This window comes from Pseudomonas sp. FG13, assembly GCF_057809755.1.
The window spans coordinates 1-42,609 of the sequence record NZ_JBMDKO010000049.1 but is presented as its reverse complement, the minus strand read 5'-3'; the positions used below and the strand labels follow the sequence as shown (position 1 = coordinate 42,609).

Annotated in this window: 36 protein-coding genes and 1 pseudogene; 21 read left to right on the top strand and 16 right to left on the bottom strand. The window is 62.2% G+C overall.

The genetic code is table 11. The features are described 5' to 3' along the window. Positions 1-234: 234 nt before the first annotated feature. Positions 235-945 (bottom strand): FadR/GntR family transcriptional regulator, encoded by a 711-nt coding sequence (locus tag ACODTO_RS25395; protein ID WP_489107248.1) that lies wholly within the window; start codon positions 943-945, stop codon positions 235-237. A 318-nt stretch (positions 946-1,263) separates the two neighbouring features. On the opposite strand from ACODTO_RS25395, the gene ACODTO_RS25390 reads away from it, so the two are divergent. Then, positions 1,264-2,631 carry an MFS transporter gene (locus tag ACODTO_RS25390; protein WP_139641882.1) on the top strand — a complete coding sequence of 456 codons (1,368 nt, stop codon included), beginning with the start codon at positions 1,264-1,266 and terminating at the stop codon, positions 2,629-2,631. A 28-nt stretch (positions 2,632-2,659) separates the two neighbouring features. Continuing rightward, a complete protein-coding gene (gene gudD / locus ACODTO_RS25385; protein ID WP_489107247.1) occupies positions 2,660-4,003 on the top strand; it encodes a glucarate dehydratase in 1,344 nt (447 codons plus the stop codon). A gap of 171 nt (positions 4,004-4,174) precedes the next feature. Here the strand turns inward: gudD and glgB are convergent, their stop codons facing one another. The 3 genes from glgB to ACODTO_RS25370 all read right to left on the bottom strand — a co-directional run bounded on the left by glgB (position 4,175) and on the right by ACODTO_RS25370 (position 11,957). Next, positions 4,175-6,409 (bottom strand): 1,4-alpha-glucan branching protein GlgB, encoded by a 2,235-nt coding sequence (glgB, locus tag ACODTO_RS25380; RefSeq protein ID WP_489107246.1) that lies wholly within the window; start codon positions 6,407-6,409, stop codon positions 4,175-4,177. Positions 6,410-6,420: 11 nt separating this feature from the next. Next, on the bottom strand, positions 6,421-9,765 hold the full coding sequence (treS, locus tag ACODTO_RS25375) for a maltose alpha-D-glucosyltransferase (RefSeq protein ID WP_489107245.1): 3,345 nt from the start codon (positions 9,763-9,765) through the stop codon (positions 6,421-6,423). Positions 9,766-9,959: 194 nt separating this feature from the next. Then, on the bottom strand, positions 9,960-11,957 hold the full coding sequence (locus ACODTO_RS25370; RefSeq protein ID WP_175361305.1) for an alpha-1,4-glucan--maltose-1-phosphate maltosyltransferase: 1,998 nt from the start codon (positions 11,955-11,957) through the stop codon (positions 9,960-9,962). Between the two features lie 219 nt (positions 11,958-12,176). On the opposite strand from ACODTO_RS25370, the gene ACODTO_RS25365 reads away from it, so the two are divergent. After that, positions 12,177-12,341 carry a hypothetical protein gene (locus tag ACODTO_RS25365; RefSeq protein WP_175361304.1) on the top strand — a complete coding sequence of 55 codons (165 nt, stop codon included), beginning with the start codon at positions 12,177-12,179 and terminating at the stop codon, positions 12,339-12,341. A gap of 137 nt (positions 12,342-12,478) precedes the next feature. Here the strand turns inward: ACODTO_RS25365 and ACODTO_RS25360 are convergent, their stop codons facing one another. Then, positions 12,479-12,979, bottom strand: a complete 501-nt coding sequence (locus tag ACODTO_RS25360; protein WP_175361303.1) for an MgtC/SapB family protein — start codon at positions 12,977-12,979, stop codon at positions 12,479-12,481. A 135-nt stretch (positions 12,980-13,114) separates the two neighbouring features. Here ACODTO_RS25360 and ACODTO_RS25355 point away from each other — a divergent pair, with 135 nt between their 5' ends. From ACODTO_RS25355 to mapR, 3 genes are all read left to right on the top strand, one after another. Beyond that, positions 13,115-13,348: a DUF3203 family protein gene (locus ACODTO_RS25355; RefSeq protein ID WP_175361302.1), complete on the top strand. Its 234-nt coding sequence runs from the start codon at positions 13,115-13,117 to the stop codon at positions 13,346-13,348. Positions 13,349-13,667: 319 nt separating this feature from the next. Beyond that, positions 13,668-15,080 carry a cytochrome c oxidase accessory protein CcoG gene (gene ccoG / locus ACODTO_RS25350; protein ID WP_175361301.1) on the top strand — a complete coding sequence of 471 codons (1,413 nt, stop codon included), beginning with the start codon at positions 13,668-13,670 and terminating at the stop codon, positions 15,078-15,080. Positions 15,081-15,235: 155 nt separating this feature from the next. After that, a complete protein-coding gene (gene mapR, locus ACODTO_RS25345) occupies positions 15,236-16,645 on the top strand; it encodes a GntR family transcriptional regulator MpaR (protein ID WP_464711129.1) in 1,410 nt (469 codons plus the stop codon). Between the two features lie 135 nt (positions 16,646-16,780). Here the strand turns inward: mapR and ACODTO_RS25340 are convergent, their stop codons facing one another. Both ACODTO_RS25340 and ACODTO_RS25335 read right to left on the bottom strand, forming a co-directional pair. Then, positions 16,781-17,527, bottom strand: a complete 747-nt coding sequence (locus tag ACODTO_RS25340; protein ID WP_139641864.1) for an SDR family oxidoreductase — start codon at positions 17,525-17,527, stop codon at positions 16,781-16,783. 52 nt (positions 17,528-17,579) lie between these two features. Next, positions 17,580-18,473 carry a Dyp-type peroxidase gene (locus tag ACODTO_RS25335; RefSeq protein WP_139641862.1) on the bottom strand — a complete coding sequence of 298 codons (894 nt, stop codon included), beginning with the start codon at positions 18,471-18,473 and terminating at the stop codon, positions 17,580-17,582. Between the two features lie 284 nt (positions 18,474-18,757). Between ACODTO_RS25335 and ampC the strand changes: the two genes are divergently transcribed. After that, positions 18,758-19,906 carry a class C beta-lactamase gene (gene ampC / locus ACODTO_RS25330; RefSeq protein ID WP_489107244.1) on the top strand — a complete coding sequence of 383 codons (1,149 nt, stop codon included), beginning with the start codon at positions 18,758-18,760 and terminating at the stop codon, positions 19,904-19,906. A 145-nt stretch (positions 19,907-20,051) separates the two neighbouring features. On the opposite strand, the gene ACODTO_RS25325 is transcribed toward ampC, so the two are convergent. The 3 genes from ACODTO_RS25325 to ACODTO_RS25315 form a co-directional block, all read right to left on the bottom strand. Beyond that, the gene (locus ACODTO_RS25325; protein ID WP_139641858.1) at positions 20,052-20,600 is read right to left on the bottom strand and encodes a DUF4174 domain-containing protein; all 549 of its coding nucleotides are present in this window, start codon (positions 20,598-20,600) and stop codon (positions 20,052-20,054) included. Positions 20,601-20,902: 302 nt separating this feature from the next. Beyond that, a complete protein-coding gene (locus ACODTO_RS25320; protein ID WP_139641857.1) occupies positions 20,903-21,688 on the bottom strand; it encodes a sulfite exporter TauE/SafE family protein in 786 nt (261 codons plus the stop codon). Between the two features lie 110 nt (positions 21,689-21,798). Further along, positions 21,799-22,479 carry a hypothetical protein gene (locus ACODTO_RS25315; RefSeq protein ID WP_241801798.1) on the bottom strand — a complete coding sequence of 227 codons (681 nt, stop codon included), beginning with the start codon at positions 22,477-22,479 and terminating at the stop codon, positions 21,799-21,801. Between the two features lie 367 nt (positions 22,480-22,846). Between ACODTO_RS25315 and ACODTO_RS25310 the strand changes: the two genes are divergently transcribed. Continuing rightward, a complete protein-coding gene (locus ACODTO_RS25310; RefSeq protein WP_489107243.1) occupies positions 22,847-23,998 on the top strand; it encodes an aldose epimerase family protein in 1,152 nt (383 codons plus the stop codon). A gap of 109 nt (positions 23,999-24,107) precedes the next feature. Then, entirely contained in the window at positions 24,108-24,929 is an 822-nt protein-coding gene (locus ACODTO_RS25305) for an aldo/keto reductase (protein ID WP_175385327.1), read from the top strand. Positions 24,930-24,953: 24 nt separating this feature from the next. On the opposite strand, the gene ACODTO_RS25300 is transcribed toward ACODTO_RS25305, so the two are convergent. From ACODTO_RS25300 to gcvA, 3 genes are all read right to left on the bottom strand, one after another. After that, a complete protein-coding gene (locus ACODTO_RS25300) occupies positions 24,954-26,186 on the bottom strand; it encodes an MFS transporter (RefSeq protein ID WP_489107242.1) in 1,233 nt (410 codons plus the stop codon). Positions 26,187-26,343: 157 nt separating this feature from the next. Further along, complete coding sequence (locus tag ACODTO_RS25295) at positions 26,344-27,666, bottom strand: tetratricopeptide repeat protein (protein ID WP_489107241.1); 1,323 nt, start codon at positions 27,664-27,666, stop codon at positions 26,344-26,346. A gap of 188 nt (positions 27,667-27,854) precedes the next feature. Next, positions 27,855-28,766 (bottom strand): transcriptional regulator GcvA, encoded by a 912-nt coding sequence (gene gcvA, locus ACODTO_RS25290; RefSeq protein WP_139641843.1) that lies wholly within the window; start codon positions 28,764-28,766, stop codon positions 27,855-27,857. Positions 28,767-28,904: 138 nt separating this feature from the next. On the opposite strand from gcvA, the gene ACODTO_RS25285 reads away from it, so the two are divergent. The 5 genes from ACODTO_RS25285 (at position 28,905) to ACODTO_RS25265 (ending at position 32,747) form a co-directional block, all read left to right on the top strand. Next, complete coding sequence (locus ACODTO_RS25285; RefSeq protein ID WP_041023110.1) at positions 28,905-29,678, top strand: SDR family NAD(P)-dependent oxidoreductase; 774 nt, start codon at positions 28,905-28,907, stop codon at positions 29,676-29,678. A gap of 73 nt (positions 29,679-29,751) precedes the next feature. After that, entirely contained in the window at positions 29,752-30,093 is a 342-nt protein-coding gene (locus ACODTO_RS25280) for a carboxymuconolactone decarboxylase family protein (RefSeq protein ID WP_217505292.1), read from the top strand. Between the two features lie 58 nt (positions 30,094-30,151). Beyond that, on the top strand, positions 30,152-30,820 hold the full coding sequence (locus ACODTO_RS25275) for a cupin domain-containing protein (protein WP_139641838.1): 669 nt from the start codon (positions 30,152-30,154) through the stop codon (positions 30,818-30,820). A 2-nt stretch (positions 30,821-30,822) separates the two neighbouring features. Next, positions 30,823-31,971, top strand: coding sequence for a flavin monoamine oxidase family protein (locus tag ACODTO_RS25270; protein ID WP_489107240.1), 1,149 nt, complete (start codon positions 30,823-30,825; stop codon positions 31,969-31,971). After that, entirely contained in the window at positions 31,968-32,747 is a 780-nt protein-coding gene (locus ACODTO_RS25265; protein ID WP_139641834.1) for an AraC family transcriptional regulator, read from the top strand. Before ACODTO_RS25270 ends, ACODTO_RS25265 begins: the two co-directional genes overlap by 4 nt. 75 nt (positions 32,748-32,822) lie before the next feature. Here ACODTO_RS25265 and ACODTO_RS25260 read toward each other — a convergent pair whose 3' ends face one another. Continuing rightward, on the bottom strand, positions 32,823-33,857 hold the full coding sequence (locus ACODTO_RS25260; protein WP_139641832.1) for an alcohol dehydrogenase: 1,035 nt from the start codon (positions 33,855-33,857) through the stop codon (positions 32,823-32,825). A 209-nt stretch (positions 33,858-34,066) separates the two neighbouring features. Here ACODTO_RS25260 and ACODTO_RS25255 point away from each other — a divergent pair, with 209 nt between their 5' ends. Further along, positions 34,067-34,993, top strand: a complete 927-nt coding sequence (locus tag ACODTO_RS25255) for an AEC family transporter (protein WP_139641830.1) — start codon at positions 34,067-34,069, stop codon at positions 34,991-34,993. A 9-nt stretch (positions 34,994-35,002) separates the two neighbouring features. On the opposite strand, the gene ACODTO_RS25250 is transcribed toward ACODTO_RS25255, so the two are convergent. Continuing rightward, positions 35,003-37,366, bottom strand: coding sequence for a DNA polymerase II (locus tag ACODTO_RS25250; RefSeq protein WP_489107239.1), 2,364 nt, complete (start codon positions 37,364-37,366; stop codon positions 35,003-35,005). Positions 37,367-37,585: 219 nt separating this feature from the next. Here ACODTO_RS25250 and ACODTO_RS25245 point away from each other — a divergent pair, with 219 nt between their 5' ends. The 5 genes from ACODTO_RS25245 to ACODTO_RS25225 all read left to right on the top strand — a co-directional run bounded on the left by ACODTO_RS25245 (position 37,586) and on the right by ACODTO_RS25225 (position 41,536). Next, on the top strand, positions 37,586-38,026 hold the full coding sequence (locus ACODTO_RS25245) for a CBS domain-containing protein (RefSeq protein ID WP_041020645.1): 441 nt from the start codon (positions 37,586-37,588) through the stop codon (positions 38,024-38,026). A gap of 70 nt (positions 38,027-38,096) precedes the next feature. Beyond that, positions 38,097-38,693: a paraquat-inducible protein A gene (locus tag ACODTO_RS25240; protein ID WP_139641826.1), complete on the top strand. Its 597-nt coding sequence runs from the start codon at positions 38,097-38,099 to the stop codon at positions 38,691-38,693. A gap of 11 nt (positions 38,694-38,704) precedes the next feature. Beyond that, positions 38,705-39,352, top strand: coding sequence for a paraquat-inducible protein A (locus ACODTO_RS25235; protein ID WP_139642495.1), 648 nt, complete (start codon positions 38,705-38,707; stop codon positions 39,350-39,352). Beyond that, entirely contained in the window at positions 39,333-40,982 is a 1,650-nt protein-coding gene (locus ACODTO_RS25230; protein ID WP_139641824.1) for a PqiB family protein, read from the top strand. Before ACODTO_RS25235 ends, ACODTO_RS25230 begins: the two co-directional genes overlap by 20 nt. A gap of 17 nt (positions 40,983-40,999) precedes the next feature. Next, a complete protein-coding gene (locus ACODTO_RS25225; RefSeq protein ID WP_489107238.1) occupies positions 41,000-41,536 on the top strand; it encodes a PqiC family protein in 537 nt (178 codons plus the stop codon). A 14-nt stretch (positions 41,537-41,550) separates the two neighbouring features. Here the strand turns inward: ACODTO_RS25225 and ACODTO_RS25220 are convergent, their stop codons facing one another. After that, positions 41,551-42,180: a glutathione S-transferase family protein gene (locus ACODTO_RS25220; RefSeq protein ID WP_489107237.1), complete on the bottom strand. Its 630-nt coding sequence runs from the start codon at positions 42,178-42,180 to the stop codon at positions 41,551-41,553. A 194-nt stretch (positions 42,181-42,374) separates the two neighbouring features. Between ACODTO_RS25220 and ACODTO_RS25215 the strand changes: the two are divergent. After that, positions 42,375-42,609, top strand: a pseudogene (locus tag ACODTO_RS25215) (phage infection protein); the annotation flags it as partial.

Here is a 42,609-nt window from a genome sequence, read left to right as displayed (position 1 = left end):
ATCGCGAGCAGGCTCGCTCCCACAGGGGATCTGCGCCGGTCACAGAATGTGTGTCCACGGAAGACCCATTGTGGGAGCGAGCCTGCTCGCGATAGCGGTGGGTCAGCAAAGATGATGTTGAATCTAATGGCGCTGTCGCGGGCAAGCCTTGCTCCCACGGTGTTCAGTGGTGAATGGACTTCGTGACCACGCAGCTTTCCGGTGGGAGCAAAGCTTGCTCGCGATAGCGGCCGATCAGGCCCCTGCGCCAAACCGGTCACGGCTGTTGGTCAGATGCAGCCACATGGCGGCGCGGGCGGCGTCCGGGTCCTGGCGTTGGATGGCGTTGAAGATGGCCTCGTGTTCGAGGTTGGCCAACTGCGCCATTTTCCCCAGGTCAACCTGACCCCTTTCGGCCACGTTCACCCGAGTCCTGGGGATCATTGCGCTGCCCAGGTGCTGCATGACTTCGACAAAACAGGTGTTGTCCGTGGCCTCGGCGATGAGCAGATGGAAACGCCGGTCGGCTTCGACGCAGCTGTCGTTGTTGCTGAGCAACCGCTGGTAGTCATCCAGCGCCTGGCGCATCTGCTGCAAATGCTGTTCGCTGCGGCGTTGGGCCGCCAGGGCCGCCGCCTGGGTTTCCAGGCCCAGGCGCAGTTCCAGGATGCCCCGCACCCCTGCCGCGGTATCGACATTGAGGCGCAGCCCCGGCTCGCCGGTTTGCTCCAGCACGAAGGTGCCGATGCCATGGCGCGTCTCCACCAGCCCCGAAGCCTGCAACTTGGAAATCGCCTCGCGCACCACCGTGCGGCTGACGCCATGCTCCATCACGATGGCGCCTTCGGAGGGCAGCTTCTGTCCCGGTTTCAATTGCCCCAGCAGGATGCTCTGGCTGAGCTTCGCCACCAGATCATGGGCCAGATTGTGGGTACGTTTGCGCTGGGGCGCGTCGGTGTCTTGCATCGCCGGGGTTCCTCGAATACAGGCTGACTGATCCTACCACCGGCGGGCTGGAGCATGTACACCGTGGCAAGGGCAAACTTGTATGACAACACACCAAATATCAAGATTTCCTTGGCTATCCATTCAGTTGAAAGACCTCCTTCATGCAACCACCCACACGGCACAAACTGCTCTCAAGCTCCTTATAAACCAATAAATACGGCATAAGCAGCACCATCACCCTATCCAAACATCATGAAAAACAACTTGTCACCGAAAAAAATCAAGTTGTATGATGTCTATCAACATCGACACCTGCTCGATGCCCGCATAAAAACAATGAGTGGGAGAGAAAAACCAGTGAACACATCCAGCCTCAAGGCGAATGCCGGCGCGGATCCAGTGCTGTCGTCGGCCATTTCCAAGGTCAAGCGCCATATCCTGCCGCTGTTCGTCATCATGTTTATCGTGAACTACATCGACCGTGTGAACATCGGCTTCGTGCGTGCCCACATGGAGCACGACCTGGGCATCGGTGCGGCAGCCTACGGCTTCGGCGCCGGGCTGTTCTTCATCGGCTACGCCCTGTTCGAAGTCCCTTCCAACATCCTGCTGCAAAGAATCGGCGCGCGCATCTGGCTGACCCGCATCATGCTCACCTGGGGCCTGGTGGCAGCCGGCATGGCCTTCATCCAGAACGAAACCCACTTCTACATCCTGCGTTTCTTGCTGGGTGTGGCCGAGGCCGGTTTCTTTCCCGGAGTGATCTATTACTTCACCCGCTGGCTCCCCGCCGTCGAGCGCGGCAAAGCCATCGCCATCTTCCTCAGCGGTTCGGCGATCGCTTCGTTGATCTCCGGCCCATTGTCCGGATTGTTGCTGCAGATCAACGGCCTGGGCATGCACGGCTGGCAATGGATGTATTTCATCGAAGGGATGTTCTCTGTCGGCCTGTGCTTCTTCGTCTGGTTCTGGCTGGACTCCAAGCCCCACGATGCCAAGTGGCTGGACCGTGAAGAACAGGACGCACTGGTGAAAACCATCGATGACGAACAACGGGCCCGCGAAGCGGCGACCCCGGTCAAGTTGTCCATCGGCCAGTTGCTCAAGGATCGCCAGATCATCCTGTTCTGCCTGATCTACTTCTTCATTCAGCTGACGATCTACGCCGCCACGTTCTGGCTGCCGAGCATCATCAAGAAGATGGGCGACCTCAGCGACTTCCAGGTCGGGCTGTTCAACTCGATTCCCTGGCTGCTGTCGATTGTCGGCATGTACGCCTTCGCCTCGCTGTCGGCCAAATGGAAGTTCCAGCAAGCCTGGGTCGCGGCTGCGCTGCTGATTGCAGCGGCGGGGATGTTCATGTCGACCGTCGGCGGACCGATCTTTGCCTTCGTCGCCATCTGCTTCGCGGCCCTGGGCTTCAAGTCGGCGTCTTCGCTGTTCTGGCCGATCCCCCAGGCGTACCTGGATGCACGGGTGGCTGCCGGGGTCATTGCGCTGATCAACTCGGTGGGCAACCTTGGCGGGTTCGTCGCCCCGACGACGTTCGGCCTGCTGGAGGAGCACACCGGTTCGATCCAGGGCGGTCTCTATGGCTTGGCGGGCACGTCCATCATCGCTGCAATCATCGTCTTTGCCGCGCGCAATGTGCCCAAGCCCAAAACCGCCACGACACCGGCCAATCCGGTGGCCAGCCACGTCTGATCATTCGATTCGTTCAAGGATAAAAACAATGAATTCCCAAGAAACCAGCAAAGCCCCGATCATCACCAGCATGCAGATCGTACCCGTGGCCGGCCATGACGGTATGTTGCTGAACCTCAGCGGCGCCCATGGCCCGTTCTTCACCCGCAACGTCGTCATTCTCAAGGACAATGCCGGCCGTACCGGCGTCGGCGAAGTGCCCGGCGGCGAGCGCATTCGCCAGACTCTCGAGGACGCCCGGGCGCTGGTGGTCGGCAACCCCATCGGCACCTACCAGAAGATCCTCAACAGCGTCCGCCAGGCGTTCGCCGACCGCGATGCCGGGGGCCGCGGCCTGCAGACCTTCGACCTGCGTATCACCATCCATGCGGTCACCGGCCTGGAAGCGGCCTTGTTGGATCTGCTCGGCCAGCACCTGGACGTACCGGTCGCCGCCCTGCTCGGCGAAGGCCAGCAGCGCGATGAAGTGAAGATGCTGGGTTATCTGTTCTACGTCGGTGATCGCCAGCAGACCGACCTGCCCTACCGCAGCGAGCCGGATGCCGACAACGACTGGTTCCGAGTACGCCATGAGAAGGCCCTGGACGCCGCCGCCGTGGTGCGCCTGGCCGAATCGGCCCATACGCGCTACGGCTTCCAGGACTTCAAACTCAAGGGCGGCGTGCTCAGGGGCGACGAAGAGATCGAAGCGGTCACCGCCCTGGCCGAACGCTTCCCCCAGGCCCGCATAACCCTGGACCCGAACGGCGCCTGGTCGCTCAAGGAAGCCGTCCGCCTGTGCCGTGACCAGCACCGGGTACTGGCCTATGCCGAAGACCCTTGCGGTGCCGAGAACGGTTACTCGGGCCGCGAGGTCATGGCGGAGTTTCGCCGTGCCACCGGCCTGAAGACCGCCACCAACATGATCGCCACCGATTGGCGCGAGATGGGCCACGCCATCACCTTGCAGTCCGTGGACATCCCCTTGGCCGATCCGCATTTCTGGACCATGCAGGGTTCGGTGCGAGTGGCGCAGATGTGCAATGAGTGGGGATTGACCTGGGGCTCGCACTCCAACAATCACTTCGACATTTCCCTGGCGATGTTCACCCACGTGGCCGCCGCCGCGCCGGGTGACATCACGGCCATCGACACTCACTGGATCTGGCAGGACGGCCAACGGCTGACCAAGGCACCCTTGCAGATCCAGGGTGGCTGCGTGCAGGTGCCGAAGAAGCCGGGGCTGGGAATCGAGTTGGACATGGATCAGTTGGCCAAGGCCCATGAGCTGTACAAAGGCATGGGACTTGGGGCACGGGACGATGCGGTGGCGATGCAGTACCTGATTCCAGGCTGGACGTTCAACAACAAGCAGCCGTGTCTCGTGCGCTGATCTTCCTGTGATCCCCGGGAAGATCTGTATACCAGGCCTCACACATTGTGGGAGCGGGCTTGCTCGCGAAAGCGGTCTGACAGTCGACATCTTTGCTGACTGTCAGCCCCCTTCGCGAGCAAGCCCGCTCCCCCATTGGGCTAGGGCAAACTTAACGGATAATGCCGGAGGCTACCCCTCCGGCCGCAGGATCAACACCGCCAACGGCGGCAGGTTGAGTTCAAGGGACAAGGCCTGGCCATGGCTGGGCACTGGTTCGGTGGACGCACCGCCGCCGTTGCCGTAGTTGGAGCCGGCATAGGTGTCGGCATCGCTGTTGAGCAATTCCACCCAACGCCCGGCGAAAGGCACGCCAACGCGATAGGCCTCACGAGGCACCGGCGTGAAATTGGCGACCACTAGCACCGGCCGGCCCTCCTTGCTCCAGCGCAGCCAGGCGTAGACGCTGTTCATTGCGTCGTCGCCGATCAACCACTGGAACCCTTGGGGCGCGTCATCCTGATCGTGCAGCGCCGGCTCCTCGCGATAGAGTCGGTTCAGGTCGCCCACCAGCTTCTGCACCCCACGGTGTTCGGCGTATTGCGTCAGGTACCAGTCCAGTTGCTGGTCATGATTCCACTCGCGCCACTGACCGAACTCGCAGCCCATGAACAACAGCTTCTTGCCCGGATGGCCCCACATGAAACTGAGGTAGGCGCGCAGGTTGGCGAATTTCTGCCAGCGGTCGCCGGGCATCTTGTCGATCAGCGAGCGTTTGCCATGGACCACTTCGTCGTGGGAAATCGGCAGGACGAACCGCTCGGACCAGGCGTACACCAGGCCAAAACTCAGTTCGTTGTGATGATGGGCGCGATACACCGGATCCTGCTGGATGTAGTGCAGCGAATCGTGCATCCAGCCCATGTTCCATTTGTAGGCGAAGCCCAGGCCGCCCTGTTGCGTGCTCTGGCTGACACCGGGCCAGGCGGTGGACTCTTCGGCAATGACCAGCGCGCCCGGGGCTTCCAGGGCGACCACATCGTTGAGGTGGCGCAGAAAGTCGATGGCCTCCAGGTTCTCGCGCCCACCGTGGCGGTTAGGCACCCATTCCCCGGCCTTGCGCGAATAGTCGCGATACAACATCGACGCCACGGCATCCACACGCAGGCCATCGACGTGGAAATGCTTCAACCAGTGCAGGGCCGAAGCCAGCATGAAGCCGTGGACCTCGGTGCGTCCCAGGTTGTAGATCAGGGTATCCCAATCCTGGTGGAAGCCTTCCAGCGGGTTGCCGTACTCGTACAGCGCCGTACCGTCGAACTGGGCCAGGCCGTGGGTGTCGGTGGGGAAATGCGCCGGCACCCAGTCGAGGATCACGCCGATGTCAGCCTTGTGGCAGGCATTGACGAACGCGGCAAAATCATCCGGCGAGCCGAAGCGTGCCGTCGGCGCGAACTGCGACAGCGGCTGGTAGCCCCACGAGCCGCCGAACGGGTGCTCCATGATCGGCATCAGCTCGATGTGGGTGAAGCCCAGCTCCTTGACGTAGGGAATCAGCCGCTCGGCCAGCTCATGCCAGTTGTACTGCCGGGCCACCTCCCCGGCCTCGTCGATTTCGCATTGCCAGGAACCGGCGTGCAATTCGTAGATCGACAACGGTGCACTGGGGATCTGGCGTTCGCGACGGTGCTGCATCCATTCGCCGTCCTGCCACTCGATCTTCAACGGCGAGGCGACTTTCGACGCGGTGTCCGGAGGCATCTGGCTGGCCAGCGCCACCGGGTCGGCCTTGAGCGGCAGGATGCCGTGGGCACCGAGGACTTCATACTTGTAGGCTTCTCCAGCCCCCAGGCGCGGGATAAACAGCTCCCATACGCCCGACGGATAACGGATGCGCATCGGATGGCGGCGTCCGTCCCAGGCGTTGAAGTCACCGACCACCGACACCCGTCGGGCATTCGGCGCCCACACGGCGAACCGCACACCGTCGACGCCATCGACAGTGGTCAGTTGCGCCCCCAGGCAGGAACTGAGATCGCGATGATTGCCTTCGGCAAACAGGTAGAGATCCATTTCCCCCAGCAACGGCCCGAAGCTGTAGGGGTCTTCGGCCACCTGCTCGCCACCGGCCCAGCGGGTGCGCAGCAGATAAGGCTGGGCATGGTCGAAATGGCCGGCGAACAGGCCCGGCGTGTCGCCCAGCTGCAGCTCACCCAACTCCTCGCCGCCGTTGCGGGCGATCACGTGCACGCTCAGCGCACCGGGCAGGTACGCCCGGATGAACTGGCCGCCGTCACCGTCGCCATGGGACCCCAGGATGGAAAACGGATCGTGATGTTCGGCACGCACCAGCGCGTCGATATCACGGGGGGACGGCAGCAAAGACTCTTTGGCCTGTCCCTGTGGTTCCTTGTTCGAGACACTCATGATGCTCTCCACTAAATCGGTCCGCCCAAGTCGGAAAAGGGTTCAAGCCCACTCAATAACCCGTACAGACCGTGCAACGGCACGGGCAGCCAGGCGGGGCGATTCTCGGCTTCATAGGCCACTTCATAGGCCGCCTTCTCCAGGCCGAACAACGCCAGCGCGGCGTCTTCGCCTTCAGCATCCTTCCACTCATGAGCAAGACTAGCTGCCGCCAGTCGATATGCCTGGACAAATGCCTGGCGAGCCTCGGTCAAATAGCGATCGGCGACCCGTTGGCGCGCCGCGTCGGCGTCAGCCGTGCTGTCGACGGTGTGCAAGTGAATCGCCATGGCCGCCGCGTAATCGAAGGAGCGCAGCACGCCGCTGACATCCTTGTACGGGCTGTGCTTGCCCCTGCGTTCGTGCAACGGCCGAGCCGGTTCGCCTTCGAAGTCGATCAGGTAGGCGTCGCCCTTGATCACCAGCACCTGCCCCAGATGCAAATCGCCATGAACCCGGATGCGCAAACCACCGGCGGCCTTGCCGGCCAATTCCTGGACATGGGCCAGGACGGCTTTTTTCTGCTCCAGCAAGCGTGCGACCATGGCTTGGTCCGCCGGGTTCAATTGGCTCTGGTGCTGCTTGAGCAGACGCAAGGCATTTTCCACCTGGGCAGCCACGTCCCGGCCGATGGCCTGGGCGTCCTTGGCGGTGGTTTTCTGCGGGGTGAAGTGCGGGTTGTCGGTGGCCTGGGCCAGCACCTGGTGCATTTCGCCCAGGCGCTGGCCGAGCATGCCGGCAAAATCCTTCAACTCACCCAGGGCGTTGTAATGCTGCTCCTGCTCGGACACCGCATCGGCCAGCTCATCACGCAACGCACGTTCGAGGTTGTTCTGGGTCCATTCCCAGGCATCGCCCTGATTGCTCAGGTAGCCTTGGGCGATCATCAGCAGCGCATCCTCGCCCTCGCTGTCGCGGCGGATCACCGAACCCAGCAGCGGCGAAATATTGCTGAAACCCGCGGCGGTCAGGTAGGCGCTCATCTCCAGTTCCGGATGTACGCCGGAAGCGACCTTGCGGATCAGCTTGAGCACCAGGCTGCCGCCCACCACCACCGAACTGTTGGACTGTTCCGCGGACAGGTAACGCACCTCCGGCTCGGAACCCAGATTCAGCGCCGCCAATCCCTCGGTGGGTTCGAAACGTAACTCGCCATCGGCGTACGGCAGCACCGTGGCCGCCTGCATGCTGTTCAGCACGGCCCGGATGAAGCTTTCCAGGCTGAACGCATCGGTGATCAACCCCACCTGACGTACCCGGCGGACCCGGGACAGTGCCAGTTGTTGCGGTAGCGCCGCGCCGACCTGATCTTCGGCCAACAGGCCGAAAGGCAGTTGGTAACGCAGCGTCTGGCCGCCACTGGTGACGTCGATTTCGCTGAGCAGCACCGGATGCTGCGGATCACCGAAACGCACGCCATAGACGATGTCGACCTTCTCGATGGCGCTGTCCTTGCCGGCGAACCAGCGCCGGTTCTGCAGCCAGCTCGGCAGGATGGTTTGCTCCAGGGTGGTGCGCGATGGCGCTTCGAGCAATTCTTCCAGGCGTTTTTTCAAGACCAGGGTGGTGAAATCCGGCAGGCTCTGGGCCGGCTCCACGTGCCAGCTCGGCATCTGGTTTTCCGCCGCCAGGGCGAACCAATAGAAGCCATAAGGCGCCAGGGTCAGCAGGAAATTCAGCTGGCCGATGGGTGGGAAGGCATTGCCCCCCAGCATCTCAACCGGAACCATGCCCGCGTAGGTCGACAGGTCCAGCTCGGCGGCCTGGGCGCTGCGGGACACGTTGGCCACGCAGAGAATGATTTCATGCTTGCCATCCGGCCCGGTGTATTCACGGGTATAGGCCAGGATCCGCCGGTTGCTCGGCGACAGCATTTTCAGGGTGCCACGACCGAAAGCCTTGGACTGCTTGCGCACCGCCAGCATCCGCCGGGTCCAGTTGAGCAGCGAATGCGGATCGCCCGCCTGGGTTTCGACGTTGACCGACTGATAGCCGTACTGCGGGTCCATGATCGGTGGCAGCACCAGGCTGGCCGGGTCGGCCCGGGAGAAGCCGCCATTGCGGTCGATGGACCACTGCATCGGCGTGCGCACACCGTCGCGGTCACCCAGGTAGATGTTGTCGCCCATGCCGATTTCGTCACCGTAGTACAAGGTCGGCGTGCCGGGCATCGACAGCAGCAGGCTGTTGAGCAATTCGACCCGACGACGGTCGCGCTCCACCAGCGGCGCCAGGCGTCGACGGATGCCCAGGTTGATGCGCGCCCGACGGTCAGACGCGTAGTAGTTCCACAGGTAATCGCGCTCCTTGTCGGTGACCATTTCCAGGGTCAACTCATCATGGTTGCGCAGGAAAATCGCCCATTGGCAATTGGCCGGGATCTCGGGCGTCTGGCGCAGGATGTCGGTGATGGGAAAGCGGTCTTCCTGGGCCAGCGCCATGTACATGCGCGGCATCAGCGGGAAGTGGAACGCCATGTGGCATTCGTCACCGTTCAGGCCCTGGGCATCGACATCGCCGAAGTACAGTTGGGTGTCCTCCGGCCATTGATTGGCTTCGGCCAGCAGCATGCGGTCGGGGTAGTTGGCGTCGATCTCGGCGCGGATCAGCTTGAGGACATCATGGGTCTCGGGCAGGTTTTCGTTATTGGTGCCATCGCGTTCGATCAGGTAAGGGATCGCGTCCAGGCGCAGGCCGTCGATGCCCATGTCCAGCCAATAGCGCATCACCGACAGCACGGCCTTGATGACCTGCGGATTATCGAAGTTGAGGTCGGGCTGGTGGGAATAGAAGCGGTGCCAGAAGTACTGGCCGGCCACCGGGTCCCAGGTCCAGTTGGACTTCTCGGTGTCGAGGAAAATGATCCGGGTGCCGTCGTACTTGTGGTCATCATCGGACCAGACGTAGAAATCCCGCGCCTTGGAACCGCGCTTGGCCTTGCGTGCCCGCTGGAACCACGGGTGCTGGTCGGAGGTGTGGTTGATGACCAGTTCGGTGATGACCCGCAGGTTGCGCTTGTGGGCTTCGGCGATGAAGCGCCGCGCATCGGCCATGGTGCCGTAGTCGGGACTGACGCCACGGTATTCGGCAATGTCATAACCGTCGTCGCGCCGGGGCGATGGGTAGAACGGCAACAGCCAGATGGTGTTGACGCCCAGGTCTGCGATGTAGTCGAGCTTGGCGATCAGGCCAGGGAAATCGCCGATACCGTCGTTGTTGGAATCAAAATAGGATTTGACGTGTACCTGATAGATCACCGCATCCTTGTACCAGAGCGGGTCCTTGATGAACGTGGCTGACCGCGGTTTCTTCGCCATGTGCAACTCCTGATGAATTCAATAAAGCCGCTGGGACGGGCTTGCGCTGTTCTTTAGGGCAAGAGGATCTGTCTGTGGGAGCAAAGCTTGCTCGCGATACAGACGCCTCGGTTTCTGGAAGATCGCGTCAGCTTCATCGCGGGCAAGCCTTGCTCCCACAGGTTGCCTCACCATTGCGCTCGCCATAGAACCTCTCAAGACGTGCTGATCCGCCAGATCCCGAACGGCTGGTATCCCGGGTCGATGCGCATGAACTGGTACTTGCCATACCAGGTCCAGCGGTGCCCGTTCATCAAGTCCTCGCCCTGGGTCTGGGCGTCGTCCGGCAAGCCCATTTCCCACAATGGCAACTCGAAATTGGCTTCCTGGGGGTTGTGCGGATCGAGGCTGACCGCCACCAGGACAAAGTTGCTGCCGTCAGGCGTGCGCTTGCCGAAAAACAGAATGTTGTCGTTCCAGGCGTTGTAGATTTTCAGGCCCAAGTGCGTTTGCAGCGCCGGGTTCTGGCGGCGGATGCGGTTGAGCTGGGCGATTTCGGCAATGATGTTGCCCGGTGCGGTGAAGTCCCTTGGCCGGATTTCGTATTTCTCCGAATCGAGGTATTCCTCCTTGCCCGGCACCGGCGCCGACTCGCAGAGTTCGAAGCCCGAATACATCCCCCACAGGCCCGAGCCCATGGTCGCCAGTGCCGCACGGATCAGAAAACCCGCGCGCCCCGACTCATGGAGAAAGGCCGGGTTGATGTCGGGGGTATTGACGAAGAAATTCGGTCGATAACACTCGCGCCACGGCGACTGGTTGAGCTCGCTGAAATAGGTCGCCAACTCGGCCTTGGTATTGCGCCAGGTGAAATAGGTGTAGCTCTGGGAATAACCGACCTTGCCCAGCCGGGCCATCATCGCCGGTGTGGTAAAGGCTTCGGCGAGGAAGATCACCTCGGGATGTCGGGCCCGCACATCGGCGATCAACCACTGCCAGAACGGCAAGGGTTTGGTGTGGGGATTGTCGACGCGGAACATCTTCACGCCTTCGTTGACCCACCCCACCACAATGTCCCGCAGCTCTGTCCAGAGACTGGGAATCGCCTCCGCCGCGTAGAAGTCGACGTTGACGATGTCCTGGTATTTCTTCGGCGGGTTTTCCGCGTATTTGATCGTGCCGTCCGGCCGCCAACTGAACCAGCCCGGATGCTGCTTGAGCCAGGGGTGGTCCTGGGAACACTGGATGGCGAAATCGAGGGCGATTTCCAGGCCATGGGCCTGCGCCGCCGCCACCAGGCGCCGGAAGTCTTCCCGGGTGCCCAGTTGTGGATGGATCGCCTCATGGCCACCTTCCTCGCTGCCGATGGCATACGGGCTGCCCGGGTCGTCGGGACCGGCGGTGAGGGAATTGTTCGGCCCTTTGCGAAAACTGCGCCCGATGGGATGAATCGGTGGGAAGTAGAGGACGTCAAAGCCCATGTCCTGGATCATCGCCAGACGCGAATGCACATCGTTGAACGTGCCATGGCGGCGAGGATCGTCGGTGATCGAGCGGGGAAACAGTTCATACCAACTGGCGAACTCTGCCCGTTCGCGCTCCACATCCAGTGGATATTCGGGACTGATGCTCAGGTAAGGCCGGTGATCGGCCAGGGACATCAGGTCGGCACTGTGCGGTGCAAGGAACAAAGCAACTTGCTCGGCCGGCAACAACCCCGAAAGCTCGTGGTGCAACGCGGCCAATTGTTCGCTCAACTCGCCATCGCTGCGCTCGGAGGCTTGTAGCACATGGTTGCGCCCTTCCTGCAATTCCAGGCTGATGGGGACGCCGGCGCCGTATTTCTTCTCCAGTTCGTAGCAGAAGCTGGCGTACTGGTCGAACCAGGCCTCGATGCAAAATACATAGCGGCCCTGGGCTGGCACATTGAACTGGCCCCGCCAGCCGTTATTGCCCAGGTCGGTCATGACCTCGCTGTTCCACACCTCATCGTCCAGTGCACGCCAGCGGATTCGCACGGCCAGCTTGTCATGGCCATCGGTGAAGACCTTGCTGGTCACCGTGACGTCCTGCCCCGCTACGGCCTTGGCGGCGAACTGCCCGCCGTCGATCACCGGCATGGTGTTTTCAATCGCAATACGTGGCAACAACAAGGCGTGAGACAGCGGTAAGTTGGGGTTGTACGCCAAGTCGGTCGGGTGTTCGGCAGTCATCGAGCATCGCTCCTTTTACGCCCCATGGACGTTATGGCGGTGAAGGCCCACTGGTCTTTGAAAATTGGTCCCTGAAAGAACTCACTTAAACTCCGAACCGGACCGGCAGGGAAAAGTTCAGCGGGATTTGCCTGGCGGTGACCGGGATAAAACCCGGCCCAGGGTGGTCAACAGCAGTAAGCACAACTCAAGCCATGTGTGTCACGGAGACCCGTCCTGATGAATATTCCCATCCCGGCCGAAACCCCCGATCCCAATATCGACGACCCCACCCTGCCGCCTCCCGGTCCCGACCCGGAGCCTGTTCCCGAGAAAGACCCTCCACTCGCTCCACAGCAGCCGGTGGGCGATCCACCGAACGAGGCGCCGCCGGAACGGGTGTGAAGAACAAGCTTAGTGGAGAACCTGTGGGAGCGAGCCTGCTCGCGATGACGGAATGCCATGCGCCCCATCTGTGACTGACATACCGCTTCGCGAGCAGGCTCGCTCCCACAGGTGTTGTATTGAGGCTTAACACCGGATCACGGCTTGTCATCCTTGTCCAACGCCCGGACGATCACCGGCATCACACTGAAGACCGCCAGCGCCAGCAGCGTGCTCAGCACCGCCGTCGCTTCCCGACCCAACCCGGCAGCGACACCGATGGCCGCCGTCATCCACAGGCCGGCGGCGGTGGTCAGGCCCTTTACGTGACTTTCATCCCCCTGGTTGTTCTTCAGGATCGTGCCCGCCCCCAGGAAACCGATGCCGGCGATCACGCCCTGCACCACCCGGCTCATGGCGTCGGCCTGGGAACCGGACATCTGCGGCACCAGCACGAACAGCGCCGCGCCCAGCGCCACGAGCATGTGCGTGCGCACGCCGGCCGCCTTGCCCTTGTGCTCACGCTCGAACCCCAGGATGCCGCCGAGCAGCGCGGCCATCAGCAGGCGCACCGTGACCCGCGTCATCTGCTGCGCATCGCCGATGTCGGCGAACTCCGATTGCAAGGTCATCCAGACCTGATGCCACCACGCTTGCATACGTCCCTCCTCTTGCAGTCGATAACCGATGGACCGCAACGGACGCCAGAGGTGCGCCCGACCGCTGATCCGGCGCAACGAACCCTGGCAAGCGGGAGGCGCCTAACGCTCAGGACATCAGGAAGGAGCAACATCATGACCCTGCATATTGACGGACAGACCTGCCACTTCGAAGCACCCAACGGCCCGAAACAGTGCGCCGCCAGCGAGCTGAAGATAATCACTGACGCGGATAAGGCCATGTCGGCCGTGGACTTCGATGGTGAGCGTGTCTACATCACCGAAGCCGAAGCCGACGCCTTGACCGTGGCCGGTGCGACCGATGACCGCAAGCACCTCAAGGCGACCGATAGCGGCTCGGCGATCTGACCCCGCTTGGTCGTCGAGTGGGTACTTTGTGGCGAGGGGATTTATCCCCGCTGGGTTGCGAAGTAACCCAATTGAATCGCATCGGTATGTCAGATAGATCGGGGGCAATTTTCTGGGGTTGCTTCGCAACCCAGCGGGGATAAATCCCCTCGCCACAGATGCCCCCCTCACCATGGAGAAATACGGGGTGCTTCAACCTGTCGCAGGCCGCGGCCTCCAGGCCATCTGATCCGGTTTTTATCGAGCCACCTGAGTCTGTTATGCAAACAGTTCGATAGTCATAGTGCGCGGGCCAGATAAGGCTGATGAGCGACCGACCATGAGCGATAGAATCCCCGTCCAATTGATACAGACCTTCGAACCTGTGCCCACGAAGATCAAGGCCAGGACCACCGATAACCTGATCCACACCCGCAGCTTCAGCGGCTTGTTCCGCACCTTGCGCATGAGTGGCGCGGGCCTGCTGTTCCTGCTGTTCTTCGGCACGGTGTGGTTGAACTGGGGCGGACGCCAGGCGGTGCTCTGGGATCTGGCCGAAAGCAAATTCCACATTTTCGGCGCCACCTTCTGGCCCCAGGATTTCATCCTGCTGTCGGCGCTGCTGATCATCGCCGCCTTCGGCCTGTTTGCGATCACCGTGTTCGCCGGCCGGGTGTGGTGCGGCTACACCTGCCCGCAAAGCTCCTGGACCTGGATCTTCATGTGGTGCGAGAAGATCACCGAGGGCGATCGCAACCAGCGGATCAAGCTGCACGCCGCGCCCTGGAGCCTGGGCAAGCTACTGCGCCGCTCGGCCAAGCACACGTTGTGGCTGGCCATCAGCCTGCTCACCGGCCTGACTTTCGTCGGTTACTTCACACCGATCCGCCCACTGGCCGAAGAGCTGCTGACTTTGCAGATGGCCGGCGTGAGCCTGTTCTGGGTACTGTTCTTCACCGGGGCCACCTACCTCAATGCCGGCTGGCTGCGTGAGGCGGTGTGCATGCACATGTGCCCCTATGCGCGGTTCCAGAGCGTGATGTTCGACAAGGACACCCTGACTATTTCCTACGACGCCGCCCGTGGCGAGATCCGCGGCCCACGCAAGCGCGATGCGAACCCGGCCAATCTCGGCCTGGGGGATTGCATCGACTGCCAGATGTGCGTGCAGGTCTGCCCGACCGGCATCGATATCCGCGACGGCCTGCAAATGGAATGCATCGGTTGCGCGGCCTGCATCGACGCCTGCGATTCGATCATGGACAAGATGGGTTATGCCCGTGGACTGGTCAAATACACCTCCGAACGTCAGTTGCAGGGTGGCAAGACCCACCTGCTGCGACCGCGGCTGATTGGTTATACCGCGGTGCTGCTGGTGATGATCGGCGCCCTGGTGGTGGCGTTGGTGGAGCGGCCCATGGTATCCCTGGACGTCAGCAAGGACCGCGGCCTGTTCCGCGAGAACAGCCAGGGCCTGATCGAGAACATCTACAGCCTGAAGATCATCAACAAGACCCAGCAACGCCAGGACTATCAGTTGTCCCTGGTGGACGGCGACGACTTCGTCCTCCAGGGCAAGACCCGGCTGAGTCTGGCGCCGGGGGAAATCGTCGATGTGCCGGTGTCGGTGGCGATGCTCAGCGAACGCCCCCGCAGCGGCTCACAGGAAATTGCCTTCAAAGTGGCCGACAGCGACGAACCTGCCATCCATAGCGTGGCCAAAAGCCGTTTTGTCGCGCCGATGAATCGCTGACGTCTTAAGATGCAGAGCTGTTTTTTTGTGGGAGCGAGCCTGCTCGCGATGAGGCCCGCACAGTCAACCTTGATGTGCCTGACACTCCGCTATCGCGAGCAGGCTCGCTCCCACAGTTGATGCGCAACCTGAACCGTGGATGACTGGACCCGTAAATGAAACGCTACGAGAAATTCGCCGACGACATCGCGGAGCTGATCCGCTCCGGCATGCTGGGGCCGGGACAGCGCGTGCCGTCGGTGCGCTATGCCAGCCAGACCTACGGCGTCAGCCCGTCCACGGTGTTCCAGGCGTATTACCTGTTGGAACGCCGCGGTCTGATCCGGGCCCGGCCGCGGTCCGGCTACTTCGTCAACAACCATGCGCCAAGGCCATTTTCCGAGCCGGTCATCAGTAGCCAGGTGCACGAATCCACCGAGGTCGACGTCAGCGAACTGGTGTTCTCGGTGCTGAATTCAATGAAGGATCCGGGCACCGTGCCCTTCGGGTCGGCATTCCCTAGCCCGACGCTGTTCCCGCTGCAACGGCTGTCCCGCTCACTGTCCAGCGCCACGCGGGACATGGACCCGCGGGTGGTGGTCACTGATATGTCGCCGGGTAACCCGCAGTTGCGCCGACAGATCGCCCTGCGCTACATGGTCGGCGGTCTGATGCTGCCCATGGAGGAACTGCTGGTCACCAACGGCGCCCTGGAAGCCTTGAACCTGTGCCTGCAAGCCGTGACCGAGCCCGGCGACCTGGTGGCCATCGAAGCACCGGCCTTCTATGCCAGCCTGCAGGTGCTGGAACGGCTAAAGCTCAAGGCCGTGGAAATTCCCGTGCATCCGCGCGACGGCATCGACCTGGATGTACTGGAACAAACCCTGGAACGCCATCCGATCAAGGCATGCTGGTGCATGACCAGTTTCCAGAACCCCATGGGTGCGACCATGCCAGAGGAGCGGAAGCAGGCGCTGGTGGCGTTATTGCGCCGCCACCAGGTGCCACTGATCGAGGATGATGTGTACGCCGAACTCTATTACGGCCAGCAGGCTCCGAAGCCGGCCAAGGCGTTCGACACCGAAGGGTTGGTGATGCATTGCGGATCGTTTGCCAAGAGCCTGGCACCGGGTTACCGCATCGGCTGGGTTGCCGCCGGTCGCTATGCGCAGAAAATCGAGCGCCTGAAACTCATGACGTCACTGTGCGCCTCGATGCCGGCCCAGGCCGCCATTGCCGACTACCTGCAGCACGGCGGCTACGACCGTCACCTGCGCAAATTGCGCTACGCCCTTGAAGAACAGCAAAGCGCCATGCTCGCCGCCATCGCCCGCTACTTCCCGGCCCAGACCCGCGTCAGCCACCCGGCCGGGGGGTATTTCCTGTGGCTGGAGCTGCCAGAAAAGATGGACTCGCTGAAACTGTTCCAGATGGCCCTGATCCAGGGCATCAGCATCGCCCCGGGGCCAATCTTTTCACCGACCCGGCGGTTCAGGAACTGTATTCGCTTGAACTACGGCAGCCCTTGGACCGACGCATCGGAAAAGGCCATGGAGACGTTGGGGCGGATTATCCGGTCGTTCTGAGGTCGGGCTGTCGGCACCGGCCCCATCGCGAGCAGGCTCGCTCCCACATCGATCTGCTGTGAACCTGAGTACAAGATCGCTGAAGATCCATTGTGGGAGCGAGCCTGCTCGCGATGGGGTCAGTACTGACGAAACTCAGCGCCCCCCACCCAAATCCACAAACGTCCCGGTCGCGTACGAAGCCTTGTCCGACAACAGCCAGATAATCGCTTCGGCCACTTCGTCCGGGCGGCCGCCCCGGGCCATGGGGATTGCCGATTCCAGCTTGCTGACCCGCTCCGGGTCACCGCTGAGGGCATGGAAATCGGTGTAGATGTAGCCCGGGCGAACCGCATTGACGCGGATACCCTCGCCAGCCACTTCCTTGGACAGGCCGATGGTGAAGGTGTCCAGCGCGCCCTTGGAGGCAGCATAGTCGACGTATTCGTTCGGCGACCCCAGGCGGGCGGCCACCGATGACACGTTGACGATACTGCCACCCTGCCCGCCATGCCGGGGCGACATGCGCAGCACGGCGTGCTTGGCGCAGAGAATCGGCCCCAGCACGTTGGTCTTCAGGATCTTGAGGATGCGGAACTCGGACATCTCATCGAGCCGGGACTTGTGAGCGACCGTACCGGCGTTGTTCACCAGCGCCGTGACGCGCCCCAGCTCTGCATCCACCCGGTCGAACAGGCCGACCACCTCATCCTCGATGCTCACGTCGGCACGCACGGCAATGGCCTGTGCGCCTTTGGCGCGGATCTGCGCCAGCACGTCCTGCGCGGCGTTTTCATCGGACTGGTAGTTGATGCAGATCCGATACCCCAGCTCGGCAGCCAATAACGCCGTGGCCGCGCCGATACCACGGCCACCACCAGTGATCACGATGACTTTATCCACGCTGCTTCCCCTGTTTCACGGTAGACGCCAGGGGCCAAGAATAGCGTTCACGTCACGCTTTTGCACAACCCTCGGCCAGGACCCGCAGGTCCAGGCGCCCGTCCAGCAACGGCGGGCACCAGTAGTAGCCGCCGGTAATCGGCCGACTCATGCGGTACAAGCCATCGGTGATGCCATCTTCAAGACCGCTCATGCGCCGCAGTTGCGCCTCGAAAGCGTCGAGGGAGAAACCGAACGCGAGGAACATCAGGCCGGCCCGATCCCCCTCGATCCACGGCATGGAGCGGCGCACGACGAAGGCTTCTGGCGCGAAGCTTTCCTGGGCGGTGCGTTTGACGTGGGCCGATTCCGGCGCATCGTCGAGCTCTTCGTTGTCGCTCAGCCGCCGGCCCATGATGTTGTCGCGCTCGTGGGGTTGCAGGGCCGCAAAGCCGTCCAGATCGTGCTGCCACTGCTGGATCGCCGCGAAACTGCCGCCTCGCAGACCGTCGGCGCCCTGTGCCAGGGCCGCGGCGATGGCGGCTTCGTCGTGCGGGTTCTCGGTGCCGTCTTCGTAACCCGTCAGATCGTGGCCGGTCATGTGGCGGAAGGTTTCGTTCATTTGCACCAGGCGCAACGCCGGTGCCAGCGCCGCCTCGATGGCGCGGCTGCGGTGCAGCAATTCACCGCGGTCTTCGCCGTGCAGCCAGCACCACAATGCGTGCTGGGTCGAAGGATTATCCACGCCCACGCCCGCCAGGGCAGGAAACGCCCGCAAGCCTTCGATCTGCGCGCCCAACGCCTGGACCAGCGACTCGCCAAGACCGATCACCTCACGACCGTCCAGTTGCAGCACCAACCTGTCGATCGCAGCCGGCAGCGCCTCGACCGATTCCAGGGCGAAAAACAAGTGACGAGCCTGAGGCGGAACAGGGGTGGCGAGAATGCCGGGCTGGTAGTAACTCATGTGAACTCCTTTAGAAAGAGCACAAGTCTACCCGGCGGCCATGGATTTGTGGTGGTTTGCCAATGGGTAACCCACCTGTGCGACCCAGGCTTTTTGTAGGATCCCTCTTTAGCCCCCGTCGGATCGCTCGGAACCTGCCCTGAAGCGCAAGGCCTTGGGTTGCCTGGTGGCCGAAAACTTCCTAGAGTGCGCTCCAAAGCGTGCACCCCAACAGTGCACTGAGCCGCCAAGGCTGCCGGCCGCAGAGCGGCTGAACTCTCGCCATTTCATGGAGAACGGTCCACATGCGAATAACCCGATCGATACTCGCAGGCACCTTTTTGCTGGGGTATGGAATGATGCCGGGCTTTGCCCAGGATCGCCTCGAAGACACCGTCAATGCGGTTATCGAACCCTTGATGAAACGACAGGACATCGCCGGCATGGCCGTGGCGATCACGCTGGACGGCCAGCCTCGTTATTTCAATTACGGAGTGGCCTCCAGGGAGACAAAACAGCCTGTCACCGACCAGACGCTCTTTGAAATAGGCTCGATCAGCAAGACCTTCACCGCGACCCTCGGTGCCTATGCCCAGGCCCAGGGCAAGCTGTCGCTGTCGGATCCGGCCGGTCGCTATGCCCCCGAGTTGCACGGCGGCGCCCTGGAGCGCATCAGCCTGCTCAATCTCGCCACCTATACCGCCGGTGGATTGCCGTTGCAGTTTCCCGACACCGCGGACCACCCCGACCGGATGTTTGGCTACTACAAGACCTGGAAACCGCTTTACCCGGCCGGTACCCAACGGCTCTATTCGAACCCGAGCATCGGCCTGTTCGGCTATCTGGCCGCCCGCAGCCTGGACCGCCCCTTCAATGAGGCGATGGAACAGACGCTGATGCCGGGCCTGGGTCTCAAGCACAGTTACCTGCGGGTGCCGGCGTCAGAGTCGAGTCGGTATGCCCAAGGTTACGCGAAGGACGGCAAGCCAGTCCGGGTTGGTCCCGGGGCATTGGACTCCGAGGCCTACGGCGTGAAAACCAGCGCCTCGGACCTGATCCGTTTCGTCCAGGTCAACCTGCGCCCGAAAAAGCTGGCCCCCGACCTGCAACAAGCCATCGCCACCACCCATACCGGGTTCTATCAGGTCGGTGGCATGACCCAAGGGCTGGGCTGGGAGTTCTACCCTTATCCGGTGACGGTCAGCGAACTGCTGGCTGGCAATTCGGCGGACGTTGCCATGAAGCCGAACAAGGTCGAACCTCTCGATCCGCCCCAGCCTGCCCCGGACAACGCCTGGATCAACAAGACCGGATCCACCGGTGGCTTCGGCGCCTATGCGGCTTTCGTGCCTGGCAAGAACATCGGAATCGTGATGTTGGCGAACAAGAACTACCCCAACGAGGAACGGGTGAAGGCCGCGCACCGGATCCTGACGGCGTTGGAAGAGCGATAAGGCGGAGGTAGTTGCAGGGACACATTGTGGGAGCAAAGCTTGCTCGCGATAACAGGCACCGCGATTCCGCTGAAGAACGTATCGCCCTCATCGCGGGCAAGCCTTGCTCCCACAACTGCCGCCAGGGAAGTCATCCCCTTGAAAATCAATCATCCAACGGCTTCGGCGCAGCCGCAGGCTTGGCTGCTTTGCCGGGTTTCGCGCCCTTCGCATCCTTGGCCGGTGCAACTTCAGGCGCGGGAGGTGGCGCGGGCGGCGTTGCTTCTTTTTCTGCCGCGGGCAGCTTGTCGACGGTGTCGAAGAGTTCCTTCAGTTCGATTGCCCCGGAATGCTCAAGCTTCTTTTCCCCATCCTTGCCCACCAGAATGATCTTGGTCTGGGCACCGGCTCCCAACTTGAGTGAACGGATCAGCGCCATGGTGCTCTGAGGGTCCAGATCCTTGCCGTCGCGCTGCCCGATGGTATTGAGCACGGTGTAGAGCACCATGTTGCGCTCGGAAAAACCCTGCTTGCCCGCCGGCTCATCCAGGGCTTTTTTCAAGCTGACCCACGCAGGATCCACGGTGCTAGGCGCAATGACGACCAGGGAGCGGTATCTACCCGCCTCCGCCACGAGGGGCGAGTCACCATCAGCGGCGAACAGGGGGCCGGCGATGGCCAGCAAGGTTGCCAAGGTCAACGACCGAATGAGCATGCGCCTCTCCTTTTGATATTCACGCTGTACTGATTGCACAGGGCGGCAATTGTTCCGCGAGAGAGTCGCCCAATGCTGCGCCAGCCTGCCATGAAGCTTAGGTCAGCGGGGTCATTGCGCAACCGTGGTGCGGGAGGGAGTCAGTCGACGCAGAGGCAGACACGGACTACTGTGGGAGCGAGCCTGCTCGCGATGACGGTGTGTCAGTCGACATCAATGCTGATTGACCCACCGCTATCGCGAGCAGGCTCGCTCCCACAGGGTCTTGTGGAATTCCTGAGAGCTGTGTGCGGCCACAGCAATCAGAACGCCAATTTGAACCCGATCATCGCCAGCATCACCGCCAGGCACGGGCGCAGCAGTTCGTCGGAGATGCGTCCCGACAAGTGACTGCCCAGGTAGATACCCGGCAACGAGCCAACCAGCAAATAGCCGAGGATGTGCCAGTCCATGTTGCCCATGCTCGCATGGCCCAGGCCGGCAACGAGGGTCAGCGGTACGGCGTGGGCGATTTCGGTGCCAACCAGGCGCTTGGTGACCAGGAACGGGTAGAGAATGAACAAGGCAACGGTGCCCAGGGCGCCAGCGCCAATGGAGGTCAACGCGACCATTGTGCCCAGCACCAGGCCGGTAACGACCGTCAGCACATTGAGTCGCGTGCCGGAGGGATTGTAATGACCGCCAGCGCGATCATGGGCGAATTGCAGCAGGCGCTTCTTGAACAGGATTGCCAGGGCGGTGGCAAACAGCACAAAGCCCAGGGCCTGCTTGATGACGGCGTTCATGGCATCCGGCGAACTGTGCAGGCTGCTGAGAAACCACAGCGTCAGCCCGACCGCCGGCACACTGCCCAGGGTCAGCCAACCGGTGATTGCCCAATCGATATTGCGATTTCTGGCATGCACCAGCACGCCACCGGATTTGGTAATGGCCGCGTACAGCAGGTCCGTACCCACGGCAGTCGCAGGGTTGATACCAAACCACAACAGAATGGGAGTCATCAGCGAACCGCCGCCGACGCCGGTCATTCCGACGATGAAGCCGACCACCAGGCCCGCTACGACTAAACCGACATTACCGAAATCCATCAAACCCGTCTCAGCATAACCGCGTGGAAAATCTCGCCGCGAGCATAGCGATTTTTCTTATAACCGCCCTATAACGTTGTGATCTATCTTTATGCCTTTTCTTCCAAGACCTACTGAACTGGCAAGAAGTTGAGAAACAGCAGGCTCTGAGCGTAGTTCAGCCCGATCCGTCGGTAACGCTCATCCAGCATCTGCGTCAGCAGGTCCAGCCGTGCGACGATTTTCCCGAACTCCACAGCGAAACTCAGGTTGCTGCCCTCCTCCGAGATCTCGTTGGAAAACAGCAGCAGGTTGCCGTCCTTATCCTGTCGCTGGCTGAGTATCCAGGTGGCTTTTTCGATGTTGCGCGCCGCGTTACTGACAAAACGCGGGTCGATGGTGTCGGTCATGTAGAACTCGAGCCGGTTGCCATGGGCCGTCACTAGCATGCTGCCGATGGCATAGATGAAGGCACCGACCCGATCGCCAAGAAACTCCGGGCTCATGGCGTAGCTCAGGGCCGCCAGGTCCTTCTTGCCGCCCAAGGTCGGCAGGGGTTGCTGCTGTTCGATGGCCATGCGCACCTGCTTTTCCGCGATGCGGGCGTCGAGGAAGCCGGATTTGCGCAATTCCTGGGGATTGCGCAGGTAAAGCTTGCTCATCAAGAGGTAGAGGCTTTGCAGATTGTCGTGCATCGATAACGTGGCCATGCGATCGACACTGGTCTGCAAGAACTCCTGGGGGCGGGCATTGCTGAACTGAGTGACCATGTCCTGGCCCTGTTGGTGGCTGCAACCACTATTGAGCAGCATCAACACCCCTGCCAGCAGCGCTGGACAGCAACGTCGTAACACTTTCAGACAGTAGGAAACACCAGTCATTGAATCTCGATCAGGACATGGGGAAGCGGTGGGGAGTCGCCGCTTGCTGGCCATGGATAGAGCGGCAAAAAGCCCAAAAGTGCAGTGCTGCGTGTGGAACCTGACGTCTGGGCAAGACTCGCCTCGCTTAATTAGTATTACTTTTTAATTGATAAATTTCGATTTATGGCTATAAATCCCTTCTCAACCCTTAAATAGATAGACTACTGAACAGAAAAACCTTCACCGCTGTCCGACCAAGTAACCGACTCGACCCGCGTTCAAAACAACAACAAAACCACAGGAAGGAAGGTCTACCATGCTTGAATCCAGACATCTGCTCACGGCCCTCGGAGTGTCTCTGATGATCGCCACCTCTGCCTCCCAGGCCGCCGGCCTGACCAATGAACGCGCTGCGTTCGGCAAGACCGACGACGGCACCGCGGTGGAAAAATATGTGCTGCGCAACAGTCACGGCATGGAGGCCACGGTCATCACTTACGGCGGGATTCTCCAGTCCTTGATCGTGCCGGACAAACACGGTAAGGCCGCCGACGTGGTGCTCGGTTTCGATGATGTCCAGGGCTACCAGAAGAACGGCAACGTGTACTTCGGCGCGACCATCGGCCGCTTCGGTAATCGCCTGGCCGACGGTGCATTCGAACTGGACGGCAAGCGCTACCAGGTTCCCCAGAATGACCACGGCAACTCCTTGCACGGCGGACCGCAAGGGTTCGACAAACGCGTCTGGAAAGCCGAGCCCCATAACGGCAAGGACTCGGTGGGCGTGACCCTGACCTACCTGTCGGCGGACGGTGAGATGGGCTTCCCGGGTGCATTGAAGACCGATGTCACCTACAGCCTCACCGAACAGAACGAGTTGCGCATCGACTACAAGGCCACCACCGACAAACCCACGGTGCTGAACCTGACCAACCACAGCTATTTCAACCTCGCAGGTGCCGGTAACGGCGATATCCTGAAACAGGTCGCCACCCTGTACGCCACTCACTACACCCCTGTGACCGCCAAGCTCATTCCCACCGGCGAACTGGCGCCCGTGGCCGGCACCCCCATGGATTTCACCAAACCCACCGCCTTCGGTACCCACATCAAGGCCGACCATCCACAACTCAAATTCGCCGAACCTAAGCAAGGTGGCTTCGATTTCAACTGGGTCCTGGACACCCAGGGTGACGTGAAGAAACCGGCCGCCGATGTCTACGATCCGCAGTCGGGGCGCCGCTTGCAGCTCTACACCACCGAACCCGGAGTGCAGCTCTACACCAGCAACTTCCTCGATGGCACCATCAAGGGCAAGCATGGCAAGGTCTATCCGCACTGGGGCGCGTTCACCCTGGAGACCCAGCATTTCCCCGACTCGCCAAACCAGCCGACATTCCCCTCCACCCGGCTTGATCCAGGCCAGACCTACACCCAGACCATGGTGTTGAAGTTCTCCGCGAAATAACCCTCTGATCGCTCCCACAGGGAACGGCGCAGGCCTCCCGTCGATCGAGCTGAACACTTGGTCTATCCTGCTGCCACACGTCTGATGTTCAAGTACATAGGAGACAGGCATGAAGACTCTGGAGTTGGCCGGCGTGTCCGTACCCGTGATCGGTCAGGGCACCTGGCACATGGGTGAGGAACCGTCCGCCCACAAGAAAGAAGTAGCCGCCCTGCGTCTGGGCATCGAACTGGGCATGACCCTGATCGACACGGCGGAAATGTACGCCGAAGGCGGTGCCGAGGCCGTCGTGGGCGAAGCGATCACCGGCCTGCGGGACCAGGTGTTCCTGGTCAGCAAGGTCTACCCCCACAACGCCAGCCGCAAAGGCATCCCACTGGCATGCGAACGCAGCCTGCGGCGACTCGACACCGACTACATCGACCTGTACCTGCTGCACTGGCGCGGCCAATACCCGCTGGAAGAAACTGTCGAAGCCTTCGAACGACTGCGCGAAGAAGGCAAGATCGGCCGCTGGGGTGTATCGAACTTTGATGTGGAAGACCTGGAAGAACTGGCTTCGCCGGCCTGTGCCACCAACCAGGTGCTGTACAACCTGCAGGAGCGAGGCATCGAATTCGACCTGCTGCCCTGGTGCCAGCAACACGCCATGCCGCTCATGGCCTATTGTCCGGTCGGCCAGGGTGGGCGTCTGCTCAAGGACCACACCCTGGGGCAGATCGCCGAGCGCCACGGCGCGACGCCGGCGCAGATCGCACTGGCCTGGCTGTTGCGCCAGGACAAGGTCATCGCCATCCCCAAGGCCGTACAACCGGAACATGTGCGTTTGAACGCCGAAGCGGCGAACCTGCAATTGGCGCCCCAGGACCTGGCCGCCCTGGACCTGATCTTTCCGCAGCCCCAAGGCAAGCAGCGATTGGCAATGGTGTGACGACCACCCCGCCAGGCCGAAGCATCATGCCTGGCGGTAGGAAAGGATGAATCCGGTGACACCCAGTACCGGACCCGGTATCAGTAACCACAGCGCGTCGATACCGATGCGCTCGAACAGCCAGCTGGTGACGGCAATCGAGACAACGGTGATGGCAAAGCCGATGCTGTTCTGGATGGCCAGGGCGCTGCCGACCGCATCGCGCGGGCAGGCCTGGGCCGCAAGCGCGGAGAACTGCGGCGAGTCGGCCACCACCGATGCGCCCCAGCCCCCCAGCAACGCCAACAAGGCCCACACTGGCAAATAGCCCGCGCAAAGGACAAACAACAGTCCGCAGGTCCCCGACAGGCTCAACGCTCCCAGCGCCACCTTGGCGCTGCCTGTGCGTTGGGACAACAGGCCACCCAGGATCGACCCCACCGCCCCCACCGCCATGATGCAGAACGACAGGCCCGCCACACCCAAGGCAGGGAAGGAAGACGCCAACCCGGTACGGCTCACGATCAACGGCACCAGCGTCCAGAACGCGTAGAGCTCCCACATGTGACCGAAGTAGCCCAGGGTCGCCGCCCGAAAGCGACTGATCCTGAAGGCACCGAGGATCGCTCCTGCTCGCTGGGTCTTGACGGCGCCAGGGACGGAGCCGTTACGGGCGTGAGGCCCCTCGCCCAATACGCCGATCAGGACCGCACCAGCGAGCGCCAGCACCGAGGAAGCGGTGATGATGGCCTGCCACGGCCAATCCGCACCCACCATCCGCAAGGCGTGGGGCAGCGCGGTGCCCAGGGTCAACATCGCCACCAGTTGAGCCAGGGCCAGGCCGGTGCGCTCCGGCGCCCACCCCACGATCAGCTTCATGCCCATGGGATAGATACCGGCCAACGTGATTCCCACACCGAAACGCAATATGCCACCGCTCAGCAACCCTTCCGCCAACCAGGCAAAACCGAGGTTGAACAGCGCGCCGGCGATGGCGCTGCACACGAACAAGGTGCTCGCGCGAAAACGGTCGGCAACACCGCTGAGCGACAGGCTCAACGTGCCGAGAATGAAGCCCAGTTGCACAGCGTTGGTCAACCAGCCGATGTCGGTGGAGGTGGCGCTCCAGGCGCGCATCAGTTCTTCAGCGGTACTGTTGGCACTGAACCACAGCGAGGTGCCAAACAGCTGGGCCACGGCAATCGTCGCCACGGGCCCCATCGAACGGATGAGCAGACCACGCAAACCTGAAGACGTGATGGCTACGGAGAGATTCATGTTCAGGTCACCAGGTCGCACAATGGATGAATGAAAGGTTCACACTGTATCCCTTGTGGGAGCGAGCCTGCTCGCGATGGCGGCTTCGCATTCAACATCTCTTCACGCTGACCCACCGCTTTCGCGAGCAGGCTCGCTCCCACAGGGATTGCACCGTTCAGGCTGCGGCAAGCCCGGCCAGCCAGCGGCTGTCCCGTGGCGATGGCCGGCGATGCAAGCGCCGGTTTAGCAGAACCCTGGCCTTCTTCACCTCGCCGGCTCGTATCAGCGCCACCAGCAACGTGTCCTGGACGATTTCCCGTTGGGCGCCACTGCCACCGATGCGCACGACATCCCGGCCCACTGGCTCGAGTAGCTTCGCACAATCAGCATAGCGTCCCTGGGCGAACGCCTGCACGGCGTGACAAAGGGTCGGGGCCACCGGCCCTGCCCGCAGGTGGCCGTGCCGGACCTGCTCACTCAGCACGTTGGCACGCTGTTCGAGGGCATGCTCGTCGCCCGTGACGGCCGCAAGAATAGCCATGTGGAAATCGGCGAAGGGAAAGCCGGGCTGCTGGAAGTGGTTGGACGCATAGCGGGCTGCCTCGTCCCACAGGCCAGCCGGCACTTCGTGTCCGTAGGCCTGCAGACGCCACAGGAACGAAGCGCTGTCGCTGACCACATTGATCGGTACCCCGGCGGACACCGAGGGCGCCACCTGTTCGGTATAGAGGCCGAGTGCGGTTTCGGTATCGCCGCGCTCCAATGCTACCAGTGCGCCGTGCCAGGCGATATGACCGTGCAGGATGCCGCTGCGGTCGTAGCCGGGCAACCAGTCCCGGATGATCCCGGCCGCTTCGTCGTTGGCGCCGGACTCATGGAGCACATGCGCCACAGCATGCACCGCGTTGACGTTATTACGCCGCAGTTCCAGCGCCCGCTGGGTCAGTTCACGGCCGAGGGCGACCTCACCGTTCTCGCCATGGGCCCAGCCGCGATAGGTGAGAAACCACCAGTCGTTTTCCGGAAAGTGACGGGCATGCCGTTCGCACAGCTCCACCCGGGCCTGGTCATGGTCAGCCATGCCGGAGAATGCGAACAGCCCGAACGCACCCAGCGGCAGGGACAGGATCACGGTATCCAGGGGCCAGCGGTCCGCGTGCTGCAAGGCACCGGCCAGGGCTTTGGTCGGCTGGCCATCGATGGCGAACCGGAGCACCTGCACATGGCTTCGCTCGCGCTCGGTGCCATTGGCCTGCGCCAGCTCCATCGCCCTGGCGATCCTGGCCTTGGCTTCGCGAGTTTCAGCGCGCACCGCGTGCAAGCGGGCACGGGCGGCATGGGCCAGGGCGAAATCCGGATCGACTGAGATGGCCGCCTCAAGGGTTTCAGCTGCGCCGGGCCATAGGGAAAGCAGCAGGTCCACACCACTGCGATAATGTTCGGCGGCGACGTCAGACGTGGTCGAAAGGGGCAGGCTGTAACGGTCGAGGCAGGCCATTGGCTGCAAGGCTCCTGAGTGTTCCGGTTCAAACGAATGAGGAACATTAGACGTCAAACACGGCCGGCCGGCTTTCGATGAGCCGCCACGTGATGTAGAACAGAAGCCAGTCATGCCGCCAACATGAATAAAAACCCAGGCCCCATGAAAATGCCTCGGGATGCTTGAACGGAGAGCTGGCTCGACCGCTATTTGGCGGCGGTCTCGAACAACCAATCGCGAAAAGCCTTCAACCTGGGCAGGCTCGAACACCCTGGTCGATAGACCACGTAATAGGCCAGGGGCGACTCGAACCTTATCTGCGGGAACAGCCTGACCAGTCGCCCCGCCGCCAGGTCATCGCGAGCCATGACACTGCGAGCCAGGGCCACTCCCTGCCCGTCAATAGCCGCCTGCAAGACTGCCGCCGAGTTATTGATCTTCATCCCACGTGAGGTCGCCACACCGGAAAGGCCCAATTTCTCGACCCACGCCGCCCACGTTGGGAAATCCATATGGCTGTCCATGGACAGGTCATGAATGAGGGTTTCCCGGGCAAGGTCGTCCGGCGCCTGCAGGCGCGCAGCACCCTCCAGCAGTTTGGGCGAACAGACGGGATAGACCTCCTCATCCATCAACTTTTCCGCGACCAGGCCAGGCCAGCTTCCCGGCCCGTACCGCACACCGATGTCGATCCGTTGGGCGAGGAAATCCACGGTCCGCAGATTCGTGTCCAGGCGCACATCCATGTCGGGCCAGGCGGCATGAAAACTTTCGATGCGCGGCAACAGCCATTTGGCGGCGAACGCGGGGCTGACCGTGACCGTGAGCACACCGCCATTCGATTCTTCCTTGAGCCTTTCCAGGCCTAGCGTGAGCCTGTCGAAACCGGCCCGAATATCAGGTAACGCATGTTCGGCTGCCTCCGTCGCCACGAGCCTGACCCGCCCGCTGGACGCCCGGTGAAAGAGCGGCGTGCCCAGCCAATCCTCCAGGGAGCGCACCAACTGACCGACAGCGGCAGGGGTGACGTTGAGTTCGGCGGCAGCAGCCGAAAAGCTCTGATGACGGGCACTGGCCTCGAAGGCACGCAAGGCATTGAGGTGGACGGGCATCTTCATGTCGATAAACTTTTTCTTTCTCGGAAGGACACTTTATGTGGTTTGTCGCCTGGAAGGGAAGCCTCGAATAATGGGCTCCAAGGCAGAACAGCGCCGCGTGGCGATCACTGCCAACCATGAAGTCCAGAGAGGTGCGGTATGAGCAATCAATTCAAGGGTAAAAAGCTGCTGGTCGTCGGTGGCACCAGTGGGATGGGCCTGGAAGTGGCCCGGATGGTACTCGCCGAAGGTGGCAGTGCAGTCATCGTGGGCAACCGCCCACAGAAAACCGAAGAAGCCCGCAAGGAGCTGTCCGCCCTGGGCGAGGTCGTCGCGCTGACCGCTGACCTGACCAGCGAAGAAGGCCTGGCCCAACTGACCCGAACCATCGATGAACACCACTGGAACATCGACCTGCTGGTCAATGCGGCCGGTGTGTTTTTCCCGAAACCGTTCCTGGAATACGAAGGTGCGGATTACGACCAGTACATGAAGCTGAACAAGGCTTTCTTCTTCATCACCCAGAAGGTCGCCGCCAACCTGGTGGCCAACGAACGTCCGGGCGCCATCGTCAACATCGGTTCGATGTGGGCCAAGCAGGCGATCGCCGCAACGCCCTCCTCGGCCTATTCCATGGCCAAGGCCGGCCTGCACTCGCTGACCCAGCATCTGGCCATGGAGCTGGCGCCGAAACACATCCGTGTCAACGCCGTTTCGCCAGCCGTTGTACAGACCCCGATCTACGAAGGCTTCATCCCCAAGGCCGACGTCCATAGCGCTCTGCAAGGCTTCAACAGCTTCCACCCGATCGGCCGTGTCGGCACCCCGCAGGACGTCGCCGAAGTCGTGACCTTCCTGCTGTCCGACAAAGCCAGCTGGGTCACCGGCGCCATCTGGGACGTGGACGGCGGCGTGATGGCCGGCCGCAACTGATTCACGACGCACGCTTTTGCGCCGGGTGTCATTGCGACACTCGACCTCAAATCTGAAAGGACCTATCCCCATGATGAATGACTGGAACACTTACCGCACCGCACTGTTGGAACGCGTCGGCGATCTCGCGACGCAAAGCCCCGATATTCTCCGTGGCTTGAACACGATTGACGGCGCGGCCGCCAAGACCGGCCACCTGGAGCCTAAGATCCATGAGTTGATCGCATTGGCCGTGGCCGTCACCACCCGCTGCGACGGTTGCATCACCGTGCACACCAAGAAGGCCGTCGAACTGGGCGCGACCAAGGCAGAGATCACCGAAGCACTGGGCGTCGCCATCGCCTTGAACGCAGGTGCGGCCCTGACTTATTCCGCACGCGTCCTCGAGGCGCACGCCCAACTCCCCAACGCTTGAGCCCTGACGAGGGGGCCGGCTCGCCGGTCTCCTTTCGCCGGCTCCTGGACATTCGCCCATGCTCGTCAATGCAGACTTTTCCCGTCCCGCCACCGTTGCGTCCCGCGACTACCAATGGGTCGCCTCGCCGCAGAGTGGCGTCGAACGCGTCATGCTGGATCGGCTCGGGGGTGAAAAAGCCCGAGCGACCAGTATTGTGCGCTATGCACCACAGTCCATTTTTCCGCCACATCCCCATCCTGGGGGCGAGGAGATCCTGGTCCTGTCTGGGACCTTCTCCGAAGGTGACGAACACCACCCCGCAGGCACTTATCTACGCAACCCACCAGGATCGGCCCATCAGCCTTTCAGCCGCGAAGGTGCGATCATCTTCGTCAAGCTCTGGCAGATGAAACCTGACGAGCAAGATCCGGTGCGGATCGATACAAGCGATCCCCTGGCCTGGCAACAGCAGGACAGTCGGGAAATCTGTCCGCTGTTCTCGGCCAAGGACGAACAGGTCTGCCTGCTACGCCTGCGGCCCGAAGATCCCCTCTTCACCCAAGGCATCGACAGCGCTGAGGTGCTGGTGCTTTCGGGCCAGATCGAAACCGCAGGGCAATCCTTCGAGCGCGGCAGCTGGATGCGCTTGCCACCAGGTGCCTACCCGGACATTACCGCCGGCAACCAAGGTGCCACGGTGTACCTCAAGACCGGGCATCTGCTCGATATGCCCACGGAGGCTTAGGCATGCAAACAGCTCGAATTGCGATCGTCGGGGCCGGCTTGAGTGGCCTGTACGCCGCCTATGCACTGCAGCAAAAGGGCGTCACGGACTATGTGGTGCTTGAAGCCCGGGACGTCCTCGGGGGACGCATCGTCTCCGCTCCCACAACCTTCGCCACGGGTCAGGAACAACCCGGCACCCTGGACCGCTTCGACCTGGGCCCCTCGTGGTTCTGGCCTGGCTACCAACGGCAGCTGGATCGTCTCATCCAGACGCTGAAGCTGCGTCGTTACGAGCAGTACGAGATCGGCGACATGATGGTCGAGCGCTCACGTGACACTGCGCCTGCGCGCATGCGCGGCTACGTGAATTCACCGCCTTCGATGCGTCTGGAGGGTGGCATGGGCGCCCTTGTCGAGGCCCTGTTCGACGCTCTGGACCCGGCGCGAGTCTTCACCGGACACACCGTGCGCAGCATGCGCCGCACAGCACAGGGCATTGAGCTGTCTAGCACCGACGCCTCAGGCCAGGTCACGCCGTGGGGCGTGGAGCAGGTGCTCCTGGCCATGCCGCCGCGTCTGGTGCAGGCCACTGTTGAGTTTTCGCCGGCCCTGCCGCTGGAGCTCGCACGAAGCTGGGCAGCGACCGCTACATGGATGGCCCCCCATGCCAAGTATTTCGCCCTCTTCGATACGCCTTTCTGGCGTGAGCAAGGGCTTTCCGGTGAAGGTCGAAGCGGTGTCGGCCCTTTGGTGGAAATCCACGATGCCTCGATCCCACAAGGCAGCGCTGCGCTGTTCGGCTTCATTGGCGTGCCCGCAACATTTCGCAAGAGCATGCCCGAAAGTGAATTGCGATCACTTTGCCGCGCTCAGTTGGTCCGGATGTTTGGACCTCAGGCGGGCACTCCAAAAGCCGAGTTCCTGAAAGACTGGGCGGCGGAGCCCTTCACCGCCACCGCAGCTGATCTCACGGGTGCGAGCCAACATGCCGCGGCGCCCTCAGCCATGGCAGCCTCAGGGCCCTGGAGTGGATGCCTTGCCGGTATCGCCAGTGAATGGTCGCCGCAGTTTCCCGGCTATGTCGCCGGGGCAGTCGATGCGGCTGATCGGGGCGTACAGGCAGCGTCGCAGTCCATCACTCAAGGACCTTCTGCCCGAGATCGATCATGAAATGGGGCACCCTCGAAGCCCCTCATGGCCTCACACCCCCCGCGCCTTTGAAGGTACGTGCCCAGTCCATCCCTGCGCGCCACAGCTTCCCCGAGCACGCTCATGACTGGCACCAGATGGTCTACGCGATTTCCGGCGTGTTGACGGTCAATACACAGGCCGGCTCCTTCATGATCTCGCCGGAACAGGCCGCTTGGCTGCCAACCGGTCTCAGTCACCAGGTCGGCTCGATGTTCGGTGCGGAGTTTCGCAGCCTGTGGATCAGCGATCGCATTCCCTCCGAGCTGCCTGGCGACCGTCCCACACTGTTCGACGTGTCGCCCCTGCTCAAGGCACTGATCATCGAAGCGGCACGGGTGGAAGATGAAGAAGACACCGAGGGCTACACCCGCCGCATCACGCAATTGATCCTCGACCAACTGCGTCGCACCACGCCTCTTTCCACCGCCCTGCCCTGGCCCCGTAACCAGGCATTGGCGACGCTGTGCGAAGCCCTTTATGCCGACCCGGCAGACCCGACGGAAATGGACACCTGGGCTCGGAGACTGGGCATGTCCGAGCGGACGCTGGCGCGGCACTTCGTCAGTGAAACAGGCATGAGCTTGCGGACCTGGCGAAGACGACTACGCCTGTTCAGGGCCATCGAACTGCTGGGCGACGGCCTGGATGTGACCCGTACGGCCCTGGAGCTGGGCTATGGTTCCACCTCCGCGTTCATCTACGCGTTTCGCCAGGAATTGGGCAGCAGTCCGCAGGCATATATGCGCGGGGAATAGGCAACGACGAAAGCCCGGGCAAATCACGTCGGTTTCCTCGACATTGCCCGGGAACAACCGCCCGCCCATTGAGGCTCAGACGACGCCCGAATCCATCGTCAGCACCATGCGAAATTTCACCTCACCTGACTTCACCTTCTGGTAAGCCTCCCAGGCATTCTCCAGGGGTCGGGTTTCGATCATGGCGCGCACGTCGGTCATGACGCTGAAATCCAGGGTTTTCTCGGATTCGTAGGGAGTGCCGGTGATCGCACCTTGGACGCTGCGTTCGCCGCCCACCAGCGCACCGGGCATGATCGTCAGCGGCTGCTGCCCCACGCCCACCACCAGCAAACGTCCCTGTGGCGCGAGGGCAGGCATCAGCGAGGATACCGCGGCGCTGTCGGTGATGGTGGTCAGGATCACCTGGGCCCCACCCATCTCCTTGAGCCGAGCGACCGGATCCTCGACATGGGTATCGAGGTAGTGATGAGCGCCCAGCGCCAGGACATCTTGCGCAATGTCGGCGCCACGCCCGACGGCCACGACCTTGAAACCCATCCGCCGCGCGTACTGGATGGCCAGGTGACCGAGGCCGCCGATGCCCTGGATCGCCACCAGATCCCCCGCCTGGGCGCCAGACTTGCGCAGGGCATTGAACGTGGCGATGCCCGCGCACAGCAATGGCGCCGCTTCCACGGCATCCAACTGATCCGGGATCGCCACCAGCCCGGTGGCGCGTGCGGTCATCATCTCTGCGTAGCCGCCATCCCGGGAGCTGCCCACCATGGGCTGGTTGCTGCACAGGTTGAAGTGCCCGCGACGGCACTGCTCACAAGCGTTGCAATGCCCTCCCAAACGTCCGATGCCAACCCGCTGGCCCACCCGCCAACCACCTTGGACGCCCGCGCCGAGGGCCACGATCCGCCCCACCACTTCATGACCGGGCACGCGGGGCAATTGCAGACCGCCCTCCAGCCCTTCGATAGCCCCGGCGTCCGCCCCACAGACCCCGCAGGCCTGCACTTCGATCAATACATCACCCGTGCCCGGTTCGGGTATTTGCCGTTCGACCAGCTCCAGCAGGCCCGGCCGGGTAACCTGCATGGCCTTGTAGGTGTTCTTGGTCATTTTCTCTCGCCTCTGTGATCAAAACCTGAGTTCGAGTGTGTGCAGATGCCACTTGCCGGACAAAGCAGATTACTTTTAGCGCAGGGCAAGAAAAACTTTATGGGTGTGCAGGGAACGCCTCATCTGCTTTACCCTGTGGGACCGAGGGAATTATCCCAGGCAGGCTGCACAGCCGCCGTTATTCCTCTGAACTGATTGGTGAATGCGAGATGACCCTGGCGTTGCTGCTTGCCCTCTTCCCCATTGCCTTGTTGATCGCATTGGGTGCCTGGCTCAGGCAATCGAACTTTCTGGCCGACAGCTTCTGGCCCCAGGCCGAGCGGCTGGGCTACTACGTGCTGCTGCCGTCGCTGTTTCTCCATGGCCTGGCGACCGCCCAGCTCGGTGATGTCCCGGTGGGCGGGATGATCCTGGCGCTGGTGATGTCGACCGTCACGGTGGCGGTCTTGCTGGTGGGGTCGCGAGGTCTTTTTGCGGGTAATGATGCGGCCTTCACCTCGGTCTTCCAGGGCGGCGTGCGCTTCAATAATTATGTGGGGGTATCTGCGGCCGCCGGACTGTTCGGTGCATCCGGTATTACCTTGGCAGCCGTGGCCAACGCGGCGATCGTGCCGACGGTCAATATTCTCTGCGTGCTGGTATTCGCCCGCTTCGGTCCTGGGGGACGATTGCCGCTCAAGCTCATCGCCAGGCAATTGGTAACGAACCCACTGATAATGGCGTGTCTGGCCGGCATCATCCTGCAAGGGACAGGGATCGGCATACCCCGAGGACCGGAAGCGGTATTCAAGGCGCTTGGCCAGGCGTCGTTGCCCCTCGGCCTGCTGTGTGTCGGGGCGGCCCTGGACCTGAAAACGGCGCGCAGCTGGTTGAAGCCGATCGGCCTGTCCTCGATCACCAAGTTCGTGATCATGCCGATCGTGACCTTGATCGCCTGCCGCATGATCGGCCTGCGGGGCGATGCGGCGATTGCCGTCCTGCTTTTCCAGTCCCTGCCGACGGCATCGTCGTCCTACATCATGGCCCGGCAGATGGGCGGTGACGCCCCACTGATGGCCGGCATCATCGCGGGCCAGACGCTGCTCGCCGCGCTTGCCCTGCCGGTCGCCGTCATCACCCTTTCGTCATGGGTATGACGAGCATCCTCAGAACAAGCCCATCTGCCCGCCCACCAAGGTCAGGAAATCATCGCCCACGAACGGCAGGATCGCATCCGCCACCGGTTGCAGCTGCTTGCTCACGTAATGGTCGTAGTCGATGGCGGCGCTGCGGGTTTCCAGCGGCTCGGGGCCGGCGACGGTGATGACGTAGCTGATCCAGCCACCATTCTGGTATTGCCGCGGGCGACCCTGGCGCTGGTTGAACTCGTCGGCAATCCGCGCCGCTCGCACGTGGGGCGGAACATTGCGCTCATAGTCATCCAGCGGTCGACGCAGGCGCTTGCGGTAGACCAATCGCTCATCGAACGTCCCGGCCAGGGTCTGTTGGACGTAATCGCGCACGTAATCCTGGTAAGGCTTGCGATGGAAGATCCGCTCGTACAACTCCTGCTGGAATTGCCGGGCCAGCGGCGACCAGTCGGTGCGCACGGCCTCCAGCCCCTTGTAGACGATTTCATCGCTGCCGTCGGCACGGGTCACCAGCCCGGCGTAGCGCTTCTTGCTGCCTTCCTCGGCACCACGAATCGTCGGCATCAAAAAACGCTTGAAGTGGGTTTCGAACTGCAGCTCCAACGCACTCTGCAACCCGAACGTCTCATGCACGTATTCGCGCCACCACTGGTTGACGTAAGCCACCAGCTCACGACCAATGCCGGCTGCCTCCTCCTGGCCATGGGCCCGGCGCAACCAGACGAAGGTGGAGTCCGTATCGCCATAGATCACCACATGGCCCCGAGCTTCGATCAACTGCCGGGTCTGCTGCATGATCTGGTGGCCGCGCAAGGTAATGGATGAGGCCAGCCTTGGATCGAAGAAGCGGCAACCGCTGGAACCGAGTACGCCGTAGAAGGCGTTCATGATGATCTTCAGGGCCTGGGACAGCGGCGCGTTGTGTTCGCGCTTGGCGGTTTCCCGGCCTTCGGCAACGCGTGCCACGATGGACGGCAGGCAATGGCGGGTGCGCGAGAACCGTGCGCCGCGAAAGCCCGGCACCGACTCGCGATCGTCCGGATGCCGCAGGCCTTCGATCAGACCCACCGGGTCGATGAGAAACGTGCGGATGATCGACGGATACAGGCTCTTGTAGTCCAGCACCAGGACCGATTCGTAGAGCCCGGGCTGGGAGTCCATGACAAAGCCGCCCGGGCTGGCCTGGGGCGGGCGCTGGCCAAGATTCGGTGCCACGAACCCCTGGCGGTGCATCAGCGGCATGTACAGGTGCGTGAAGGCCGCCACCGAACCGCCACTGCGGTCCGCCGGCAGGCCGGTAACACTGGCCCGCTCCAGCAGGAACTTGAGCAGCTCGGTCTTGGCGAAGATCCGCGTCACCAGCTCGCAGTCCTTGAGGTTGTAGCGGGCCAGGGCCGGCTTGTCCTCGGCGAACATGCGATTGATTTCGTCCATGCGCTGATAAGGGGTGCCGATGGCCTTGCCCTCCCCCAACAACGTCTGGGCGACGTTTTCCAGGCTGAACGAAGGGAAGCTCCAGGTGGCCGAGCGCAGGGACTCGATGCCATCGATGATCAGTCGTCCGGCCGCCGAGGCAAAGAAGTGGTTGTTGCGCGCACCGTGCTCGCGCCACTGCATCTCCTCCCCGCCTCGCCCCAGGCGCAACGGCACGGCCAGCCGCCGGGCATGCTCGTGCAGCACCCGCAGGTCGAACTGCACCAGGTTCCAGCCGATGATCGCGTCGGGGTCGAAACGGGCGAACCAGTCGTTGAGTTTCTTCAGCAGCAGCGTGCGGGATTCACAGTATTCGAGCTGGAAATCCACATCGCTGTCGTCGCCATTGGGCGGGCCGAGCATGTACACCTGGCGCTCGCCGCAGCCTTCCAGGGCAATGGAATACAGTTCACCCTGGGCCGTGGTCTCGATGTCCAGGGACACCAGGCGCAACGCCGGACGGTAATCGGGGGCCGGTTTCATCTGGGCATCCAGCAACAGGCCGTCGGTGCCCGGCGTACCGCTGAACCAGACCGGCGCGGTGATGAATCGCTCCATCAGGTAGCGCTCCGGCGGCCGGATATCGGCCTCGAACACGTCCACGCCCGCCCGCCGCAAGGTCGTGTCCAGGCGCATCAGTTGGGCGTGTTGGCGGCAATACAGGCCCAGCACCGGTCGATGCTCGAAATCCAGCAGGTCGAGGGGGCGCAATTCAATGTCCTTCTCCCCTTGCAGCAGGGCTTCGACCTGGCCACGCTGGAGCTGCGGCACGAACGCCACCGACGGCTGCACCGCCAGCCGCACACGCCGAGGCCCGGCGTCTGTCGCCAGCCAGAATTCGACTTCGGTGCCCGCTGGGGTGTCGCGCCAATGCCGGGTCAGGACGAAGCCCTGCTGTAAATCCACCGCTGTGACCTCGAATCTTGGGTAAGGGGTGATTCTACCCGCCATCTCTCAGGGAAACAGTGAACCTGAGTGGCGAGGGGATTTATCCCCTCGCCACAATGATAAATTCACCGCCGATGGCGTTTTTGGACGACTGGCCGCCGTTTTACCGCTTGCCCTGCGCCGCCGGGTCTACGATTCTTTAACAACACCTGCAAAAACACCCCCGAGGCCCTCCCAATGAAAACCGTCGCGCAGTTGCTCCGGATGAAGGACGAGAAGAACCAGCATGTGCACACCATCTCACCGGACGACATGGTGTTGCAGGCCTTGATGCGCATGGCCGAGAAAAACGTCGGCGCCTTGTTGGTGGTGAAGAACGATGAAGTGCTGGGGATCATCAGCGAGCGTGATTATGCGCGCAAGATGGTCTTGCACGGCCGCTCATCGGTGGGCACGAAAGTCAGCGACATCATGGTATCCCCCGTGATCACCATCGATCCGCACCAGACCGTCGAGACCTGCCTGAGCATCATGACCGAAAAGCACTTGCGGCATTTGCCGGTGGTGGACGACGGCAAACTCGTCGGCCTGCTGTCCATCGGTGACCTGGTCAAGGAAGCCATTGCCGAACAGGCGAACCTGATCCAACAACTGGAGCAGTACATTCGCGGCGAATGATCGACTCGCCAGGTTGCTCATTCCCAACCCACTTCTATATTGAAGGGGTTGCCCCTGCCCGAGCACCCCGATGGCCGACGCCGAGCGACTGATCATTTGCGAACATTGCGATGCGGTGTACGAGCCGGTGGAGCTCGTCCCGCATCAGAAAGCCTCGTGCGTGCGATGTGGCGCGGTGATCCAGCGCTATAACGGGCTGACCATCGAAAAACGCCTGGCCTTGAGCGTGACGGCGGCGGTGTTGTGGGCCTTCGCCAACGTCTACCCGGTGATGAGCATCCGCTTCCAGGGCCTGAACAACAGCGCCACGCTGTGGGATTCCATCGTGGCCTTGAGCCAGGGGCCGATTACCTTCATCGCCCTGGTGGCAGCGGTGGCAATCATCATCGCTCCACTCCTTCAACTGGCCCTGCTGCTCTGGGTGCTGGGGCATGCCTACGCCAACCGCCGTGCGCCGGGGTTCAACCTGTGCATGCGCAGCCTGGAAACGCTGCGACCATGGAGCATGCTGGAGGTCTGCCTGCTGGGCGCGCTGGTGGCGGTGATCAAACTCGCCGGGTTGCTGGACGTACTGCCGGGTATCGGCCTGTTCGCCCTGGCGGCCTTGAGCCTGCTGATGATCCGTATTGCCGGGCGCGATGTGCGCGACCTGTGGAGCAGCCTGTGAACGGCAAACCGCTGGATACCCCACCACTGGCCGGTGAGCTGGACCTGTGCCTGTGCCATGGCTGCGGCCTGGCCTGCGACATGACCGACGAGCCCACGACCTGCCCGCGTTGCGACGCCCTCCTGCACCGACGCAAACCCGATGCCCTCACCCGCACCTGGGCCTACATGCTGGCCGCGCTGGTGTTCTATATCCCGGCCAACCTGCTGCCGGTGATGAACACCCGGATGCTCGGGGACGGCGCCGACAGCACGATCATCAGCGGCGTGATCGAGTTCTGGCGCAGCGGTGCCTGGGACATCGCCCTGATCATCTTCATCGCCAGCATCGCCGTACCCGGCATCAAGTTCGTGGTCCTGACGCTGCTGCTGGTCACCGTGCAACGACGCAGCAGCTGGGCCCAGCTCCAGCGAGCGAAGCTGTACCGGCTGGTGGAAGTCATCGGCTATTGGTCGATGCTCGACGTGCTGGTGGTGGCCCTGGTGGCGGCGCTGGTGAAGTTCCAGGCACTGAGCGATATCGAACCGCGCCCGGGGATCCTGTTCTTCGGCCTCGTCGTGCTGTTCACCATGCTGTCGGCCATGAGTTTCGACCCACGGCTGATCTGGGACACCCCACCCCCCTCGGAGGAGGCCATGGATGAAATCGCAAGCCACTGACGGACAACAACCCGCGCCGGGGCGCGCCCACGTCACCAGCAGTCGCTGGTCGGTGTCGCTGGTGTGGATCGTGCCGATCATCGCGGTGCTGGTGGGCCTGTCGCTGGTAGTCCACAACTGGCTGCAGGAAGGCCCGACCATCACCATTACCTTCAAGACCGGCGAAGGCCTGACCGCCAACAAGACCGCGGTGAAATACCGCAACGTGGTGATCGGCCAGGTCACGGACGTGCAGTTGAGCGATGACCAGAAGAACGTCACCGCCACGGTCAAGCTGGCCAAGAACGCCGATACGTTCACCCACGAAGACTCGGTGTTCTGGGTGGTCCGGCCGCGCATCGGCGCCGGTGGCATTTCCGGGATCGACACGTTGCTGTCAGGGGACTTCATCGGGGCCGACGCCGGGCATTCGAAAGTACGCGCCAAGTCGTTCACCGGCCTCGAGGCACCGCCACCGATCACCTACGGCGAACCGGGCAAGCGCTTTACCCTGCACTCCCGCGACCTCGGTTCGCTGGACATCGGCTCACCGGTTTATCTGCGCAAGATTCCGGTGGGCCAAGTGGTCTCCTACGCCCTGGACGCGGACGGCAAGGGCGTCAATATCGAGGTCTTCATCAACGCACCGAACGACGCTTATGTCACCGAGAACACCCGGTTCTGGAACGTCAGCGGCGTGGACTTGAACGTCGGCGCCAATGGCTTCGCGGTCAGGACCGAATCGCTCTCGGCATTGCTGGTCGGCGGCATCGCGTTCAGGGCACCGGACTACAATCCCGACGACACGCCAGCAGCCGAAGACAAGAACTACGAACTGTTCGCCGACCAACAAAGCGCCCTGGCGCCACCCAGTGGCAAGGCGCAATACCTGGCCCTGCGTTTCGATCAGGCGCTGCGGGGGTTGAAGGTCGATGCACCGGTGGAATTCCTCGGCGTGGAAATCGGCAGGGTCGTGGCCATCAACCTGGATTTCGACGAGAAGCAACGCAGTTTCCCGGTCAATGTCGGCGTGGTGATCTACCCCCAGCGCCTGGGCAAAGCCCACGAGAAATTGCTCAAGGCGCTCAATCATGATCCAGAAGACGAGGCCGCCTCGGCCCGCCTGCTCGGCAGCTTCGTCGAACGTGGCCTGCGCGCCCAGGCCCGCAGCGGCAACTTGCTGACTGGGCAGTTGTACATCTCCCTGGACTTCTATCCCAAGGCCGAGAAAGTCGCTTTCGACCCCGCGGCCCGCCCCGTCCGAATCCCGACCATTCCTGGCAGCCTGCAGCAATTGCAGGAGCAACTGCAGTCGGTGATCGAGCGGATCAACAAGCTGCCGCTGGAAAGCATCGCCAGTAATCTGGATGGCAACCTCGTGGAATTGCGCAAAGGCCTGAAGCAATTCAACGGCAAGACCCTGCCAAGCGTGCAGAATACCTTGCAAGACGTCAGCAAGACCTTGCAGTCGGCCAACACCACGCTGGCCGAAGACTCGCCTCAGCGCGAGCAGTTGACCCAGACCCTCGACGATCTCGGTCGCATGTCGCGCTCGCTGCGAGAACTGTCCGACTACTTGAGCCGTCATCCAGAATCGCTGCTGCGCGGTCGTCCCAAGGATGCCCCGCTCACCTTCCCGGTGAAAGAATGATCAGAGGAGCACGCGCCATGCCGCCGATGCTGAAACTCGCCCTCGTCGCCGTGGCGCTGCTGCTCGGCGCCTGTCGCAGCGATCCGATCCATTACCACACCTTGAGCCCGGTCCAGCCGACAGGCAAGCCACCCTCCGGCGTCGACATCCGGATCGAGCAGGTCAGCGTCCCGCCTCAGGTGGATCGCCCCCAGATGGTCATTCGCCAGGGCAACAGTGGATTGGCGATCCTGGAGACCGAATGGTGGGGCGCCAGCCTGGCGGATGAGCTGCGCAGCAGCCTTGAGGAACAACTGAGCAATCCCGGCGCGCCGAAGGCGTTACTACGGGTAGACGTACAACGTTTCGATTCGGTCCCCGGCCAGTACGCCCGCATGGACGTGCAATGGCGCTTGCGTAACCTCAGTGACGAAGCTCACGCCTTTACCTGCCGCAACCACCTGCAGACACCTGCGGGAAGCACCCTCGACGAGCTGGTGCTGGCCCACCAGGATAACGTCCGGCAGTTCGTCGACCTCATCGCCCAGGCGGCCACTCGAAAGGCATGCCCATGACCTTTCGGACACGCCTACGCAGCCCAATGCAGTGACAGCACCGGGGCCACCCGCGGATGCTGGTCGATGCGCTCCAGCACTGCGTGAAATTCCGGTCGTGCACTGAGCATCGCCTCTCGTGTTCCGGCCCACTTGGTAATCACCGCTGCGAGAATATCCAGCGCTCCCGGCTCGGCGCCGCTGAAGAACGGTTGCGCCGGAAACTGATCGGCAAACAACGCCCAGTTGCGATACAAGCGATGCTTCGTGCCCGACACCAATTGCTGCCGGGTCGCCTCATCCGCCTCGGCCAGCCAGCGCTCCGGAAAATCGATGATACCGATGGGCGTGTAGCAATTGGCGACGATGTAAACCAGGCCCCGTATGGCTTGTGCACGCTGGGCCGGGTCCTCGGGCAGCAACTTCGATTCCGGATAGGTCAGCCCGAGGTGGATCAGAATGGCGGCGGCTTCGGTCAGCACCGAACCGTCCGGCAACTGCAAGGTCGGCACCTGTTTCTGGGGATTCAACGCCTCGAGTGCCTTGGCCGCGTCATTGTCTTCGGTCGAATAGGCATCGACCCGGCGATAAGGCACACCACATAGGCACAGGGCAATCTCCACGGCCGCCGAACCGGATTGCCTGTAGCCGAATAACTGATACATAAGCCTGCCTCCTGGGAAGGTTCAGTCGATAGAACCCTTCGCACGCCCGATGTTCCACGCCGTAGACGACCTGCACATCGACCAGTTATCACTGCCATCGATGGTCACCATCACTTCAATGAAGTTCTCATGATCACTGCCCGACGCAACAATGGCCCCACACAAACCCACTGCATCCCCCGGAGCACACCATCATGAAACGCCAAATCATCCTCAGCCTCGCTTTCTCGGTTCTGGCAGCCAACGCATTCGCCGCTTCTTCCCACCCGGTCGTTGCCGAAGGTGGTTCCGATCGACTGATTGAGAACCGCGTCGCTGAAGGTGGTTCGGATCGCTTGATCGAGAATCGCGTCGCTGAAGGTGGTTCGGATCGTTTGATCGAGAATCGCGTCGCTGAAGGTGGTTCGGATCGCTTGATCGAGAATCGCG

Coding starts and splice junctions, on each gene's coding strand:
- ACODTO_RS25395 (WP_489107248.1), bottom strand. CDS start 945: ATGCAAGACACCGACGCGCCCCAGCGCAAACGTACCCACAATCTGGCC.
- ACODTO_RS25390 (WP_139641882.1), top strand. CDS start 1,264: ATGAGTGGGAGAGAAAAACCAGTGAACACATCCAGCCTCAAGGCGAAT.
- gudD (WP_489107247.1), top strand. CDS start 2,660: ATGAATTCCCAAGAAACCAGCAAAGCCCCGATCATCACCAGCATGCAG.
- glgB (WP_489107246.1), bottom strand. CDS start 6,409: ATGAGTGTCTCGAACAAGGAACCACAGGGACAGGCCAAAGAGTCTTTG.
- treS (WP_489107245.1), bottom strand. CDS start 9,765: ATGGCGAAGAAACCGCGGTCAGCCACGTTCATCAAGGACCCGCTCTGG.
- ACODTO_RS25370 (WP_175361305.1), bottom strand. CDS start 11,957: ATGACTGCCGAACACCCGACCGACTTGGCGTACAACCCCAACTTACCG.
- ACODTO_RS25365 (WP_175361304.1), top strand. CDS start 12,177: ATGAATATTCCCATCCCGGCCGAAACCCCCGATCCCAATATCGACGAC.
- ACODTO_RS25360 (WP_175361303.1), bottom strand. CDS start 12,979: ATGCAAGCGTGGTGGCATCAGGTCTGGATGACCTTGCAATCGGAGTTC.
- ACODTO_RS25355 (WP_175361302.1), top strand. CDS start 13,115: ATGACCCTGCATATTGACGGACAGACCTGCCACTTCGAAGCACCCAAC.
- ccoG (WP_175361301.1), top strand. CDS start 13,668: ATGAGCGATAGAATCCCCGTCCAATTGATACAGACCTTCGAACCTGTG.
- mapR (WP_464711129.1), top strand. CDS start 15,236: ATGAAACGCTACGAGAAATTCGCCGACGACATCGCGGAGCTGATCCGC.
- ACODTO_RS25335 (WP_139641862.1), bottom strand. CDS start 18,473: ATGAGTTACTACCAGCCCGGCATTCTCGCCACCCCTGTTCCGCCTCAG.
- ampC (WP_489107244.1), top strand. CDS start 18,758: ATGCGAATAACCCGATCGATACTCGCAGGCACCTTTTTGCTGGGGTAT.
- ACODTO_RS25325 (WP_139641858.1), bottom strand. CDS start 20,600: ATGCTCATTCGGTCGTTGACCTTGGCAACCTTGCTGGCCATCGCCGGC.
- ACODTO_RS25320 (WP_139641857.1), bottom strand. CDS start 21,688: ATGGATTTCGGTAATGTCGGTTTAGTCGTAGCGGGCCTGGTGGTCGGC.
- ACODTO_RS25315 (WP_241801798.1), bottom strand. CDS start 22,479: ATGCTGCTCAATAGTGGTTGCAGCCACCAACAGGGCCAGGACATGGTC.
- ACODTO_RS25310 (WP_489107243.1), top strand. CDS start 22,847: ATGCTTGAATCCAGACATCTGCTCACGGCCCTCGGAGTGTCTCTGATG.
- ACODTO_RS25305 (WP_175385327.1), top strand. CDS start 24,108: ATGAAGACTCTGGAGTTGGCCGGCGTGTCCGTACCCGTGATCGGTCAG.
- ACODTO_RS25300 (WP_489107242.1), bottom strand. CDS start 26,186: ATGAATCTCTCCGTAGCCATCACGTCTTCAGGTTTGCGTGGTCTGCTC.
- ACODTO_RS25295 (WP_489107241.1), bottom strand. CDS start 27,666: ATGGCCTGCCTCGACCGTTACAGCCTGCCCCTTTCGACCACGTCTGAC.
- gcvA (WP_139641843.1), bottom strand. CDS start 28,766: ATGAAGATGCCCGTCCACCTCAATGCCTTGCGTGCCTTCGAGGCCAGT.
- ACODTO_RS25285 (WP_041023110.1), top strand. CDS start 28,905: ATGAGCAATCAATTCAAGGGTAAAAAGCTGCTGGTCGTCGGTGGCACC.
- ACODTO_RS25280 (WP_217505292.1), top strand. CDS start 29,752: ATGAATGACTGGAACACTTACCGCACCGCACTGTTGGAACGCGTCGGC.
- ACODTO_RS25275 (WP_139641838.1), top strand. CDS start 30,152: ATGCTCGTCAATGCAGACTTTTCCCGTCCCGCCACCGTTGCGTCCCGC.
- ACODTO_RS25270 (WP_489107240.1), top strand. CDS start 30,823: ATGCAAACAGCTCGAATTGCGATCGTCGGGGCCGGCTTGAGTGGCCTG.
- ACODTO_RS25265 (WP_139641834.1), top strand. CDS start 31,968: ATGAAATGGGGCACCCTCGAAGCCCCTCATGGCCTCACACCCCCCGCG.
- ACODTO_RS25260 (WP_139641832.1), bottom strand. CDS start 33,857: ATGACCAAGAACACCTACAAGGCCATGCAGGTTACCCGGCCGGGCCTG.
- ACODTO_RS25255 (WP_139641830.1), top strand. CDS start 34,067: ATGACCCTGGCGTTGCTGCTTGCCCTCTTCCCCATTGCCTTGTTGATC.
- ACODTO_RS25245 (WP_041020645.1), top strand. CDS start 37,586: ATGAAAACCGTCGCGCAGTTGCTCCGGATGAAGGACGAGAAGAACCAG.
- ACODTO_RS25240 (WP_139641826.1), top strand. CDS start 38,097: ATGGCCGACGCCGAGCGACTGATCATTTGCGAACATTGCGATGCGGTG.
- ACODTO_RS25230 (WP_139641824.1), top strand. CDS start 39,333: ATGAAATCGCAAGCCACTGACGGACAACAACCCGCGCCGGGGCGCGCC.
- ACODTO_RS25225 (WP_489107238.1), top strand. CDS start 41,000: ATGCCGCCGATGCTGAAACTCGCCCTCGTCGCCGTGGCGCTGCTGCTC.
- ACODTO_RS25220 (WP_489107237.1), bottom strand. CDS start 42,180: ATGTATCAGTTATTCGGCTACAGGCAATCCGGTTCGGCGGCCGTGGAG.